51 protein-coding genes, 1 tRNA gene and 1 pseudogene (2 of these 53 only partly in view) are annotated in these 57,671 nt (G+C 39.9%); 36 read left to right on the forward strand and 17 right to left on the reverse strand.

The annotated features are described in order from the left end of the window. Together PSF11_RS08615 and PSF11_RS08620 are read left to right on the forward strand one after the other, a co-directional pair. Positions 1-949: the end of a fimbria/pilus outer membrane usher protein gene (locus tag PSF11_RS08615; RefSeq protein ID WP_014656528.1), read on the forward strand. It extends 1,652 nt beyond the left edge of the window; 949 of the gene's 2,601 nt are visible here — the last part of the coding sequence; its start codon lies beyond the left edge, outside the window; it ends in the stop codon at positions 947-949. A gap of 82 nt (positions 950-1,031) precedes the next feature. After that, entirely contained in the window at positions 1,032-2,117 is a 1,086-nt protein-coding gene (locus tag PSF11_RS08620) for a hypothetical protein (protein WP_230088449.1), read from the forward strand. 464 nt (positions 2,118-2,581) lie between these two features. Here PSF11_RS08620 and ybcJ read toward each other — a convergent pair whose 3' ends face one another. Both ybcJ and folD read right to left on the reverse strand, forming a co-directional pair. Next, complete coding sequence (gene ybcJ / locus PSF11_RS08625) at positions 2,582-2,794, reverse strand: ribosome-associated protein YbcJ (RefSeq protein WP_014656527.1); 213 nt, start codon at positions 2,792-2,794, stop codon at positions 2,582-2,584. Positions 2,795-2,811: 17 nt separating this feature from the next. Next, complete coding sequence (gene folD, locus PSF11_RS08630; protein ID WP_004922311.1) at positions 2,812-3,669, reverse strand: bifunctional methylenetetrahydrofolate dehydrogenase/methenyltetrahydrofolate cyclohydrolase FolD; 858 nt, start codon at positions 3,667-3,669, stop codon at positions 2,812-2,814. Positions 3,670-3,857: 188 nt separating this feature from the next. On the opposite strand from folD, the gene PSF11_RS08635 reads away from it, so the two are divergent. The 7 genes and pseudogenes from PSF11_RS08635 (at position 3,858) to arsC (ending at position 8,582) form a co-directional block, all read left to right on the forward strand. Further along, a tRNA-Arg gene (locus PSF11_RS08635) sits at positions 3,858-3,934 on the forward strand. Between the two features lie 60 nt (positions 3,935-3,994). Beyond that, positions 3,995-4,160, forward strand: a pseudogene (locus PSF11_RS08640) (integrase core domain-containing protein); the annotation flags it as partial. A gap of 127 nt (positions 4,161-4,287) precedes the next feature. Next, positions 4,288-4,623 (forward strand): metalloregulator ArsR/SmtB family transcription factor, encoded by a 336-nt coding sequence (locus PSF11_RS08645; protein ID WP_004922304.1) that lies wholly within the window; start codon positions 4,288-4,290, stop codon positions 4,621-4,623. Positions 4,624-4,670: 47 nt separating this feature from the next. After that, positions 4,671-5,036 carry an arsenite efflux transporter metallochaperone ArsD gene (gene arsD, locus PSF11_RS08650; RefSeq protein WP_004922301.1) on the forward strand — a complete coding sequence of 122 codons (366 nt, stop codon included), beginning with the start codon at positions 4,671-4,673 and terminating at the stop codon, positions 5,034-5,036. Positions 5,037-5,049: 13 nt separating this feature from the next. Then, entirely contained in the window at positions 5,050-6,801 is a 1,752-nt protein-coding gene (gene arsA / locus PSF11_RS08655; RefSeq protein WP_042116859.1) for an arsenical pump-driving ATPase, read from the forward strand. Positions 6,802-6,856: 55 nt separating this feature from the next. After that, positions 6,857-8,146 (forward strand): arsenic transporter, encoded by a 1,290-nt coding sequence (locus PSF11_RS08660; RefSeq protein WP_004922295.1) that lies wholly within the window; start codon positions 6,857-6,859, stop codon positions 8,144-8,146. Positions 8,147-8,156: 10 nt separating this feature from the next. Then, entirely contained in the window at positions 8,157-8,582 is a 426-nt protein-coding gene (gene arsC, locus PSF11_RS08665) for a glutaredoxin-dependent arsenate reductase (protein WP_014656469.1), read from the forward strand. A gap of 27 nt (positions 8,583-8,609) precedes the next feature. Here the strand turns inward: arsC and PSF11_RS21300 are convergent, their stop codons facing one another. Further along, complete coding sequence (locus PSF11_RS21300; protein WP_115113469.1) at positions 8,610-8,726, reverse strand: putative zinc ribbon protein; 117 nt, start codon at positions 8,724-8,726, stop codon at positions 8,610-8,612. A gap of 742 nt (positions 8,727-9,468) precedes the next feature. Between PSF11_RS21300 and PSF11_RS08670 the strand changes: the two genes are divergently transcribed. The 3 genes from PSF11_RS08670 (at position 9,469) to lpxL (ending at position 11,338) form a co-directional block, all read left to right on the forward strand. Next, the gene (locus PSF11_RS08670) at positions 9,469-9,816 is read left to right on the forward strand and encodes a hypothetical protein (RefSeq protein ID WP_004922288.1); all 348 of its coding nucleotides are present in this window, start codon (positions 9,469-9,471) and stop codon (positions 9,814-9,816) included. Then, positions 9,817-10,137 carry a hypothetical protein gene (locus PSF11_RS08675; RefSeq protein ID WP_004922284.1) on the forward strand — a complete coding sequence of 107 codons (321 nt, stop codon included), beginning with the start codon at positions 9,817-9,819 and terminating at the stop codon, positions 10,135-10,137. A gap of 277 nt (positions 10,138-10,414) precedes the next feature. After that, on the forward strand, positions 10,415-11,338 hold the full coding sequence (gene lpxL / locus PSF11_RS08680) for an LpxL/LpxP family Kdo(2)-lipid IV(A) lauroyl/palmitoleoyl acyltransferase (protein ID WP_004922282.1): 924 nt from the start codon (positions 10,415-10,417) through the stop codon (positions 11,336-11,338). Positions 11,339-11,506: 168 nt separating this feature from the next. Here lpxL and PSF11_RS08685 read toward each other — a convergent pair whose 3' ends face one another. Next, positions 11,507-11,839, reverse strand: coding sequence for a hypothetical protein (locus tag PSF11_RS08685; RefSeq protein ID WP_004922279.1), 333 nt, complete (start codon positions 11,837-11,839; stop codon positions 11,507-11,509). Between the two features lie 1,017 nt (positions 11,840-12,856). On the opposite strand from PSF11_RS08685, the gene PSF11_RS08690 reads away from it, so the two are divergent. The 3 genes from PSF11_RS08690 to ascB all read left to right on the forward strand — a co-directional run bounded on the left by PSF11_RS08690 (position 12,857) and on the right by ascB (position 19,660). Beyond that, positions 12,857-13,429 (forward strand): hypothetical protein, encoded by a 573-nt coding sequence (locus PSF11_RS08690; protein ID WP_004922271.1) that lies wholly within the window; start codon positions 12,857-12,859, stop codon positions 13,427-13,429. Positions 13,430-14,486: 1,057 nt separating this feature from the next. Further along, on the forward strand, positions 14,487-15,902 hold the full coding sequence (locus PSF11_RS08695; protein ID WP_004922269.1) for an NAD(P)/FAD-dependent oxidoreductase: 1,416 nt from the start codon (positions 14,487-14,489) through the stop codon (positions 15,900-15,902). A 2,327-nt stretch (positions 15,903-18,229) separates the two neighbouring features. Further along, positions 18,230-19,660, forward strand: a complete 1,431-nt coding sequence (gene ascB, locus PSF11_RS08700; protein WP_042116741.1) for a 6-phospho-beta-glucosidase — start codon at positions 18,230-18,232, stop codon at positions 19,658-19,660. A gap of 790 nt (positions 19,661-20,450) precedes the next feature. Here the strand turns inward: ascB and PSF11_RS08705 are convergent. The 7 genes from PSF11_RS08705 to nrfA form a co-directional block, all read right to left on the reverse strand. Beyond that, positions 20,451-20,867, reverse strand: a complete 417-nt coding sequence (locus PSF11_RS08705) for a hypothetical protein (RefSeq protein WP_004922246.1) — start codon at positions 20,865-20,867, stop codon at positions 20,451-20,453. A gap of 235 nt (positions 20,868-21,102) precedes the next feature. Next, positions 21,103-22,200, reverse strand: a complete 1,098-nt coding sequence (gene nrfF / locus PSF11_RS08710; protein WP_072502450.1) for a heme lyase NrfEFG subunit NrfF — start codon at positions 22,198-22,200, stop codon at positions 21,103-21,105. Beyond that, positions 22,193-24,073, reverse strand: coding sequence for a heme lyase CcmF/NrfE family subunit (locus PSF11_RS08715; protein WP_004922239.1), 1,881 nt, complete (start codon positions 24,071-24,073; stop codon positions 22,193-22,195). Before PSF11_RS08715 ends, nrfF begins: the two co-directional genes overlap by 8 nt. Before the next feature lie 21 nt (positions 24,074-24,094). Next, the gene (gene nrfD, locus PSF11_RS08720) at positions 24,095-25,051 is read right to left on the reverse strand and encodes a cytochrome c nitrite reductase subunit NrfD (RefSeq protein WP_004922237.1); all 957 of its coding nucleotides are present in this window, start codon (positions 25,049-25,051) and stop codon (positions 24,095-24,097) included. Beyond that, entirely contained in the window at positions 25,048-25,719 is a 672-nt protein-coding gene (gene nrfC, locus PSF11_RS08725; protein ID WP_004922233.1) for a cytochrome c nitrite reductase Fe-S protein, read from the reverse strand. The genes nrfD and nrfC overlap by 4 nt, the downstream gene beginning before the upstream one ends. Then, a complete protein-coding gene (gene nrfB, locus PSF11_RS08730) occupies positions 25,716-26,282 on the reverse strand; it encodes a cytochrome c nitrite reductase pentaheme subunit (RefSeq protein WP_004922230.1) in 567 nt (188 codons plus the stop codon). The genes nrfC and nrfB overlap by 4 nt, the downstream gene beginning before the upstream one ends. Before the next feature lie 45 nt (positions 26,283-26,327). Then, entirely contained in the window at positions 26,328-27,764 is a 1,437-nt protein-coding gene (gene nrfA / locus PSF11_RS08735; protein ID WP_004922226.1) for an ammonia-forming nitrite reductase cytochrome c552 subunit, read from the reverse strand. A 764-nt stretch (positions 27,765-28,528) separates the two neighbouring features. On the opposite strand from nrfA, the gene napF reads away from it, so the two are divergent. The 19 genes from napF to PSF11_RS08830 all read left to right on the forward strand — a co-directional run bounded on the left by napF (position 28,529) and on the right by PSF11_RS08830 (position 47,131). Continuing rightward, complete coding sequence (gene napF / locus PSF11_RS08740; RefSeq protein WP_004922221.1) at positions 28,529-29,020, forward strand: ferredoxin-type protein NapF; 492 nt, start codon at positions 28,529-28,531, stop codon at positions 29,018-29,020. Continuing rightward, positions 29,010-29,288, forward strand: coding sequence for a chaperone NapD (gene napD, locus PSF11_RS08745; RefSeq protein WP_014656456.1), 279 nt, complete (start codon positions 29,010-29,012; stop codon positions 29,286-29,288). The genes napF and napD overlap by 11 nt, the downstream gene beginning before the upstream one ends. Then, positions 29,269-31,755 carry a nitrate reductase catalytic subunit NapA gene (gene napA, locus PSF11_RS08750; protein ID WP_040132254.1) on the forward strand — a complete coding sequence of 829 codons (2,487 nt, stop codon included), beginning with the start codon at positions 29,269-29,271 and terminating at the stop codon, positions 31,753-31,755. The genes napD and napA overlap by 20 nt, the downstream gene beginning before the upstream one ends. Before the next feature lie 6 nt (positions 31,756-31,761). Further along, entirely contained in the window at positions 31,762-32,457 is a 696-nt protein-coding gene (gene napG, locus PSF11_RS08755) for a ferredoxin-type protein NapG (protein ID WP_004922210.1), read from the forward strand. Continuing rightward, on the forward strand, positions 32,444-33,307 hold the full coding sequence (napH, locus tag PSF11_RS08760; protein WP_004922205.1) for a quinol dehydrogenase ferredoxin subunit NapH: 864 nt from the start codon (positions 32,444-32,446) through the stop codon (positions 33,305-33,307). Before napG ends, napH begins: the two co-directional genes overlap by 14 nt. Continuing rightward, positions 33,304-33,753 carry a nitrate reductase cytochrome c-type subunit gene (napB, locus tag PSF11_RS08765; protein ID WP_272682755.1) on the forward strand — a complete coding sequence of 150 codons (450 nt, stop codon included), beginning with the start codon at positions 33,304-33,306 and terminating at the stop codon, positions 33,751-33,753. Before napH ends, napB begins: the two co-directional genes overlap by 4 nt. Before the next feature lie 9 nt (positions 33,754-33,762). Continuing rightward, positions 33,763-34,365 (forward strand): cytochrome c-type protein NapC, encoded by a 603-nt coding sequence (gene napC, locus PSF11_RS08770; RefSeq protein ID WP_004922200.1) that lies wholly within the window; start codon positions 33,763-33,765, stop codon positions 34,363-34,365. A 192-nt stretch (positions 34,366-34,557) separates the two neighbouring features. Continuing rightward, positions 34,558-35,295, forward strand: coding sequence for a heme ABC transporter permease (locus PSF11_RS08775; RefSeq protein WP_004922196.1), 738 nt, complete (start codon positions 34,558-34,560; stop codon positions 35,293-35,295). Then, positions 35,295-35,507, forward strand: a complete 213-nt coding sequence (gene ccmD, locus PSF11_RS08780; RefSeq protein WP_004922193.1) for a heme exporter protein CcmD — start codon at positions 35,295-35,297, stop codon at positions 35,505-35,507. The genes PSF11_RS08775 and ccmD overlap by 1 nt, the downstream gene beginning before the upstream one ends. After that, on the forward strand, positions 35,504-35,983 hold the full coding sequence (gene ccmE / locus PSF11_RS08785) for a cytochrome c maturation protein CcmE (RefSeq protein ID WP_014656454.1): 480 nt from the start codon (positions 35,504-35,506) through the stop codon (positions 35,981-35,983). Before ccmD ends, ccmE begins: the two co-directional genes overlap by 4 nt. Next, positions 35,980-37,911: a heme lyase CcmF/NrfE family subunit gene (locus PSF11_RS08790; RefSeq protein ID WP_004922185.1), complete on the forward strand. Its 1,932-nt coding sequence runs from the start codon at positions 35,980-35,982 to the stop codon at positions 37,909-37,911. Before ccmE ends, PSF11_RS08790 begins: the two co-directional genes overlap by 4 nt. Further along, positions 37,908-38,465: a thiol:disulfide interchange protein DsbE gene (gene dsbE, locus PSF11_RS08795; RefSeq protein WP_004922181.1), complete on the forward strand. Its 558-nt coding sequence runs from the start codon at positions 37,908-37,910 to the stop codon at positions 38,463-38,465. The genes PSF11_RS08790 and dsbE overlap by 4 nt, the downstream gene beginning before the upstream one ends. Continuing rightward, complete coding sequence (locus tag PSF11_RS08800; protein ID WP_004922178.1) at positions 38,462-39,529, forward strand: cytochrome c biogenesis protein CcmH; 1,068 nt, start codon at positions 38,462-38,464, stop codon at positions 39,527-39,529. The genes dsbE and PSF11_RS08800 overlap by 4 nt, the downstream gene beginning before the upstream one ends. 519 nt (positions 39,530-40,048) lie before the next feature. Next, positions 40,049-41,269, forward strand: a complete 1,221-nt coding sequence (locus PSF11_RS08805; RefSeq protein WP_004922173.1) for a PfkB family carbohydrate kinase — start codon at positions 40,049-40,051, stop codon at positions 41,267-41,269. Beyond that, positions 41,262-42,032 (forward strand): glutamine amidotransferase, encoded by a 771-nt coding sequence (locus PSF11_RS08810; protein ID WP_376738360.1) that lies wholly within the window; start codon positions 41,262-41,264, stop codon positions 42,030-42,032. The genes PSF11_RS08805 and PSF11_RS08810 overlap by 8 nt, the downstream gene beginning before the upstream one ends. A gap of 124 nt (positions 42,033-42,156) precedes the next feature. Continuing rightward, a complete protein-coding gene (locus PSF11_RS08815) occupies positions 42,157-43,122 on the forward strand; it encodes a DMT family transporter (protein WP_036941236.1) in 966 nt (321 codons plus the stop codon). Position 43,123: 1 nt separating this feature from the next. After that, positions 43,124-44,155: a phosphotriesterase family protein gene (locus tag PSF11_RS08820; protein ID WP_004922160.1), complete on the forward strand. Its 1,032-nt coding sequence runs from the start codon at positions 43,124-43,126 to the stop codon at positions 44,153-44,155. 362 nt (positions 44,156-44,517) lie between these two features. Beyond that, the gene (locus PSF11_RS08825; protein WP_004922152.1) at positions 44,518-44,952 is read left to right on the forward strand and encodes a DUF2946 family protein; all 435 of its coding nucleotides are present in this window, start codon (positions 44,518-44,520) and stop codon (positions 44,950-44,952) included. A gap of 136 nt (positions 44,953-45,088) precedes the next feature. After that, the gene (locus PSF11_RS08830; RefSeq protein ID WP_072502449.1) at positions 45,089-47,131 is read left to right on the forward strand and encodes a TonB-dependent copper receptor; all 2,043 of its coding nucleotides are present in this window, start codon (positions 45,089-45,091) and stop codon (positions 47,129-47,131) included. Between the two features lie 78 nt (positions 47,132-47,209). On the opposite strand, the gene PSF11_RS08835 is transcribed toward PSF11_RS08830, so the two are convergent. From PSF11_RS08835 to glgC, 4 genes are all read right to left on the reverse strand, one after another. Further along, positions 47,210-48,589: a sugar porter family MFS transporter gene (locus PSF11_RS08835; protein ID WP_004922142.1), complete on the reverse strand. Its 1,380-nt coding sequence runs from the start codon at positions 48,587-48,589 to the stop codon at positions 47,210-47,212. Positions 48,590-48,904: 315 nt separating this feature from the next. Further along, complete coding sequence (locus PSF11_RS08840; protein ID WP_004922140.1) at positions 48,905-49,792, reverse strand: helix-turn-helix domain-containing protein; 888 nt, start codon at positions 49,790-49,792, stop codon at positions 48,905-48,907. Positions 49,793-49,993: 201 nt separating this feature from the next. Beyond that, entirely contained in the window at positions 49,994-52,447 is a 2,454-nt protein-coding gene (gene glgP, locus PSF11_RS08845; protein ID WP_036941233.1) for a glycogen/starch/alpha-glucan family phosphorylase, read from the reverse strand. Positions 52,448-52,451: 4 nt separating this feature from the next. Beyond that, a complete protein-coding gene (glgC, locus tag PSF11_RS08850; RefSeq protein ID WP_004922133.1) occupies positions 52,452-53,744 on the reverse strand; it encodes a glucose-1-phosphate adenylyltransferase in 1,293 nt (430 codons plus the stop codon). A gap of 754 nt (positions 53,745-54,498) precedes the next feature. On the opposite strand from glgC, the gene PSF11_RS08855 reads away from it, so the two are divergent. Continuing rightward, positions 54,499-54,753, forward strand: coding sequence for a helix-turn-helix domain-containing protein (locus PSF11_RS08855; RefSeq protein WP_004922128.1), 255 nt, complete (start codon positions 54,499-54,501; stop codon positions 54,751-54,753). 269 nt (positions 54,754-55,022) lie between these two features. On the opposite strand, the gene PSF11_RS08860 is transcribed toward PSF11_RS08855, so the two are convergent. Together PSF11_RS08860 and PSF11_RS08865 are read right to left on the reverse strand one after the other, a co-directional pair. Continuing rightward, on the reverse strand, positions 55,023-56,015 hold the full coding sequence (locus PSF11_RS08860; RefSeq protein WP_036941230.1) for a hypothetical protein: 993 nt from the start codon (positions 56,013-56,015) through the stop codon (positions 55,023-55,025). A gap of 318 nt (positions 56,016-56,333) precedes the next feature. Further along, entirely contained in the window at positions 56,334-57,170 is an 837-nt protein-coding gene (locus tag PSF11_RS08865) for a MurR/RpiR family transcriptional regulator (RefSeq protein WP_072502448.1), read from the reverse strand. A gap of 286 nt (positions 57,171-57,456) precedes the next feature. Between PSF11_RS08865 and PSF11_RS08870 the strand changes: the two genes are divergently transcribed. Beyond that, positions 57,457-57,671, forward strand: the beginning of a protein-coding gene (locus PSF11_RS08870) for a CoA-acylating methylmalonate-semialdehyde dehydrogenase (RefSeq protein ID WP_004922117.1). 1,297 nt of this gene lie beyond the right edge of the window; only the first 215 of its 1,512 coding nucleotides appear in the window; it begins with the start codon at positions 57,457-57,459; its stop codon lies off the right edge, out of view.

Here is a 57,671-nt window from a genome sequence, read left to right on the forward strand (position 1 = left end):
CAGTAATAGCTATAAAGGGATAACTTATGGCAGTAACTTTACTATTGATAGGGTTAAAGATGATAACGGAAATTGGCCTGAGAATAGACAAATTTCCTTTAACATAAGTATTCCATTTAGTGTATTTGGTTATTCAGATTCCTTACAGTCTATTTATTCTACTAGCTACTATACACGCGATAACAATGGTAAATCGCAAATTCAAACTGGGATAAATGGTAGTTTGATGGATGGTGATTTTACCTATAGCGCTTCTCAAAGTTGGGAAAATAAAGATGGCGCTAATAGCAGTAATATTAATGCTGGTTATCAAGGAAGTAAGGGAAGTATTACCGCGGGGTATAGTTATAGTAGCCAGATGAAGACATTTAATATGAACGCAAATGGCGGCATGCTGCTCCATTCCGGCGGACTTACACTGACAAAAAATATGGGGGAATCAGTCGCATTAGTTTATTTACCGGATGCACCGAATGTCAGTATTAATAATGGTTCCTCTTACTCTGATTGGCGAGGTTATGGTATAGCTCCTTATCTTTCTGACTATAAGAGAAATAGTATCAGTATCGACCCAACAACATTACCTGATGATGTCGATGTTGCTCAAACAAATATCAATATTTATCCGAGTAAGGGCGCAGTTGTTCCGGTTAAATTTGCGACAAAACGAGGGTATCAAGTGTTAATGACGTTGATTAAGAATAATGTCAATGTGCCGTTTGGTGCGATAGCTAGCTTACAAAATACGTCAGATAGTTATAGCAGCATCGTTGGTGATTCAGGGCTGGTTTATTTAACAGGATTACCTGAAAAAGGAAAATTATTGGTTAAATGGGGGGAGTCTACAGAAAAACAATGTGAAGTTCGCTTCGATTTAGCCAATATCGAGTTAGAGGCAGACCAACCAATACGCCAAGTAACTTATACATGTACCCCTGTGAAATTATAAAATAGATTAAGGTATTTGCCTGACCATGAAATATTATTATTTTAAATATAAAACCATGATGAGTTCAGTGTTTAATAAATATATGACTAGCACAGTCATTGCCTTTGGTTTTATCCATCCAGTCGCGTTGGCTGCAAATTTTAATGCGATGCCTGGCCAAGAGATTATTTCACTTGGTAATGTGAACGCCGAAATAACCCTAACAAAAATTAGTGCCGTAAATTCATCTAGCGCGATTAGGGCCGATGGTTTTGGTATTAATACATCTTCTTCTAAGGTTGATTGCTTACCAAGCTCGTATGAAATGACGGTGGGTAAAATGAAAGGTTATAGGGTAGATCAGGACATAATTATTGGTTTTCGTAGTACAAATGCAACAGGGGTTGCGTCGGTTGGAGCAGGTGCGAGCACATCAGGACCTTTTCATGATGTTACTGTAAAAGGGGCGTGGGATAACTACGGTAATTATACACCGTCACCAGTACAAAATGCGTCGACCATGTGGTGTGGCTCTGCTTGGCCTGAAGCAACTCAGCATCAATGGAATACGAATAGGAAAAATAATAAGGCATCAATACGAGGGGAGTTATTTTTATATGTTGGTAATAATGCAAAGCCTGGCTCTTATACGTTACCGAGTCTTTATCTTATAAAATCAGCTTCATCGGGTGATTTGGTCTCCCATCTAATTTTTCCGAGCGGAACAGTGACGGTCAGTTATCCACCTTGTTCCATTTCAACGCCGACAGAAGTCTCATTTGATACGAGAAAAGGGCTTCCCGTTATCAATCCAACATCTTCAATTAGTGTGAATTGTGGTGCTAATGATGGGCGAGCTTTCCAAATTGCTATTTCAGGGCAGCCTGTTGCCCCATCAACTGCCGTCGGAAATCATGCAATTAGCTTACACTATAGTGATGGCACAATCGGGGGATTAGTGCGCGGCTATATTGGCAGTAATGCGGCAGCAGATGCAGTAGGCTGCGTGGATAGGACTTCAAGTATCCCTTTTTCCGTCAATAACCAAGGGTTAAATTTCATGCAAATAGGCGCACAAACCGCAAGCTCTTCACAATCTCAGCCGCTGGTGTGGTCGCTATGTCCTAATAAGACGGAAAAACCAGGGAAAGCAACCGGCGCAGCGCAGCTTGATATAATTTTCAAATAAAAATAAGTAAGATAAAAAAGTCCCCCATTGAAGGGGGAAAACAGAAGTATATTAATTGTTATCATAATCAAGTAGGAGTTGCTATTAGGTGTGGTTGTTGCACCTCTTACAAACTTGCTTTTCGATAATGGCACACAGTGCAGCAGAAAGGCAATATAGGTATAGGCGGTTATTATCACATTTCGAGACTAAATAATTCTTGGGCTATTAATTTCTTAAATTAATCATCTAGTTTAGGAAGAATAGTTTATTGGAATAGAGTGCAAATATTTCTCCTAATTCGGATGTCGGTCACAGATAAGTTATTCAGTTATAGCTCGTTGGTGGGGTATAGCTTACTCGCCTTCATTTTAAGATGAGATTGAGATGAGCCGACTCGGTGGTAAGTGAGAGAGAAAAGTATGTTAATAGAGAAAATGGCGGTAAAAGTAAGCTGATCTGCACATCAGCTTACTTGTTGGTATTTAGTCTTGAACTTTGATTTTTTGGTCGCCCATAGAAACTACTTTTCCTGCCGCGATTTTGCAACGCTTGCGAGTTTCTATTACGCCATCAACTTGCACTAAGCCTTCAGCGATCATGGCCTTAGCCATTGCCCCGCTTTCTGCCCATCCTTCTATTTTGAGCAAATCACACAGTTCTATGTGTGGGTGGCCTTCAAGCCTGAAAATATCCATGACAGCTCCTGATTTCATTAAATATCGTGATACTCTTCGCACGCTTGCAATGTATTTTGGATCAGTGTGGCTACCGTCATCGGGCCAACACCACCTGGTACAGGGGTGATCCAAGAGGCATATTTGGAGGCCTCATCAAAGTCTACATCACCGGTGACTTTACCATTTTCAAGGCGGTTGATGCCAACATCAATCACGATAGCACCCGGTTTAACCCATTCACCCGGAATAAAATTCGGTTTTCCTACTGCAACAACTAAAAGATCGGCATTGCGAACGTGTTGCTCAAGATCTTTTGTAAAACGGTGAGTCACGGTGGTTGTACAGCCAGCAAGTAGCAGCTCCAAGCTCATAGGGCGACCAACAATATTAGATGCACCAATGATAACGGCATTTAGCCCATAGGTGTTAATACCGTAGCGGTCGAGCAGGGTAACAATCCCTCTTGGTGTGCATGGGCGTAGACGTGGTGCGCGTTGGCATAAACGGCCGACATTATAAGGGTGAAACCCATCAACGTCTTTATCTGGGTGAATGCGCTCAATAACTTTAACGTTATCGATGCCCGCCGGCAGAGGTAACTGAACTAAGATGCCATCGATTTCAGTATCTTGGTTTAAATCATCGATCAGTTTTAGAAGCTCTGCTTCAGTTGTTGTATCAGGCAAATCATAAGAGCGAGATAGGAAACCCACTTCTTCACATGCACGGCGTTTGCTGCCGACATAAATTTGTGAAGCCGGGTTTGCACCGACTAAGATAACAGCAAGGCCTGGTGCGCGTTTGCCCTGTTCTATACGTTGTTGGACTTTTTGGGCAACTTCCTGCCGAATTGTCTGCGCAATCGTTTTCCCATCAATAATTTTTGCTAACATCTGTGACTTAATCCATATATGAGACTTGGGGATGTGCCTATTTTGTCAGAAGTTAGCGCCAATGTCAGTTCAATCTGTAACATAAAATGAGCAGATAGTTATTTTAGTAGAGAAAAGCCATTGACTCAGCGCGTAGCAACCGTATAATTCAACGCCATCAACCGTATAGGTTGCCGCATTTCTCTTATGCGCCCTTAGCTCAGCTGGATAGAGCAACGGCCTTCTAAGCCGTAGGTCACAGGTTCGAACCCTGTAGGGCGTACCATTTCGAAGTCAATGGACATCAACTGATGTCTTTTTTTATGCCTAAAATTCAGTGAATTAATTGAATTACTGTGAAAATAATCAGATAGCGTTATGCCATATTCAACCCGATAAGCTACAGCAAAATGGCTTTATCGAGCGTTTTAATGGTTCGTTTTGTCGTAATTTTTTGATTTGTTTATTTATTTGAATCGTTGAGCCAAGCTAGAGAGTTAGCGTGGTATTATCATCATTGATTCTTACCTTTTCTATCAACTAGTACAAAAAGGAACAAATGGTTTATAAATAAAACATATTCGATTTGACGTATGTGTTTTTTAGGTATAATTTAAAGAAAAGGCTAAAGAGGTACATATGGAACCATTACAACTGTTTAAAATTTTAGGCGACCAAACAAGGCTCGATATCGTGCTGCTTTTGAAAGCATCCGGTGAGCTATGTGTCTGTGATATCTATACGGCCTTAAATTTATCGCAACCGAAGACCTCTCGACATCTAGCAATGCTTAGAGAGGCGGGTCTTCTACTCGATTCAAAACATGGGAAATGGGTTCATTATCGGCTATCTCCGGCATTACTACCGTGGGTAAAAAGTATCATTGATGTCACCTATGCCACAGAGAAAAATAGAGTCGCAGATTTACTCAAAAGCTTAGAGAAAAAAGAGTCTGCTAATCGCTGTTCTATATAAAATTTTTTAAATTAACATATTCGAAAAATCATATATGAGGTTGAGACATGAAAAAACTCGAAGTATTTGATCCCGCGTTATGCTGTAGCACTGGCGTTTGTGGAACAGAAGTTGATCAAGCATTAGTGGACTTTGCAACAGATGCAGATTGGTTAAAAAAACAAGGAGCGAATGTAAAGCGTTTTAATTTAGCGCAAGAGCCTATGGCATTTGTTAACAACATAAAAGTAAAAACATTTCTGGAAACCGCTGGCGCCGAATCACTCCCACTCTTTATTCTTGATGGTGAGATTGTGCTGACAGGTCGATACCCTAAACGTCATGAGCTAGCAAGATGGTTTGGTATTCGCCTGAATATTGAGAAGGTGGAGACAGTTAAGTCGTGTTGCGGTAATGACAAAACATGTTGTTAACAGGGGCGATAAAATGAATTTTTTAGACAGCACACCTAATTATTTATTTTTCACTGGAAAAGGGGGGGTGGGTAAAACTTCTATTTCCTGTGCGACAGCAATCAAGTTGGCAGAGGAAGGGAAAAAAGTCTTACTGGTGAGTACGGATCCGGCTTCTAATGTTGGGCAGGTATTTTCTCAATCGATTGGCAACAATATTCAGCCAATAACATTGGTTCCAAACCTATTTGCCATTGAAATAGACCCTCAAGCTGCTGCCGAAGAATATCGAAATAAAATTATTAATCCAATCAAAGAAAGTTTACCTGAAGCGGTAATTCAAAGCATTACGGAGCAGCTATCAGGCGCCTGTACCACAGAGATTGCGGCTTTCGATGAATTTACTGGATTGTTAACCAATACCGAAATTACCCGTCAATTTGACCATATCATTTTTGATACCGCACCTACGGGGCATACCATCCGTTTATTACAACTCCCGAGCGCGTGGAGTGATTTTATTAGTGACAATCCTGACGGTGCGACATGTTTAGGCCCAATGTCTGGCCTTGAAAAACAACGTGAGCAGTACAGCATGGCAGTACAAGCGTTGAGTGATAACTCACTAACAAGGTTAGTATTGGTTGCACGTCCTCAGTCAGCCGCTTTGAGGGAGGTTGCGAGAACCTATAGTGAATTGTCTTCTCTGGGTATCAAAAATCAACAATTGATTATAAATGGTGTTTTCCCGGAAACGGCGATGACTGAAAATGATAAGTTATCCCATGCACTCTACTCTCGAGAGCAAGCCGCATTAAAGTCTCTGCCTGAGGCATTGCGTTCGTTACCCATTGATATTCTTTATTTACAAAATATCAATATGGTTGGTGTCGATGCATTGAAGCAGTTGTTATCGAATGACATGCCACAATTTTCAACCATTACTCCGACAAAACAACCTATTTCTTTACCCTCCTTGTCAGAACTGGTTGGGGAAATATCTCAGCAACAACATGGGCTGATTATGTTAATGGGCAAAGGCGGTGTTGGGAAAACAACGATTGCAGCATCAATAGCGGTTAAATTGGCAGAAAAAGGGCTTGATGTGCATCTGACTACATCAGATCCTGCTGCTCATGTTGAATCAACACTTGATGGTGTTTTACCCAATCTTCAAGTTAGCCGAATTGATCCCATCGCCGAAACTGAACGCTATCGTAATTATGTCTTAGAAACAAAAGGGAAAGATTTAGATGCAGAGGGGCGTGCATTACTTGAGGAAGATTTGCGCTCTCCATGTACTGAAGAAATTGCTGTGTTTCAGGCCTTTTCTCGCATCATTAGAGACGCAGGGAAACGTTTTGTCGTCATGGATACTGCACCGACTGGACATACATTATTACTTCTTGATGCAACAGGGGCATATCATAAAGAAATTGCTAAGAAAATGGGCAAAAAAGGCCACTTTTTGACCCCTATGATGCAATTACAAGATCCTGAACGCACCAAAGTCATTATTACGACACTCGCTGAAACAACGCCTGTGCTTGAGGCGGAAAACTTACAGAATGACTTAATACGGGCAGATATACATCCGTGGGCGTGGGTAATTAATAATAGCCTATCTATCACGGAAACTACCTCACCATTGTTACTTTCAAGGGCAGAGCAGGAAGTCGTTCAGATTGAAAAGGTGGCATCAACGTTAGCAAAACGTGTTGCTATCGTTCCTTTACTTGAGACTGAGCCTGTGGGGATATCCGCATTAAGTCAGCTCGCAGAATAAGTTTTATTTTTAGAAAATAAAAGGTGCACGAAAGCACCTTTTAAACGAGGTTGTTATGTTTATTGCCGCATTAATTTTTGTTCTAACGATTACGTTTGTTATATGGCAGCCCAAAGGATTGGGTATTGGCTGGAGTGCTACAGTAGGGGCTGTATTAGCACTGATCTTTGGTGTGATCAGTTTTCAAGACATTCCGATTGTTTGGAACATTGTTTGGAATGCCACCGCGACATTTGTTGCAGTGATTATTATTAGCCTACTTTTAGATGAAAGTGGTTTCTTTGAATGGGCGGCATTACATGTTGCCAAGTGGGGCGGTGGTAAAGGAAGGCTGTTATTCAGTTATATCGTATTGCTTGGTGCAACTGTTGCAGCCTTATTTGCCAATGATGGTGCGGCATTGATATTAACGCCCATTGTGATTGCGATGTTACTTGCACTTGGTTTCAACAAAGGCACGACGTTAGCGTTTGTCATGGCGGCGGGTTTTATTGCAGATACAGCGAGCTTACCGCTTATCGTTTCAAACCTCGTGAATATTGTTTCTGCGGACTTCTTTAATATTGGATTTACTGAATATGCCTCAATTATGGTGCCAGTGGATATCGCGGCGATTATTGCAACGTTAGTGATGCTGCATTGGTTTTTCCGTAAAGATATTCCTAAGCAATATGATATGACTAAATTGAGTGAGCCTGCTTTAGCCATTAAGGACATGACAACGTTTAAAGCAGGTTGGCTTGTATTGGTGCTGTTGCTCATCGGTTTCTTTGTCTTAGAACCATTAGGTATTCCTGTTAGCGCTATTGCTGCAATTGGCGCCTTAATTCTTTGGGTGATTGCAGCCAGAGGCCATACGATTAATACCAAAAAAGTCTTACGTGGTGCACCGTGGCAAATCGTCATTTTCTCTTTAGGTATGTACTTGGTGGTTTATGGCTTAAGAAATGCAGGGTTAACCGATTATCTTTCTGAAACGCTCAATTACCTTGCCGATAAAGGGTTATGGGTAGCAACTCTGGGAACTGGATTTATTACCGCATTTTTATCATCCATAATGAATAACATGCCAACGGTATTAATTGGTGCTCTATCCATTGAAGGGAGTGAAGCGTCAGGGGTAATTCAGCAAGCAATGGTTTATGCCAATGTAATTGGCGCAGATTTAGGTCCAAAAATTACACCAATTGGTAGCTTAGCAACATTGTTGTGGTTACATGTGTTATCACAAAAGAACATGACCATTACATGGGGATATTATTTTAAAACAGGGATTATCATGACGATCCCTGTGCTCATTGTCACACTCGTTGCTTTAGTGCTTCGACTTTCATTGTTAAATTAAGGATAACCCAATGAATGAGATCACCATCTACCACAACCCAAATTGTGGCACTTCACGCAATACTCTTGCAATGATCCGCAATAGTGGTATTGAGCCGGCGATTATTCATTATCTAGAAACACCACCCTCTAGAGATGTGTTAGTAAAACTTATTGCCGATATGAAAATCACGGTAAGGGCGTTATTACGAAAAAATGTCGAACCCTATGAACAATTAAATTTAGAACAAGATAGCTATACAGATGACCAACTCATTGATTTTATGTTGCAGTACCCGATACTGATTAATAGGCCGATTGTCGTCACTCCGCTAGGCGTAAAGTTGTGTCGGCCTTCTGAAGTCGTGTTAGATATATTACCTAATCAGCAACAAAATGAATTTATCAAAGAAGATGGTGAAGTTGTCGTTGATAAACAAGGGTGCAGAATAAAGTAAATGATGCTTTGAAATCATTGTTGTAGGTTAATGTTTATCAGCGACATTCTTTGTTGGAATAGACCAAATGCCCTTATGGCAAGTAAGGCAGTATTTTTGATTATTTGTAAAGTCGTCATGGCACGGTACACAAAACCAATCCATAACCTTTAAAATCGGTAAAACGGAATGAAATTACTGATTAAGTTTATACGTTGAATGAGTTAACAATAAGGGCCATTTTAATAGATACATTAAAATGGCCCTTATTGTAATAAGTTGATTAATCAAGCGAAGGTTAAAATGTCACTATTACTTTTGAAGAGATTGTTTTATCCGCAGCTTCTAATAAGGCTCTTTCTATCTCTTTTGATGTAAGAAGGGGGGGGAAGATGCGTGATAGTTATCTTATTTTACCTTCTATTTTTATTGAAATTTTATTCTGTTTAAAAACAAAGTGTTATGATACCCTCTAAAAAATAAGGTATTTTGCACAAATTAGCCATAATTTATTGTTGCACGAAGGTTTTTTCCTGATAGTTTATAGTGTACTGCCGTATAGGCAGCTTAGAAAAGAATTAAAAGACACCACTGGTAAATCACTGTGTGTACTGCCGTATAGGCAGCTTAGAAACTAGTAAATCCCGACTGGTGCATGAGTAGCGCGTGTACTGCCGTATAGGCAGCTTAGAAATACAGGAACAGTAACTAAACTTAGGATATAACGTGTACTGCCGTATAGGTAGCCTAAAAATGATAAATGATTATCCTGTGTGCTTTCCAATAAGCTGCACAGGCTTCTTTTTTCGCTATTTTAAGATTAATAATTAGATTATATTTATTGAGATTTCTAGTTTATTAAAACAGTGCAATTCCTTTAAATAATAAAATTAATCGGTGAGGCAGGATGAAGCTGCTAAATAAAACAATCTATACGCTTATTGTGGCATTTATATCAACAGCGGCAATGGCAGAGGAGTGTATAGGTGATAGTACCTATCAAGCATGTACAAGATCGAGTACTAATGCACAAGGCGATAATATTATTGAATCGTATGATACTGAAGGTAACTCATATTCAATAACATCTGGCTCAAGAGACTATGCGGATGGTTCATCTGAAGTCTTTTCAGTTGATAGTGAAGGCAATGAATACTCGATAAAAAGTTGGTGTGACAGCTCTGGATGCCATACATCTGATAGCGAAGGGAATACGTGCACAATAACAAATACTGGCGAGATGATAGGCTGTTAAATGATAAAGAAAATACTAATAATATTTATTGTTTTAATCAGTGCAATATCTGTATTTGCATATAATAAGCTGACAATTTTTACTGTTCAGCCAATAGGCGCAATACCGGATGGTGTCACTGTTGTTATGTGGAAGAAAGGTGATATGCGTTTTTTTGAAAGTCCTGACGGATTATGTATGCAGAGAGTCGGCAAGGTTAATTTACTCTGTAGAATGACAATGTTAGGAAGCGCTATTGATAAAGATAATATTATTATCAGACTTCCCTATAGTGAATATGCCTATTTAAAATCAACAAATGGCAGAAAATTTGATAGATGATAAGACTCATAGCTATTATTAGGGGTATGATGAGTTAGTGTTTTTAACTATTTTTGATATGTCTTCGCTAAATGGTGATTTAAACTTTTATACACATTAGGTGCGTGATATATAAAATCAATCATTACAAAGTGATTGATATCTTTTCTCTATCATTTATCTTATTGAAAACAAAGGGTAAATAGACGATGGCGGATTGATGAAATTTTTGAATTAAAAATAAGAATAACTGTCTAACTTACATTGCATATCGCAAAGACGAAGTGTTGAGATACATATGTACGCTAAAAACCTGTTTTCCCTAAAGTTACTCCATCCCAAATACGCTACAACATGGTTAGGAATTGTTATTTTATTTTTATTGGTTCAACTCCCTTATAAATGGCTTGTTCGGCTTGGTGCATTTTTGGGGGTTAATTCGAAGTATTTTATTAAAAGACGAGTTTCCATTATAAAAAGAAACTTAGAATTGTGTTTTCCAAATAAAAACCGCAAAGAAATAGACGATTTAGTTATCGAAAACTTGAGATCGCTAGGTATTGCGTTATTTGAAACCGGAATAGCGTGGTTCTGGAGTGATAAAAGAATTAAAAAGCTCTTTCAAGTCAAAGGAATATCTAATTATCAAGAAGCTATTGCCAAAAATAAAGGGGTAATTATCGTTGGGGTTCATTTTATGTCGCTGGAGTTAGGTGGCAGAATTATGGGGCTATGCTTTCCTGTAAATGCGATGTATCGACCACATAACAACAAAGCAATGGAATATATTCAAACAAAGGGTCGATGTCGTTCTGGCAAAGGAATGATTGATCGTAAAAATTTAAGATTTATGGTTCAAGAATTAAAAAGTGGCAAGGCCATTTGGTTCGCACCTGACCAAGATTTTGGTCGAAAGGGAACTGTATTTGCTCCGTTTTTTTCAGTCAAAAATACTTCAACGTCAAAAGGTACATCAATGCTTGCTCAATTATCTCACTCACCAACATTAACTGTCACACTGCTACGTAACCGTAATGGTATTAGTTATGACTTGGTGCTAGGGAAAGAAATAGTCAATTACCCAACTAGCGATACGCTACATGATGCCGCGACAATTAACTCTGTACTAGAGAAAGAAATAATGAAAGCACCAGAGCAGTACTTGTGGGCGCATAGAAGGTTTAAAACTCGTCCTGATGGGGAGCCTTCTCTCTATATTTAGAAAATGGTGACGCAAGATAAGGGGGATTCCCCCTATAATATAAGACCCGCATTGGTTGGGTCTTTTTAATTATTTGGTACTTCAAACATAAAGGGTATTTATTGGTAAGAGAGGGAATAGGAATAATTAATTATAGCAAATAATCCTATTTCTAGATTACCCGTAATATTACATTTCCCAATGATCATCAACCCATGTAGCTTCTGAGTCTTCGATGCTAACACTCCATTGTGCTGTCGAAAACGCTAGAGTTAATTGCGAAAGACAATCTAACCAATAATCGATAGACTCGAGCAAAATGGACTCATCATCAAGTGGTAATTTTGTTGAACCTTGTAGTAAGAATTGATCTGATGGCTCTTCATAAAAATAGAGAGTCTCCGCATCTTCTTTGTATGGAAAGGCTTGATTCAACTGATTTACCATGGTTTCAAACGTATTTTTTTCTTCAAAATTGAAAGGAGTCTTTTTTGTTGCGGAATAATAAATAGAAACGCCCATATTCGTACCTTGCTTGTAAGAATCCAATGTAAGAGATAAGTCAGATAATAAAAAAGAGGGGTAATATTTTAAATAAGAGTTAACTGAGATTGGCATGCTCAAGCAGAGCCTTTGCTTAAAATGTGACGTTAATTGATCGCTGTGACTGTGGTAGCTGGCTAACCTCTGGGCTAAGGCGAAACTAAATGCTGTTATTGAACTTATCGCTTAATCATTGGCTAGTCTGAATACCTCGATACTGAAAAATGACTTAAGAAGGTGAAAAGGCAAAGAATATTAAAAAACGTGTATCGCACAAAGAAGGAGACTATAAAAATAGCGAATTTTATTTTGCTAATTACCTTAATTTAAAAAAATATTGCCATACAGACGATAACATAAAAAATTATTGTAAGGCTGCTTAAGAAGGTCAGTAAGTTATTTTTATCTTCATTTATTATGACATAGACAAGCGGTGCGATAAAAAAGAGGATAGAAAAAATATAAAAATATAATGCGTAGCCGCGTAGAGAAAACATGAATGTCCAGCCTTTAATTTTACTGACCATCGTATGCTGCATACGAACAATAAAAATCAAAGTATAGTATTTAATTCTCTTGGTGAGTAGGATATTTCTTATTTTTAATGAAGTGAGAATTAAGATATATCTGACAAATTTAGTTATTAATACTTAATAATGATGTGTGTTTTTATTTTAAATTTCATTTTGTCGTGATGAACAAATGGAGAGTAGGAAAGAGACAGATCACAACCTCCGTCGACTTTTTATATAAACTCAGTGCCCATCATTAGGGCTATTGATAGAAATTTTATTTTTAAATATCGGATTAAATTGATGTGATAGTTTGTTTATTACCTTGTAGTTTCTATGCTTAATTTATCTGATAAATTTAATGGTAATTGATATTAAGGCACCTATTTGCAGATTATTTATTTCCTAGATACAATGAAAATACTTTAAAAATCATTGGTTACAAATCTATCGCGTACCATTAATCTTAACTTTTAGGGTAAAAATGAAAAAACATATTTTCTCAATTACAGTACTTAGCGCCGCCACATTGTTGGTTACAGGCTGTAGCTCAAATAATGATATGTGGGGTGAATTCGCGAATATTCTGAGCGACGCCAACCCAGTTGTTCAAGAGTCAGAGGAATGGGAAGCATATAGTATTAAAACAACACAGCAGGGTGTGACTTACGCTTCTGCTAGCTCTGCTGATCAACAGTTTGTCAGCAAAAAAATGGATGCTGAATATGCTGATGCTCTATATCGCGTATCAAGCCCTTTTGCGAGAAGCGATAAAACGAAAGAACAGTTAGCTAAAGACAACCAAGGTTATCGTTTTAAATATAATGAAATCATGGTGGTAAAAGATAAAAAAACGGCTAACACAATTGGGTATTGTGTGAATTATGACTCTGACCAAATAGAAAATGGTCAAGTAAAACCAGTGAAAGAAAAAGATAAGATTAGAAACCACTTTATCTATGTCGATAAAGTTAAGCCTTTATCTGTAATGACCGTTGGCAGCGACTTTACTAAAGTGATGTGCGGTGAAGAATTTTATAATAAATATAAAAAATAAGTTTCATCACAATCACTTCTTATAGGCAAAAAGAATTATTGTTGTGCCATCATTTAATATCCAATGAGTTAGGAGGAAGCTCCTAACTCGGACTGGGGGATTTTTATATCAGACTAAATTGAATATAGCACAGTTAGTTGATATCAGATCAGCACCTCTCTAGACCACCTTATTTTTAAGCATGATTTTTTTGATCAGCCTTGAAAGGGAAATACCGACAAAGCTAGGCCTAGCAATGAAAATGAATGAGTGAGAAAAGGTTGACAAAGGGCGCCTATTATTTGTTCTAGCTCCCAGTTTTATATCAATATAATTTATTCTTTGATTCGAAGAAAGTCGGGGTTTAGGTACTGATAATACAATACGTAACCACTGTAGGTTAAATTGTGGTGAGATATGAGATAACCATTAAATAGCTTTAACTAACATGAATAGTCTCGTCATAACAGCTCAAAGAATAAGGTTAATTTTAGTGTGAAATTTAATCTTAAAATAATAGAGATTAAAGTGCGATGGCATAAAAAGACCTTAATTAATAAGTGGTCAATAATATCCGTAAGAGTGATTCAAGAGTCCCCCTTTTTTTAATGGTTATTGATATATTAAGCTAAAAATGAATTGATAAAATACTTAAGTAAAATAACGTATCCTGTTAGCTTTAATATTGCCCAAATCGTAGGTCTACGATAGGTTAATTTTCCTACAGATGTTACAAATTCTCCCTAGCGACCAAGTGTTTTTCTTTTAAATAATGAAAATAACTATTCATTTATAGTGACTTGTCATTTTTCTGTTAGCGCTAAATATATTATATCTTGCAGAAGTTCCGATATTGATAGAATAGGGTTTTGCATTGCTATTTGTCTAAAAAGTATTCAGTTTTATTTAGTTAATATTCTATTTTTATTTTATGAATAAACATTCATTAAAAATAATTTTTAACAAATAAATTTAATTTTAATCTAAATTAGAATACAATTACGTTACAAATAAAAATTAAATGATGATCTTATTATTTAGATACTGACGTTCATTTGATAAAAGGAAATGTTTTAAAATGGCAATAACTAGAAGAAAGTTTCTTATCGGCGGGGCTGTTGTAGCCGTGGCTGGTGGGGCGGGAATTTTAACCCCGATGTTAACTCGAGAAGGTAGATTTGTTCCTGGCACACCAAGACATGGGTTTGTTGAAGGAACCGCAGGTCCTCTACCTAAGCAAGCTGACGTTGTTGTGATTGGTGCTGGTATTTTAGGTATTATGACCGCTATCAATCTTGTTGAACGCGGCTTGTCTGTTGTAATCGTTGAGAAGGGGAATATTGCTGGCGAACAATCTTCTAGATTCTATGGCCAAGTCATTACTTACAAAATGCCTGATGAGACATTCCTGCTTCATCATATTGGTAAACAGCGTTGGAGAGAAATGAATGCGAAAGTGGGTGTCGATACTAGCTATCGTACTCAAGGGCGCGTAGAAGTTCCTCTTGATGAAGAAGATTTAGATCACGTCAGAAAATGGATTGATACAAGAAGTAAGAATGTCGGTTCAGATATTCCATTCAAAACTAGAATTATTGAAGGTGATGAATTAAATCAGCGCCTTCGTGGAGCTACATCAAATTGGACAATCGCCGGTTTTGAAGAAGACTCAGGTAGCCTAGATGCTGAGATTGCAACCTTTGTTATGGCGGAATACGCTAAAAAAATTGGGGTTAAGATCTACACAAACTGTGCTGCAAGAGGCTTAGAAACTCAAGCGGGTGCAATTTCTGATGTTGTGACAGAAAAAGGTGCGATTAAAACTTCTAGAGTGGTTGTTGCTGGCGGTGTATGGTCTAGACTGTTCATGCAAAATCTGAATGTTGACGTACCAACATTACCGGCTTACCAATCTCAGCAATTGATCAGTGGTTCACCTACTGCACCGGGTGGTAACGTCGCTTTACCAGGTAACATTTTCTTCCGTGAGCAAGCTGATGGCACCTATGCGACTTCGCCTCGTGTGATCGTTGCTCCAGTCGTAAAAGAATCATTTATCTATGGTTATAAATATCTGCCATTGCTATCAATGCCAGATTTCCCAGTACACATTTCATTAAATGAACAGTTAATTAATTCATTTACACAACCGACACACTGGGAGCTAGACGAAGTTTCTCCGTTTGAGAAAAATAGGAATATGACCGCACTGCCAGATATTCCTGAGCTAAATTCTTCATTAGAGAAATTGAAAGCAGAGTTCCCTGCATTTAAAGACTCTAAACTTATCGACCAGTGGAGTGGTGCGATGGCGATAGCACCAGATGAGAATCCTATCATTTCTCAAGTTAATGAATACCCAGGTCTGGTGATTAACACCGCGACAGGTTGGGGTATGACAGAAAGCCCTGTTTCTTCTGAAATCACGGCAGATCTACTGTTAGGTAAAGAACCTTCATTGGATGTGAAACCATTTAGCCTTTACAGATTTTAGATTAAATCGATTTTAAGTTATCCGACCCATATTTGATAACAGCCCTCCTTGTGAGGGCATTTTTTGCTTTCTGCAATCTATTCCCTCATGCTAATGCTAAATAAGGCCGCTATTAGCGCATTCGAGAATCCATGCAGGAGGGGAGTCATCTCATTCGTGTAAAGGAAAATACAAAATATGTTAATCCTTTAATGGGGCCATTTAATTTCTTATCTCTTTCTATGGAGAAAGGAATGATTGTATTTACGCTAACGGATACAGCTACTTTTGACGCAGTAGTAATATGGTGATGTACCATGATGGTAGAAATTTATATCGGTTGATTGGTTGTCGTAAGATATAGAAAGTGAGGTGACAAAGCAGCCATGGTTAATAGGTATTTAAAGGAAGAAACAGCGATTGAGCATCATTACAAATGAAGCTAACTGTATTTAAGGCGGGTCGTAGGTATTTACTCTGACTTTAAGGATAACAATACGCAGGCTTTTATCTTTGCTGATGTGCTTAGTGACTATTGATAGTTATTTTTACTGATTACGTATTGCTCTTTTGATTTATGGTAAAAAGTGAATTAGGTGCTAATACGTAATTTTTAATCAACTAACGGCAAAAACAGGTGCATGTGTGTTGTTAAAAAGACAAAGTTAAATGTTATAGCTCAATGTATTCAACGTTACTTAGTTTACCCTGTTCATTATAAATTTATATATTTCAGGTAGATATAGTGAAAAACTAATAAATATAAATGCGGCTATAAAATAGATGTTGATAGACTCCATGGTTACTGTTGTTGAAATCGTTGCGACAGCTAAGATTGTCACAATGATACGTCGGCTATTTGCAGTCATTATATTGGACAGCTCATTAAAAAATGTTTCAAAAAATCTAAACATAACAATTCCTTTTTATCGTTTCATGCTGAGTGTATATGATTTAAATAAATTATTGAAGTTTTTATTAGCTATTTGTGCTATTTAATATTACACCAAATTATCAAACTGGCTGATTTTTATCTTTTTTTAATGCAGGGCCGTAAAAAGTAATTTATAAAATTTATTATTACGATGAAATATTTAAATTAAAATAATAAAGAGATATAAAAGGCAATGGATATTGTTTTCATCTGATTGATTTGAATGGGTTATTTTTTATTCTTATCCTTTCTAATAAGAATATTTCATGCTGGAATTATTATTAAAACATCAATGATTAAGTTGGTGTGGAAATAAGGTTAAGTGTTAATACTTAACTTTTTTATAGTGGTTTTCACATTGATCGACTTCACAATTTTATTCTTTTAATAAAATATCTCGCGTATTCTAAATAAGCCTTCTATTAACCACTATATAGGTAATTTAATTATATTGTGATGCTATTATAATTAAAACGTCAGGAAATAATCACGATTTGATATCGATAAATTTAAGATAAGTTAGGGTTATTGGGCGATTTAGCATGTTTTCATTTAAAGGCAGTGAAAACATTTTTTAGCTTATCGATTGTATTTTAGTCATGACATAATATTGACAAAAGGGATAAATAGGTGGTGTATTTAATAGATGAGTTTTAACACGATTCTGATTGATAGTTTTAATTGGATTATTTATCCTGCTGAGAGCCATCAAAATGAGGAATGAGTATGCCAACAGTTGATATAACTGACCTACTAGGTTATTCCATTATCAATACCATAAATATGATTTTTAACCCATTGGAGTATTTCTGCCAGGAAAACATGATTGAGAGTATGGGCACCTTGTTGCTATCTTTTATGATTTAATCACCTTACTGCTTGAAACCACTATTTTAATGATCAAAAAACGATAGTGGTATTTAATAAAGCAAGTAAAAAATGATTGTTAACTAATTGATAGTATTGGGTTTTTGTGATTATGACGCTTTTTTTAATTTATCCTATCAATAAAAACATTATTCTCTAACAAAACTCCCCCCTTATAGATAAATATTGTAAATAAAATAATCAATCAAATGATTATTATTTTATCGATATGAATGATGTGGCATAGCGCTTTATTACGTGTGTGGTTTTTTATTGTGTGTGGTGCATCACAAAAAATAATTACTATTCAAAATGGCATTGTTTTTATCTTTAATCGACGGATAGTTGTGGCTGTTACCGCAATGGTTTCTACTGATTTTGTGATTAATAAAGATGATTAATAGGGAGTTAATAGATATTACCGTCATTAATTATCAATAAATAATTAATAGGTAAGATTAAACAAAAACAGTATCGCCAAAGAAATATAAAAAATTTTTGTTAACCAGAAAGTAAATAATTTTTTCACTATTGAATGAGGGTAATTATGCCAGGATCTCTATTTCCTCAAGATTTTCTGTGGGGTGGTGCAATAGCGGCAAATCAAGCGGAGGGGGCTTGTTTTGAAGGGGGAAAAGGACTCAGTATTGCAGATGTTATTCCTTATGGAGCTAACAGGCATCCGGTAAAAATGGGGATCGAAAAACGTTTTAAATTACGAGATGATGAATATTACCCAAGCCATTTGGCAATTGATTTTTATCATCAATACAAGCGTGATATTGCGCTAATGGCAGAAATGGGATTTTCGGTGTTTCGCACATCGATTGCATGGAGCCGTTTATTTCCGCGTGGGGATGAAGTCACTCCAAACCCAGAAGGTATCGCCTATTATCTCGACTTATTTAATGAATGCAAAAAATATCATATTGAACCGCTAGTAACCTTGTGCCATTTTGATGTTCCGATGCATTTGGTCACTGAGTATGGCTCATGGCGTGACCGGAAGATGATTGATTTTTTTGTGACCTATGCCAAAGCCTGCTTTGAAGCATTTGATGGGATAGTGAAATATTGGCTGACATTTAATGAAATTAATTTGCTATTGCATACGCCGTTTTCATCATCAGGGTTAGTCTTTGAAGAAGGGGAAAATAGCGAACAAGTTAAATATCAAGCCGCTCATCATCAATTAGTTGCTAGCGCATTAGCGACAAAAATAGCCCACGAAGTCAATGCTCAAAACCAAGTCGGCTGTATGCTTGCAGGTGGTGGATATTACCCTTGGTCGCCTAAACCAGAAGATATATGGGCGGCAATGGAAAAAGATCGTGAAAACTTGTTTTTTATTGATGTACAGGTGCGTGGGTATTATCCCGCCTATGCGCAACGTGTTTTTCGTGAAAACAAGGTGACACTTCTGGTCACGGAAGAGGACGAGCAAATCCTTAAAAATACCGTCGATTTTGTTTCGTTTAGTTATTATGCCTCTCGTTGTGCCTCAGCGGATATGGGGGATGGTACAAACCCGTCGATTAATGCTGCACAATCTTTAAGCTCTCCGTATATAAAACAGAGTGAGTGGGGGTGGGGAATTGACCCTCTCGGTTTAAGATTAACCGCAAACATGCTCTATGATCGCTATCAAAAACCATTATTTCTAGTAGAAAATGGTTTGGGGGCGCATGATAAGTTAAATGAGGATGGTGAAATTATTGATGATTATCGAATCGATTACCATCGTTCACACATTCAAGCTTTAGGTGATGCTATCGCTGATGGTATCCCCATTATGGGATATATTTCATGGGGATGTATTGATTTAGTCTCTGCTTCAACAGGCGAAATGAGTAAACGATATGGTTTTGTGTATGTTGATAAGGATGATCAGGGAGCTGGCTCACTAACAAGGATACGTAAAAAATCTTTTTGGTGGTATAAAAAAGTGATAGCAAGCCATGGTAATGATTTGTATTAATTGCTTTTTTCCATATTAAAACATAAAAAAAAAAGAGTCCCTTTAGGGACTCTAACTGAATGAAATCACTACTACATGATTTGTTCTTTACAGCGATATTATAATTATGCAATCGGTACTATAGCATATCTACGTACATGATGAAGACGTTAGTTTTTAATAAATATCTTAGCTTTTCGTTGATACATAGCTTAAATATATAATGTTTATATGATAATAACTTAAGTATTCAACTTAGCATGTTATTTTATATTACAAGCGTAATATTTTGTTACGCGCTATATCAGATAGGAAATGATATAACACTGGTACTAATAAATTCCCTGGTATTAGAATTCAGTATTCAACTGGTTAAATATTATACTTTTATTTTTGCGAATATTATTATTTACTATTTTATGGTGTAACGACATTGATACTGGTTAATGTGATTAAAGAACATCAACATTAATTTTTATTCCTCAATGATGAGATATCTCTCCCTTCGTTTGACTTGACACTAATGTACCGTATAAATCCGATGATAAAAATGTGAACTGTGTATCAAAACACACGTCAAGTGTTAATATTTTTAAAGATATTAATATTGCTTATGTAAAATTTTCTTGTGTATTCAATAGATTGGCTTTTTGGCTTATGTAATAAATAGACATGAATTGAAGGAGATTAACAATATTCATCAATGGGTTGAAGAAAAGAGGGCGTGCTGGTTTATTAAGAGTGATTTATTACTAAGCCAAAAAGGTGAGCTGATAAAGGTTAAGTTGCATACTACAGGCGTCAAAAGAGATTATTCTTTCTTATCAGATTGTTCACGGCAAAATTGATCCCAGATGATGTTGAAGTTGTCGTTAGGAAAAATATTTCCAGAACGTTCAATTAAAGGGATAGAAACGACATTTCTTCCATCTTGGTGCATATATGTTTTGACGAGGAATCGTTTATAACCAAAGGAATTTTCGCTTTTAAAAACGAGTACCTCACCACATACATAACCAAGTATTCCGTGATCGAGTGTTTGCCGAATTTCATAGTAATGAACATTTTTATATTCGGCGGTTTCGGGAAATGTAAGGAAATCCTCCACTGCTTTTTGTGATTTTTTAACGATATCCAGATCAGGGGTATAATTTGCCATCATGCCAGCAACAAATGAGCCGCCTGCGATAAGAGCAATAATTAAATATGAAAATATATTCTTTTTCATGAAGTTACTCTTTTGATATTTGAATAATAGTAGTGATTTTAGAATTAGGCGATATTAAGGTAGCATAAGCATAGGCGTGTTTATATGGGGATGAAATAACAATAGTCAATTAAAGACAAAGGGTTACAATTAATAATAAATTGTTATGTTAAGTTTATTTGAATAGTTATTGTTATTTTAAGTTTTTTATTGATGACGTGTATGTACTTTAAATGAAAAATAATCAAAAAATGATTTAATGATTATTTTTCATTATTGTGGCCATATTTATCGCTTCTATTAATTGTGAACGATTAATTCTAGGGCTATTACTATCGAGTAGTTGTTGCCATAGGCTAATGGCTTTTTCATAGTTGGCGTGCATAAAGGCGTCTGAGGCTAATAGCATTAAAGCGGTCACTTCATGTTTATCAATGGATAATGCATACTCTATTACTTGCATTGTATCTTCAGTCATCTGTTGCCCCGCTTGATAATAGAGCACAGTCGCGATAGCTGAATAAAGTTGCGCGTTTTCTCCTGTATATTTAAGTGCTTGGTTATAGGCAATCAAGGCATTGTCATAGCTATTTTGATATAAATAATATTCACCGAGGATTGCCCAAAGGTCACCATTTTGGGGGGATTGTCGAATATTATTTTGTAAGCGTATCAGATCACTTTGTTGTTGCTGTAGTGGGGTCAATATATGTAATGGGTCTGAGATGCGCTGGTATTCATGATAAGTGGCGCTAAAGCGCGGTAGAAAAAAATACCCTGCTATTGTAAGGAGCAGTAATAGAGCTACGCATAAATGGATAGCATAATAAGAAAGGGTATCGTTGCGCTTCACTTCGGCGTGCTGTGATGGAATTTCATGAGTTAATTGTATGGACAGCTTAGACGTCGGAGTAATGATAGCTTCCGTTGAATTATGTTGATTTGTTCGCGGTACTGAGGCTCTTTTTTTTATTAAATAATAGAGCAGGGCGATGACAAAGATGAATCCGATAAAAGGCTGGCTCCAGAGTACAATGGTTCCCATGTGTAATGGCGGATTGTAGAGTACAAAATCACCGTATCGCTCGGTCATATAAGAGCGTATTTCAGCTTCAGTTTTCCCTTCCGCTACCATTTTATACACTTGATGGCGCATACTGACAGCGGTAGGGGCATTGGATTCGAGCAGGTTTTGATTTTGGCACTGAGGGCAGCGTAATTGAGCCGCAATTTGTAATGAAGTTGTTTGCTGTTCTGCGGTAGCAAATTGCCAAGTATCCACAATGTCGGCTTTGGCTATATTCGTCGCCATAAGTAATAACGTTAGAACAACATAATGCAAGAGTTTATTCATGCTGACTTCGCCCTTTAAACCACCCAATAAAGAGACCGATGCACATGATAAAAGCCCCTCCCCAGATCCACTGGATACCATCTTGCACATAGAATCGTAGCGCATAGCGGTTATTTCCCGTCTTTTCACCTAATACGGCGTACCAATTTCGCATCCATCCCCAGTGCATACCAGGTTCAATCATTATCTGTTGGCGAGCGGTATAAAATCGACGTTCAGTCTCAAGGTGTGTAATAAATGTATCTTTTTGATAAACGGCAATGAGCGCTTTTTCAGTGGTGTAATTGGATTGAGTATCCAACTGTAATTGCTTGAAATTAAATTGATAACCGGCGAGTGAAACGGTGTGATTAACCGTCATATTGGCACTGATTTCTTGTTTGCTTACAGTAGAAAAAGCAATACCAGTGGCAAAAATAATCACGCCAGTGTGTGCAAGTAATGAGGCTAGTCGCTTCTGTATTTCATTGAGAGGGCGTAGCCATAATAGCAACAGTAAGCCAACCATTATAGCCGTTGCGCTCGCGATAAATTTAGCATCACTCCATCGCAAAAGTAGGGCGATTACAGCGGCAATGATGCTAACAGACAAACGCCAACGGAAAAAAGAGCGGGTAGATGATTTGAGGCTCCCCACGGCCCAAGCGCCGATAACCATCAGCATAATTAAGCCAAAAGGTAGTAATGTTTGGTTAAAATAAGGCGCTCCGACTGATATCTTTCCCCACCCAAGTAGGCTGTAGAGCATGGGATATAGCGTGCCGACTAACACAATAAACAGGACAACCACAAATAAAATCAATGTCATCTGTAAATAGATTTCGCGTAGGGTTAATGCCCGTTTAGAGGCTGATGCTGCGGGTTTCGCCTTACAACCATAAATAAGTAAGGCGACGATGCTCATGCTAATAAATAATAAAAATAATGGTATTGCACGAACATTATTTAGGGCAAATGCATGGACTGACACGAGTATGCCCGAACGAACAATAAGCGTGCCAAGTAATGATAAAATAAATGTGACTATGGCTAAGATCATCGACCAATGGCGGTAACTTCCCTGTTTTCGCGAAGCCGCTAAACTGTGTAGTAGGGCGGTTGCCGCTAGCCAAGGCAACAGTGAGGCATTCTCGACAGGATCCCAAAACCACCAACCGCCCCATCCTAATTCGCTATAGGCCCACCATGAGCCTAGCGTGATCCCCATGGTAAGTATGCACCAACTTGGTACGGCCCAACGCCAACAAACCCATGCAATAGTTTGGCTGAAATTTCCAGCAATCAGCGAAGCCAAAACGCATGATGTGACGACCATCAAGCCGCTATAACCCAAGTAAAGTAGCGGAGGATGTAAAATAAGCCCCCAATGTTGCAACATTGGGTTGAGGTCGCGACCTTCAATCGCGGGCGGAAAGATCCGCATAAAAGGGTCTGAATAGAGCACGATAAACCAAAGTAGCGCTGCGCTCATTGCGGCAAGAATAGCTAAGGTTAAAGCAAAAAAGGGGTGATCTTGTTTGCGATAGCGCCAAGCGAATAACAGATGCCAAGTCGACAGTAAAAGCACCCAAAGAAGGAGTGAACCTTCATGCCCACCCCAAACCGCCGCTATTTTTATTAATAAAGGGGATAAACGGTGGCTATGTTGAGCAACATACACCACCGAAAAGTCACTTTGAATAAAGGAAATAGTTAGGCAAAGAAACGCAATAACGAGAAATATAAATTGCAGAGTAGACCAATAAACCCCAAGTAAGCGTGATTTTTGGGTGTGTTTGTAGGTACTAACCAACCCAAACAAGGCATGAAAATTGGTTATGCAGAGTGTTAACAGCAAGCTAATAAACCCGATTTCAGGGAGTATAAGTTCCAATGAGCACCTTGTTTGTGTTAATTAAGCGACCGTTAATTGCCCTGCATAAAGGACAAAGAAACGTAATAAAAAGACCCCAACCAAACTCGCACTACTGACAAAAACCACTCGGGCGGCACTTTGGCTATTATTGACCCATTTTTTCAAGGCCAGTGGGATCATAAAACCAATGCCAACCACACCAATCCAAAACCACCAAGTCCAAAAGCCTCCACCAAGTGCTGCGATAAGCGCGCGCATTTTGCCATCATCCCCTAATGCTAAACCGACAAAGAAAGCCGCTAATAAGAAAATTTCCAGCCAAACGACAAAGCCTTCAACGCGATGTAGAAAATGCGCTTCTGGGTTATGGACATTTTGGCGATAGCGCAATGCTAAAGCAATGAGCGCGACGGCAAGCCCCGATGAGATCCCTGAAAAGAGAAAGAGAGCAGGTAAGATAGGGTTATTTAAGAATGGATAGGATTTTAACGCGGAAAGTAAAAAACCGGTATAAGCCCCTAATAATACCGCCAGTACGAGCATGGTGATTTCAATGGCACGTATAGCAGGTGTGAATAAATTTAATAATGAGCGAATAAAGCCAAAACGCGGTAGCCATTTTTGCTGTATTGCGACCAGTTCAGTTTCGAAAACTTTAGCTAACCAGACAACGAGTACCACCATGTAGACTTGGAAGAGCATAACCCCCATCGACATGACGGAGGTCGGACTGTAGTGGAACATCAATTTCCAAAAGGTCCATGGGCGTGTTAAATGGAAAATTAAAATGAGTAATCCCAAAATAACGGTCGTCGGTGCCAGAAATAGAGTGGCTCTCATTAGTGTGCTCTTACTGGTTGCTTCAGACGGATAATATTGACGCAATAGCACGGCAAGCACCACTAACCCTGCTGAAATACCAATTAGAAAGAGGTAAACGGCAATGGGCCAATCCCAAACTAAAGATTCAAAATGGAAAGCAGAAGCAGTTGTCATTGGCTAACCTCCCCATATTTGAACGGAACTCGGTACATTTTGGGGCGAGTACCGAGGGCTATTTTATAGCGATACGTGGTTTTTTGACGCAACATAAGAGAAATATCACTGTTAGGATCATCCAGATTGCCAAAGACCAATGCCTTGGTTGGACAGGCTTCGACACAAGCCGGTTGTTTACCTTTTTTCAAGTTTGTTTTTCGGCAAAAATCGCATTTGTCGGCAGTTTTATTGACTGGGTGAATGAATCTTACTCTGTAAGGGCAAGCCGCAATACAATATTGGCAACCAACACATAGGTCTGGGTTAACATCGACAATCCCTGTCGTTTTATCAATAAATGATGCGCCCGTTGGGCAAACATCGACACAAGGTGCATGCTCACAGTGCTGACATGAATGCCGGAAAAAGCGATATTTGATATCTGGGAAGTGACCAATTGGCTCGCTGCGAATAATGGTTAGCCGAGAAACCCCTTCCGGGACTTGGTTGACTTCTCGACAGGCATCCATACAAGCAGTACAACCTATGCATAAGGTTTCATCGTGGATCATGCCGTAACGTACGCCATCCACTTTCATCGTATTTGCGAGGCTATGGAGTGTCGCACCTCCTGACGCCGCCAAGGCTCCTGCATAAATAATAAACTGACGACGCGAACAACTCATGGCTGCTCCTTAAGCAATTTTACCGCCGCTGGATTGAAGTCAGGGTTATTACGTTGGTCTGAGTGACAATCAACACAAATTTTTACGCGACCTTTGTCATTAAGTGTTTTCATCGTATCTTGTTTTGGATGCAGATCATGGCAACTGGCACAGGCAACTTTAGTCACATGAACATCGTGTGGCCAAAACGCTTTTTGTAGCTGTTCGGGTAAGTGACATGACATACAGACACTATTTTGTTGCTCCACGCTATACATAGGGTGGTTAAACCGCATCACATCTTTAGCCCCCTCACGGTGATGAGGGCCTGGGTTACCATGGCAGTTGGTACAGGTAACGGGAAGGTTATTATTAGGGTTAATGACCGATGCGTGAGTGCCATGCATACCTTCTTTGTCGGGTTTATGACAATCCAAACAGGCTGCATCTGGGTTACGTTGCTGAGTAACAACCCAACGTTCACCCGTCTCTGTCGCGGGAGGTGTCGCAGTAGAGGCTGCAATGCTCCATAACAAGCCTAATGCCAGCCCCCCAGCAGTGAATAACGAACGTAGTACGCTCATATTAACTCCATTGGTTATACCGCCTCTGTATGAGGCGGATCACGGTTATTGGCTTAACAGGTTGTTTTTACGAGCTTGCGCATCCCATTCGGGCACGACAGTTTTCAAAAACTCTTGTTTTTCAGCGTTGATTTTTTGCATATCCAGACCAATTGCTTGTTGCGCTTTTTCTTTGGTTGAAATGTCTGGAATAGCAATTTCATGTGTAATGCCTTTAGCACCTAATAGACGAACGAGTTTGGTGCGAGCATCAGCAGCTTTGTTCATTGCGCCACCGAGCATGCGCAAGCCTTCCTCTGGTGCGTGCATATGAATACCATGAGATGCAATAGCTAAATCCCAGCGCCATTGTGCATGGCGAATATCAGCTAAAATGGGCGCCATCTCTTTTTCGGTTGCCCCTGCATCCCAAGCTGCTTTAGCTTCAAAATGGGCATGAACAAGTTGATCTTCCACTTTGATTTTCATCTCTTGGATAGCTTGTTTGCGCTCGGCAACGACAGCTTGTAGCTCTTGCTTGCTTTGGGTATGGCAGTTACGACAGGTTTGTTCGAAATTATCGAATGGATTACCTATCTTATGGCTGGTGTAGAGCTCGCCTTTTTCATTTTGTAATTTAGGCATGTGGCAGTCGATACAGGTCACGTTGTTTTTACCGTGGATCCCCGCACTCCATGTTTCATACTCTGGGTGCTGTGCTTTTAACATAGGGGCTTTCGACAGTGAGTTTGTCCAGTCAGAGAAGGCGATATTGTCATAATAGACTTCTATATCCTCCACTTTCGTACCGTTATCCCAAGGGAATTTGACGGATTTATTTTCCCCTGCAAAGTAGTACTCAACGTGGCATTGCCCACACACCATAGATTGCTGATCAAAACGACTGGCTTTATCGAAGGGTTTACCAATCGCTTCCATGGCTCGAGCGGCATAAGGACGGGTGAGTGTTAAAGCGGGCTGGCCTTGCGCGAATTCTGGAGAGTCGGTTTTGTGGCAGTCAGCACACCCTAGTACGTTAACAATTTCAGGCCCACCTTTAGCCCATTTACCGTGGAAATATTCATCTTCCCCTTGCTCTTGGATAAGTCTGGCGACATCTGGGCTTTTACAGCTCCAACAAGCCATAGGGAGAGGGCCATCTTGTGCATCTTTCGGTGCACCAGTACGTAGTGTTTCTCGTACGTCAATTAAAGCATAAGCATGGCCTCGAGGCTTGTTGTAATCACGTGAAAAAGGGTAGCCAGCCCAGAGGATCACCAACCGGGGGTCTTCTGCCAGCGCATCTTCACGTTGTGATTGTTCGGATGTTGCACGCCACGAGTGATATTGATCAGGGTGAGCCTGAGCAAAGGATTCATTTTTAGTATTTATTGTTGATGATGCTTCCTTTGATGCAGTTTGTGCATGAACAGCAGGGGTTAACAACCATATCCCAGCCACCAAACTGAGTAAGTACAAAGTCCTGTTGATTATCTTTGCCATAAGGGCCTCGAGTGATATAAGCCAGCCATCCCATTGGCTGTGATATTATTATTTATAGGTGATGGCATAGGTTTTGATGCCATCATGACATGCTCAAGGAATAGCTCTAACAAATAACCACACTTAAAATATTGTTTTTGATCAAAGCTAAATTTACTAAAAGAAATGTCATTAAAATAATGTGATTAATATCGAATCGTGAATGTAAATTAGGAAAGAAAACATTGAGTCAGTTAAAATAAATGAGAGCAAAGCATTTAAGCGTCACTTTCATGTGAGTGAGGGTTTTTATTTATTGAATTCATATTGAAAGGCTTTATTATCAGTAGGATATGACTAAGTAATCTGCTTATCTATTATTTAACTAATAACCAAAGTGTGCAGCACCTCTAATATTTTCAATGTGGATATTCATCGTTGATGACTATAACTACTACTTTAGTGGTAGTTTATAATGTTATATATATGAGGGTTTCATGAAACATTAGGATTAATTTGGTTTCTCATATTTAAAAAATGTTAATATTTTTTGTTTGAAGATAATTTATTTAAGTTCTAGTCAATAAGTTACATCGTTATTTCAAATAATACTTTCTGTATAAATTATTTCATTCTAAATAGCACATGCATTAATGTTACCTATTAGGTGGTATGTATTTTTTTACTCTCTATCGATAAGATTCTGCGTGAATACACATATAATAATTGCGGTTAATTTTTACTTTTTGCATTAATTTTGTTTGGGCAATGTTAAGGAAATCAACATGGCTGATATCACCCGTCGGGGAGTGTTGACTGGTGCATGGCGTCGCGCCGCACCCGTTATTCGACCGCCATGGAGTCGTAGTGAAGATCATTTCATTGAAAGTTGTACTCGTTGCAACCATTGCCTGACGCATTGTGAAACCTCAATTTTAATATCTGGCCCCGGTGGCTATCCCGTTGTTGATTTTTTGCAAGGGGAGTGCACGTTTTGTTATGCCTGTGCTGCCGCTTGCCCTGAGCCAATATTTCTTCCACAACTCTCCCAACCTTGGGATATTTCCATTTCAATTGCTCAAACCTGTCTGGCATATCGCTCTATTGAATGTCGGCGATGCGAAGACAATTGTGAGCCACAAGTGATCGCGTTTCGCCCATCACTGAGTGGAATTTATCAGCCCAATATTGATAAGCAAGGTTGTACAGGTTGTGGTGCCTGTGTTGCCGGTTGCCCCGTATCAGCCATTACTTTGGAGCATGAAAATGCGCAATAGCTGGCAAGTATGTAGTTTGATTGTACAAGTAAAAAGTGAACAGGCTTGCGCTGTGACGGCAGCTTTAAATCAATTACCCGGTTGTGAGGTGGCTATCAGTTCACCGGAAACAGGCAAATTGATTGTTGTTGTCGAGTCAGAACACAGTCGCACCCTGATTGAGACTATTGATTCAGTACGCAATGTTAATGGTGTGCTGGCTGTTTCGCTGGTTTACCACCAGCAGGATGAGCAATGTGAGGAAAATGATGAAACTCAGTCGTCGTAGCTTCATGAAAGCCAATGCTGTTGCGGCCGCTGCTGCGGCGGCAGGTATTGGCGTTCCGAGTATCGCTAAAGCGGTCGTCGGGCAACAAGAGGCCATCAAATGGGATAAAGCACCTTGCCGCTTCTGTGGTACAGGTTGTGGTGTACTTGTGGGAACGCAAAATGGTCGCATTGTGGCGAGCCAAGGTGACCCAGAAGCGCCAGTTAACCGTGGCTTAAACTGTATTAAAGGCTATTTTTTACCGAAAATCATGTACGGTAAAGATCGCTTGACTCAGCCATTGCTGCGAATGAAAGACGGTGAATATGACAAAAATGGTGAATTTACCCCGGTGACTTGGGAAAAAGCCTTTGATGTCATGGAAGAAAAAGTAAAAACCACATTAAAAGAGCGCGGCCCTGAAGGGATTGGCATGTTCGGTTCAGGCCAATGGACTGTGTGGGAAGGGTATGCTGCATCAAAATTGTTTAAAGGTGGCTTCCGCTCTAACAACTTAGACCCTAACGCACGCCATTGTATGGCCTCAGCGGTTGTTGGTTTCATGCGTACTTTTGGTATGGATGAACCTATGGGCTGTTATGATGACATCGAGCAAGCCGATGCATTTGTGCTTTGGGGTTCGAACATGGCAGAAATGCATCCTATCCTATGGTCACGTATTACCAACCGGCGTTTATCTGACCCTAATGTGCGTGTTGCTGTACTCTCCACATTTAAGCATCGTAGCTTTGAGTTAGCTGATAACGGTATTGTCTTTACCCCACAGTCTGACTTAGTGATCCTCAATTATATTGCTAACTATATTATTCAAAATGATGCGGTGAATCAGGAATTCTTCGATAAACACGTTAACTTACGTCGAGGAACAACGGACATCGGTTATGGATTGCGTCCTACTCATCCATTAGAACAAAGTGCTAAAAACCCGGGTTCAGATGCCTCTGTGCCGATGACTTGGGAAGAATATAAGGCCTTTGTGGCTGAATACACATTAGATAAAACCGCTGAAATGACAGGGGTGCCGAAAGATCAGCTAGAAGAACTAGCAAAATTGTATGCAGATCCAAACACAAAAGTCGTCTCTTATTGGACAATGGGCTTCAATCAGCATACTCGTGGTGTTTGGGCGAATAACCTCTGTTATAACTTGCACTTACTGACAGGTAAAATTTCTCAGCCGGGTTGTGGTCCGTTCTCATTGACGGGGCAGCCGTCTGCGTGTGGTACTGCTCGTGAAGTCGGTACGTTTGCCCATCGCTTACCCGCCGATATGGTGGTAACGAATGAAAAACACCGCGAAAAAGTGGAGCAAGTTTGGCAACTCCCCGCCGGCACGATCCCAGAAAAAATTGGCTTACATGCCGTGGCGCAAGACCGTGCATTAAAAGACGGCACGCTTAACTTTTATTGGGTCATGTGTAACAACAACATGCAGGCAGGCCCCAATATTAATCAAGAGCGGATGCCGGGCTGGCGTGACCCACGCAATTTTATTGTTGTTTCTGATCCTTATCCAACCGTGAGTGCTATCGCCGCAGATTTGATTTTGCCAACCGCCATGTGGGTAGAAAAAGAGGGGGCTTACGGGAATGCGGAGCGCCGGACACAATTTTGGCGTCAGCAAGTAAAAGCGCCGGGAGAAGCGAAATCTGACTTATGGCAAATGGTGCAATTTGCCCGTCGCTTTAAAACGGAAGAGGTTTGGCCTGAAGAGTTACTGGCTCAAAAACCGGAGTATCGCGGTAAAACCCTGTATGACGTGCTGTTTGCTAACCAAGCGGTTACCAAGTTCCCGATCACTGAGTTAGCTGAAGATCAGCTCAATGATGAGTCACGCGAATTGGGCTTCTATCTACAAAAAGGGTTATTTGAAGAGTACGCCAGTTTTGGTCGCGGTCATGGTCATGACCTTGCGCCTTTCGATGATTATCACAAAGCACGCGGTATCCGTTGGCCTGTGGTCGATGGCAAAGAGACGCAATGGCGTTACAGCGAAGGCCATGACCCCTATGTCAAAGCCGGTGCGGGTTATCAATTCTACGGTAAGCCAGATGGTAAAGCAGTCATTTTTGCATTGCCGTTCGAACCCGCGGCGGAAGTACCTGATAAAGAATATGACTTATGGCTATCAACGGGGCGTGTGTTGGAGCATTGGCATACCGGCAGTATGACTCGTCGTGTACCAGAACTGCACCGAGCTTTTCCTGAATCACAGGTCTTTATCCATCCTCTAGATGCGAAAGAGAGAGGGTTACGTCGTGGTGATAAGGTAAAAGTGATTTCACGCCGTGGTGAAGTGACCACTATTGTGGAAACACGAGGGCGTAACCGACCACCAAAAGGATTGGTGTATATGGCTTTCTTTGACGCATCTCAGTTAGTTAATAACTTAACGCTGGATGCAACAGACCCACTCTCTAAAGAGACGGATTACAAAAAATGTGCCGTTAAATTGGAAAAGGTGTAATTGCATATGTCCCAGAAACCTAAACCTCAAAATAGTCGTCGCCGTTTCTTACGCGATGCCGTTCGTGCGGCAGGCGGATTGGCGGCGGTTGGTGTGGTACTGGGCTTACAGCAACAAACTTCCCGCGCGAGTGGAATTCGTCTCCGCCCGCCGGGAGCCATTAATGAAAATGCATTTGCGAGTGCGTGTGTTCGTTGTGGGCAGTGCGTACAAGCTTGCCCTTATGACATGTTGAAATTAGCAACATTAGCATCAGGACTGGCAGCGGGAACGCCTTATTTTATTGCGCGAGAAAACCCTTGTGAAATGTGTGAAGAGATCCCATGCGCCAAAGTGTGCCCGAGTGGTGCACTGGATAAAGAGATTGAGTCTATCAATGACGCACGAATGGGGTTGGCAGTGTTACTTGATCAGGAAAACTGTCTCAATTTTCAAGGGTTGCGCTGTGATGTGTGTTATCGCGTTTGTCCGCTAATTGATGAGGCTATCACGCTGGAGCTTGAGCAAAACCACCGTACGGGTAAGCATGCACGTTTTTTACCAACAGTGCATAGTCAAGCTTGTACGGGATGTGGTAAGTGCGAGCAGGCTTGTGTCCTCGAAGAAGCGGCCATTAAAGTCCTGCCGTTAACGCTTGCGAAAGGTGAATTAGGGCATCACTACCGTTTTGGTTGGCTGGAGGGAAATAATGGCAAATCGTAAACGTGATGCCGGACGCGAAGCTCTGGCGAAAAAGGGCTGGTGGCAGAGCCATAAATGGTTATGGATGCGTCGTATCAGTCAACTATTGGTAATCGCGATGTTTTTGAGTGGACCTTGGTTTGGGGTCTGGATCTTACATGGTAATTACAGTAGCAGTTTATTGTTAGATTCAATCCCGCTCACTGACCCTTTGATCACGTTAGAAAGTCTTGCTAGTGGCTATTTACCTGCTATTTCGACATTAATTGGTGCAGCAATAGTATTGCTAGTTTATGCATTACTTGGAAAACGTATTTTTTGCAGTTGGGTTTGCCCTGTAAACCCTGTTACGGATGCGGCAGCATGGTTACGCCGTAAGCTCGATTTTAATCAATCCGCAACGATCCCTCGTTATATCCGTTATGTGTTGCTTGTGGTGATTTTAATCGGCTCTGCGGTAACAGGGACTTTATTGTGGGAATGGATCAACCCCGTTTCATTAATGGGCCGAAGCCTCATCTTCGGTTTTGGTAGCGGTGCTTTATTGCTGCTCGCCTTATTTTTATTCGATTTACTCGTTGTGGAGCATGGCTGGTGTGGTCACCTTTGTCCTCTCGGTGCCTTATATGGGATCGCCGGTTGTAAAGGGGCACTGATGGTCACAGCGATAAACAAGCAAAATTGTACTCGCTGTATGGATTGCTTTCACATTTGTCCGGAGCCGCAAGTTTTGCGTACCCCGGTTTTAGATAAACAGGCCCCAGCATTCATTTCGGATAAGGACTGCATAACATGCGGTCGTTGTATCGATGTGTGTTCTGAGGATGTTTTTAAAATAACACTACGATGGAGTTCGGGAGCGAAATCATGAAAACCCATGCCCTGATTAAGACAATGAGCCGTTGGATGGCGGTAATAGGACTCGTTGCCTCGAGCCTTGCTTGGGCGACAAATGGCGTTGATCTGTCTAAGTCACCAGAAGTTTCTGGTACTCAAGAAGGTGGCATTCATATTCCTAAAGAGCAGGAAAGAATGGCTTTAAACTATGTGAATCAACCTCCAATGATCCCACATAGCGTTGATGGTTATCAAATTACCACCAATACAAATCGCTGCTTACAATGCCATGGTGTTGAAAGTTATCGAACAACAGAGGCGCCTCGCGTTAGCCCGACACACTTCGTGGATGCTACGGGGAAAGTATTAGGTGGCGTAGCACCAAACCGCTACTTCTGCCTACAGTGCCATGTGCCGCAGTCCGATACTTCACCGATTGTGGAGAACACATTTACCCCATCCAAAGGTTTTGGGAAATAAGAGGCCGACATGGGAAACAATAACGCTAAGCCTGGTGTGATCCGTAGAGTATGGCAATGGTGGCGACGCCCGAGCCGTTTGGCTTTGGGAACCTTACTATTGATTGGTTTTGTTAGTGGCGTCATTTTTTGGGGCGGCTTTAATACGGGAATGGAAATGGCTAATACTGAAGAATTTTGTATTAGCTGCCATGAGATGCGTGAAAACGTGTATGAAGAGTATATGGAAACGATCCACTACACCAACCGTAGTGGTGTTCGAGCAACCTGTCCTGATTGCCATGTACCTCATGAGTTCGGACCTAAAATGGTCAGAAAGATTAAAGCCAGCAAAGAGCTTTATGGCAAAGTATTCGGCATCATTGATACACCACAAAAATTTGAAGAGCACCGTTTAGCCATGGCGCAAAATGAGTGGCGACGGATGAAAGATAATAACTCTCAGGAGTGCCGTAATTGCCACAATTTTGAATACATGGATTTTACGGCACAAAAAAGCGTGGCAGCCAAAATGCATGATCAGGCCATTGTTGATGGAAAAACCTGTATTGATTGCCATAAAGGGATAGCTCATAAGCTACCTGATATGCGCGAAGTTGAGCCGGGTTTTTAAATGGAAAAGCGTCACTCAGGAAGGTTGATTAAATGGGATCACGCCTGAGAAGCATAGAGGCTAGTCAACAGTTAATGGTTTGACTAGCCTCAGTTTATATTTGTGCTATATCAATAAACCCATTGTTATTACGTGTATTGTATATTGCAGCAGCGCAAAGTTTGCCTGAGATATGATCTGGAGCCTTTAAATATGTGGAAAAAGCTTCACCAACTTGCTATTCCTGCCAATCTCTACCAACTATGTGGGCGGTTGACCCCTTGGTTTATTACCCTGAGCGTGATTTTTTTAGCACTAGGTTGGGGATGGGGATTCGGATTTGCGCCCGCCGATTATCAGCAAAGTGATAGCTATCGCATTATGTACCTCCATGTTCCAGCAGCAATGTGGTCAATGGGGATCTATGCCATTATGGCGTTCGTCGCTTTTGTTGGTCTTGTTTGGCAAATGAAAGTGGCTGAATTAACGATTGCCGCTATGGCACCTATTGGTGCGGTATTTACCTTTATTGCCTTAGTCACGGGGGCAACGTGGGGCAAACCCATGTGGGGCGCATGGTGGGTATGGGATGCACGTTTAACCTCAGAACTTATTCTCTTTTTTCTGTATGTTGGCATTATCGCGCTTTGGCATGCATTTGATGACCGCCGGACAGCAGGAAAAGCTGCGGCGATCTTAGTCTTAATTGGTGTGATTAATTTACCTATCATCCATTATTCCGTTGAATGGTGGAACACATTACATCAGCCTTCAACGCGAATGCAGCAAAGTATTAACCCTGCAATGCGCACACCTTTGCGTTTGGCTATCTTAGGCTATCTATTTTTATTTATTTCTCTGACGCTGGTGCGTTTGCGTAACCAATTATTACTACTGGAGCGTAACCGCCCATGGGTTATGGATATCGTGAATAAGAAGGGGCGTAAATAATGAGTCGTGCATTTGCATCTTGGGCGGATTTTTTTGCAATGGGCGGTTATGCCTTTTATGTCTGGCTGGCAGTTCTATTGACGGTAACACCGCTATTGCTGTTGTGTATTCACACCGTTTTACAACGCAAAATGATTATAAATTCCATCACTGCACAGCAAGCAAGAGAAGCAAGACAGAAAGCAGCACGAGCGCGTCGGGAGGCTGAGTGAATATTCGTCGTAAAAATAGATTATGGCTAGTTTGTTCCATTCTAATTGGTGTGGGGTTAATGGTCGCGCTGCTTTTATATGCACTTCGCTCCAGTATCGACCTATTTTATACCCCCGGTGAGATCATTTATGGGAAGCGAGAAACCCAGCAGATACCTGAAGTTGGCCAACGCTTACGTGTCGGGGGAATGGTGATGCCAGGTACTGTTCAGCGTGATCCGGACTCCCTGAAAGTTACTTTTACGGTGTATGACGCGGAAGCGGAAGTTGATGTGAGCTATGAGGGGATTTTGCCTGATCTGTTTCGAGAAGGGCAAGGGGTAGTTGTCCAAGGGGAGCTGGCTGAAAACCATCATATCATTGCCAAAGAAGTGCTCGCTAAACACGATGAAAATTATACGCCACCCGAAGTTGAGCAAGCGATGCAGGAAAATCACCGTCGACCTGCCGCGGCTTATAAGGATAACGCACTATGATCCCTGAGGTTGGCAATATACTGCTATGCCTAGCGTTAGGTATTGCAGTATTACTCTCTATCTATCCATTATGGGGCGTATCTCGTCACGATGAGCGCTTAATGCGGGCTTCAAGGCCTCTTGCTTGGCTACTGTTTTTGTGTGTGGCTGGCGCATTTTTAGTGCTAGTCAACGCCTTTGTCATAAATGATTTTTCAATTACTTATGTTGCAAATAACTCCAACACGCAATTACCTGTTTGGTATCGGGTTGCGGCAACATGGGGTGCGCATGAAGGTTCACTGCTGTTGTGGGTGCTATTGATGAGCGGCTGGACGTTTGCGGTTGCATTATGTAGCTACCGCATGCCGCTGGATATTGTTGCTCGTGTTTTAGCAGTAATGGGGATGGTGAGCGTCGGGTTTCTGTTGTTCATCATTTTCACCTCAAACCCCTTTTCGCGCACCTTGCCCTCCTTCCCAATTGAAGGACGTGACTTAAATCCGCTCTTGCAAGATCCCGGCCTGATTTTCCATCCACCATTGCTGTATATGGGGTATGTTGGCTTTTCAGTCGCCTTCGCATTTGCTATCGCGGCGTTGCTTAGTGGTCGGCTGGATAGTTCATTTACCCGTTTCGCTCGCCCTTGGACGATGGCTGCGTGGTTTTTTTTAACGCTCGGCATCATGTTAGGTTCGGCTTGGGCCTATTATGAGCTAGGCTGGGGCGGCTGGTGGTTCTGGGATCCCGTTGAAAATGCGTCGTTTATGCCTTGGTTAGTAGGAACCGCGTTAATTCACTCGCTGGCGGTGACAGAGCAGCGAGCGACATTTAAGGCATGGTCTTTATTGCTATCGATATTTGCGTTTTCACTTTGTTTACTCGGTACTTTCCTCGTACGTTCAGGGGTGCTGGTTTCTGTGCATGCCTTTGCATCTGACCCTTCGAGAGGACTCTTCATTCTCGCCTTTATGGTCTTAGTTATCGGTGGCTCATTGCTGCTGTTTGCCATAAGAGGTCATAAGGTTCGTTCTCGTGTTAATAATGCGCTTTGGTCTCGGGAATCAATGCTACTGGCGAATAACGTCATCCTAACCGCTGCAATGCTGGTCGTGTTATTAGGCACCTTACTGCCTTTAGTTCACAAACAAATTGGTTTAGGCAGTATTTCGATTGGTGAGCCCTTCTTTAATACCATGTTTATCGCGCTAATGGTGCCATTCGCACTCTTACTGGGGATTGGGCCTCTAGTGCGTTGGGGGAGAGATCGCCCCGCAGCGATTAGAAAATTACTCTTAATGGCCTTGCTCGTGACCTTGATATTGTCATGCCTACTGCCATGGCTAATGCAAGATAGATTAGAAGCGTTGACCGTGCTTGGTTTAATGATGGCTTGCTGGATAGCATTACTGGCGTTCGCCGAAATGCGTGTACGTATTAGTAAAAAAATCAAGCTCACACCAAGTTATTGGGGAATGGTACTTGCACATTTAGGTTTAGCAGTAACCATTGTGGGGATTGCCTTTAGTCAAAATTACAGCATTGAACGTGATGCCAAAATGAAGCCCGGTGAAAGTGTGGTTATTCGTGATTATACCTTTGTCTTTAATGGGGTACATGAAGCGAATGGCCCGAATTATCAAGGTGTGATAGGGAATATTGACGTTAAGAAAAATGGTGAATTACTCACTAAATTACAGCCTGAAAAACGTTTTTATAGCACCAGCCGTGCCGTGATGACCGAAGCGGCTATCGATGGGGGAATAACCCGAGATTTGTATGCTGCATTAGGAGAAGAGGTCGGCAAAGAGGTATGGACTATGCGCCTTTACTACAAACCTTTTGTGCGCTGGATTTGGTCGGGAGGCATTTTAATGGCTGCTGGAGCGCTATGCTGCCTATTTGATCCGCGCTATCGTCGCCGTAAACCCGTGCAGGAGGCTGCATGAAACGCAAAGTTTTCTTGATCCCTTTTATTATTTTCGCTGCTATTGCCGCCGTTTTGTTATGGCAATTGATGCGTAATGCCGAAGGGGATGACCCTCGTTTACTTGAATCTGCATTAGTGGGTAAACCGGTGCCTGTGTTCCGTTTAGAGTCACTTGAAAACCCCGGTCAACATTATGAGTCAAATGTGTTGATTCAAGGGAAACCTATCCTCTTAAATGTTTGGGCGACATGGTGCCCTACTTGTCGCGCTGAACATAAATACCTCAATCAGCTTGCTGCCGAAGGTGTACGCGTGGTGGGGTTAAACTATAAGGATGATCGCAATAAGGCGATTGTTTGGTTGCGCGAACTTGGTAACCCTTATGCTTTAAGTCTTTTTGATGGTGAGGGCATGTTAGGCCTTGATCTGGGCGTTTATGGGGCTCCTGAAACCTTCTTAATCGATGGCAATGGGATTATTCGTTATCGCCATGCAGGCGCAATGGATGAGCATGTCTGGAATAAGGAAGTGAAACCATTATGGGAACGCTATAGCAAGGAGGCCAGCCAATGAAATATGTTATTGGTTTGCTGATGCTAGCGGTTAGTGCAAGTAGTGCTTTTGCGGCGACTGAAGTTTTTACCTTTGATAATGAGCAGCAAGAGCAGCAATTTCGTAAGTTAACAGAAGAGTTACGTTGCCCGAAGTGCCAAAACAATAGCATTGCAGATTCAAACTCAATGATTGCTTTAGATTTACGGCAAAAAGTGTATGAGTTGATGAAAGAAGGCAAGAGCCGCGATGAAATCGTTGACTATATGGTGGCACGTTACGGCTATTTTGTGACGTACAATCCTCCATTGACGCCATTAACGGCCATCTTATGGGGATTACCTTTTGCAGCCATGATTGTCGGTGGGTGGATCATTTACGCACGTACTAAAAAACGTGTTCGCATAAAACAAGATGTTCCAAATGATCAGCAACATACCGCTTCAATAAAGACAACGCGCTCAACTGGGTGGGTGTATGTCCCGGGGGTGATCATGGCTTTCGGAATTGGGGCCGCGGCTTATTATCAGGTAGGCAGTTATGGCAAAGTTGCAGATTGGCATTTAGCTTACCAACAGGCGCCAGCATTGCTTGACAGAGCGTTAGATCCCTCAGAGCCACCACTTAATCTTGAAGAAATGGAGCGCCTTGCGTTAGGTTTACGTACTCGTTTGCAGGATGAGCCTCAAAATGCCGATGCATGGGTGATGCTAGGTCGGATTGGCATGGTATTAAATAATGCCACGATGGCGACAGATGCTTATGAGCGGGCTTATCGACTCAAGCCGAATGATGATAACGTGGCGCTAGGGTATGCCGAAGTGTTAACGCGTTCGTCTGATCCAGAAGATAATCGCATTGGTGGTGAGTTATTGCGTAAGCTGATTGCTGAAAATAGGACCAATGTTAAGGCATTAAGCATGTTTGCTTTTAATGCATTTGAGCAGGCTCGTTATGCAGAAGCCATCTCAGCTTGGCAGATGATGCTGCAATTATTACCTGAAAATGATCAGCGACGAACAGTCATTGAGCGCAGTATTGAACAAGCATTGATGATGGTGCATGAGAAAAAAACAGTTCAATAGTGGGTTGTTAACTGATTCAAAGCACTAAAACGGGAGCAATCGCTCCCGTTTTTATATTCTGCGTACCATTTTTTGATTTTATTTTTCTCGATACGTTTTATTTAAATGGTGGTCATTTTTAGTTTGAATCGATTCAATATTGAAATTAGGCGATTAAAATTGAAAAATAAGTAATTTATTTATTTGAAATCCTTTATAGTTAATTATTAATGATAAATTAACTTGGTTCCTTGTAAGCTATTGAAGTTAATATTTAATTTTATTTAATCTTATGATTGTTTTATAAGTAATATAATTATTATTTTATGATTAAATTAAATGATGATTAGATTACTTAATGCTTTCCTATTTTGTTTTGCATTAAAAACTAAATTTACCTTAACGTAATATGCTTTTGCTTTTTTTTGTTTTAGCTTTTGTGTTTTTTGCTTTTTTTTGCTTTGCATTGGGAACATATGATTATTATCACATTAAAATAACATTATCTAATTTAGAGTAAATGCCATGAGGTAAAATGGCATGAAAGCAGAACGACATAAAAAAATAATTAATTTTTTAAAAAACGCAGGCTCAGCAAAAGTTTCTGTTTTATCGAAAGAACTGAATGTCACAAAAGAAACCATTAGAGCAGATTTAAATTCTTTGGCAAAAAAAGGAATTATTAACCGTTGCCATGGTGGCGCATTCATTGAATTTGAATCCCTAGATAAGGTTGCTAAAAAAGAAATTATACAGTTTCTGGAATGTAACGATAGCCTTAATGAAATAACCAATAAGGATGATTCAGTGAACGGCAAAGTTTGTGTATTAGGTTCATTTAATGTTGATATGATTAGTTATTTGCCTCGATTACCAGAGGCAGGTGAATCATTATTATCAAACAAATTTATTTTTTCACCAGGTGGCAAAGGTTGCAATCAGGCTTTAGCTGCAAGTTATTCAGACTCGCAAGTCCATTTTATTACTAAAATTGGCACTGACCAATTTAGTGATTATGCGGTGAATTTTATTTCATCATCAAAAATTAAGACATCAACAATTTACCAAACTGAAAAGTTCCAAACGGGCACAGCATCAATTTTCGTGTCAGAAAATAGTGGCGAAAACATTATCTCCATATATCCTGGCTCAAATATGGATATCAGTGCTGATGAGGTAAAAATTCAAAAAGATAAAATTATTAATTCGAATATTATCTTGCTACAACTTGAGACAAATATTGAAGCCTTAAGGGAAATTATATCGATAGGTAATGAGTATAATATACCGATTATTTTAAACCCTGCACCTTATAGTGATATTGCTATCGAACTACTTGAAAAAGTCGATATTTTAACGCCGAATGAAACGGAAGCCAGTTTGCTATCCGGAGTGAATGTTGTGGATATGGAGTCGGCTAAAAAAGCAGCCGACGTCATCTATCATAAAGGTGTTAAAAAGGTTGTGATCACATTAGGAAGTAAAGGCTCTATTGCTTACGATGGCAATAAATTTATTTACTCACCGGCCTACACAGCGGTGGTCAAAAATACGGCTGGCGCTGGGGATGCTTTCAATGGCGCATTGGCGGCCTCATTAGCAAAAGGTAAGCAATTTTCGTATGCGTTGCGTTATGCTTCGGCATTTTCATCGCTTGCGGTAGAAACGAGCAAAGCTTCAGAAATGCCTGAAGATATTAACGTGATATATCGTATTAACCAAACAACCTACTCTCAGGTTGTCACTCAATCCCCTGAATAATTCATATTCTGAAAGAGGAATAAAAATGAAAATTTTATTTATTGGTGAGTCATGGCACATTCATATGATTCATACTAAAGGCTACGACAGTTTTACTTCGAGTAAATATGAAGAGGGTGCAACATTTTTATTAGATTGCTTAAGAAATAAAAATGTTGAAATTGATTATATGCCTGCTCATACCGTTCAAATGGCATTTCCTAAAACGGTAGAAGAGTTAGAGAAATATGACGTCGTTGTCATTAGCGATATTGGTGCAAATACTTTCTTACTGCAAAACGATACTTTTTATAATATGAAAGTATTACCAAATGCACTGCAATTAATTAAGCAGTATGTCATTAATGGCGGTGGATTATTAATGATTGGTGGCTATCTATCCTTTATGGGAATTGAGGCTAAAGCGAATTATAAAAATACATTATTAGCAGATGTATTACCGGTAGAAATGCTTGATGGTGATGATCGTGTTGAAACACCTGAAGGTATTTTTGCAGTACCAGTCAATGCAGAACATGAATCCGTTAAAGGATTTGGACAATGGCCAATGTTTTTAGGCTATAACAAAGTTAAAGCTAAAGAAAATACAGAAACCGTTTTAAATATTGGCGAAGATCCTTTATTAGTCTTTGGTCAATATGAAAAGGGTAAAACAGCCTGCTTTATGAGTGATTGCTCGCCACACTGGGGAAGTAAAGAATTTATGGCTTGGGAACATTACTCTGACATGTGGGTAAATATCCTAAAACAGATCGCTCGTTAATTCAGTTATTGTCAAAAGTAAAATATCAAAAATAAGAAATTAAGTGTGGGGAATTTCCCCCGCACTTTGTACTCCGATTACAAAAATAATGACTCATAGTCAAAAAATCCAAAAGGAATATTTTATGAGTGCAAAAAGTTATTCTACACCATTACTGATGATAGCGACGGTTTTAGCCGGGATGTTATCGCCAATGCAATCTGCCGTTAATGGGCAGCTCGGGGATGTATTAAAAGATGGCAACGCAAGTGCGGTAATTTCGTTTGCTAGCGGTCTTGTCGTCATGTTTTTTATTATCATAGCGAAAAAACAGACTCGTCAGCAATTTGCCTCTATTCCAAGTTTAATTAAACAACGTAAAATTCCATTGTGGAACTGGTTTGCAGGCCTTTGTGGCGCAATGGTGGTTTTCTCTGAAGGGGCTTCTGCCAGTGCACTAGGGATTGCCACTTTCCAAACCGCATTGATATCGGCGCTATTATTATCAGGCCTATTGTGTGACCGTTTCGGTATTGGTATCGATGAGAAAAAACCGTTCACCCTTTTTCGCGTATTAGGCGCTGTTTTTGCCGTGGTAGCCACCTTATTTGTGGTGTCTCCACAATGGCACTCTACCTCTGCTATCTATTTAGCCATTCTTCCTTTCTTAGCGGGTCTATTAGCGGGTTGGCAACCAGCGGGTAACTCTAAAGTGGCAGAAGCGACAGGTTCAATGATGGTATCTATCACATGGAACTTTATTGTCGGCTTCACGGTTTTGACTGTCGCTTTGGTGATCCGTATGGCTCTTGGTCACATTACTCTTGAATTACCGGGGGTGTGGTGGATGTATCTCGGTGGTCCATTAGGGCTAATGTCTATTGCGTTAATGGCAATCTTAGTTCGTGGATTAGGGCTGTTAATGCTCGGAGTTGCATCAACAGCAGGGCAATTACTGGGTTCAGTTCTGATTGATTTACTCTTGCCATCATTGGGTAACACTGTCTATCTGGTCACGATTATTGGCACACTGTTTGCGCTGGTTGGTGCAATTATCACAACAATTCCTGAGTTTAGAGAAGCAAAAGCTGTGAAAACGGCGGGAGTGTAAAATGAAAGGTTATATTCAGACTGTCACTGGGCCAGTTAAAAAAGAAGATATGGGTTTAACCCTACCACATGAGCATTTGTTTAACGATCTCTCTACCGTTGTCGATGAACCTTTTTACGATTTCTCGCATGTGTTGGTCGATAAAAAAGTCAGTGCAGATATTCAATGGGGGCTAAAACACGATCCTTATTGCTGCTGTGACAATATGGATAAAAAACCTATCGACGATGTGATTTATGAAGTGAATAACTTTAAGGAGCTTGGCGGTAAAACGCTTGTTGATGCGACAGGCTCCGAAGCAATTGGTCGAGATGTTCGTCAATTGCGAGAAGTGTCCATTAAAACAGGTATTAATGTCGTTGCCTCATCAGGCTTATATATCGAAAAATTTGAAGGCGAGCGCCTAGTAAAAAGTATCGATGAAATGGCGAAAATGATTGATGACGAATTGAATATTGGTATTGATGGCACTGATATTCGAGCGGGGATGATTGGCGAAATTGGGGTTTCTCCATTTTTTACGGAAGGGGAAAAAAATAGCCTTAGAGCCGCATCCGTCGCTCAGCTTGCCAATGATCATGTCTCAATGAATATCCATATGCCAGGTTGGCAACGTCGTGGTGATGAAGTATTGGATATTTTAATCAAAGAGATGGGCGTTAATCCCGCTAAGATCTCATTAGCGCACTCAGACCCATCAGGAAAGGATATCGATTATCAGCGTCGTATGTTAGACAGAGGCGTATGGCTTGAGTTCGATATGATAGGGCTTGATATTTCATTCCCTAAAGAAGGGGTCGCACCAACTGTTACAGAAACTGTTGATGCGGTTTATAAGTTGATAGAGCTGGGATATAGCAATCAGATCGTTTTGAGTCACGATGTGTTCTTAAAACAGATGTGGGCAAAAAATGGCGGAAATGGATGGGGCTTTGTACCGAATGTTTTTCTATCGCTTCTGGCGAAGAAAGGCGTCGATCAAGCTACCCTTGACCGCTTATGTATCGATAACCCAGCTAACTTATTAGCTTAATAAATAATCTCCCCTTGTTTTTTTCTGTTCGATTTTGCGGTGATAGCTAAGCTATTGCCGCTTTTTGTTTTTTTATGGGGCGTGAAAGCAAAAGGGCTTTTTGTCGATAATTCCCGTTTTACTATTTTTTATTATTGAGAATGCTATTGGTGGATATGACTTATAAAAATAATATTTCGAATGGTTTTTATTTCAGGTGAATGTAATGGAAATTACGCCAATATAATGGTGCCAAATTGTTCTATTTGAATATAGAGGGAATGTAGGCCAAGTAACATTATTGACAAAAAACGATAACAACGATGATGTAAATGAGATACACTTTCGCGCATTAAAATAACAATAGATATTACGGAAAAACGTTGCACCTGCATGATAGATTAAGACAATTTGCAGCCTATCTTGCGCTACTTGCAGTAGCAATGCTGTTTATTGCACCATTGGTCTCAAAGTCAATGATGCAAATGGCTGATTGTTCTTCAATGGAAAATATGGCACCACACGTGATGCACCATTCGCATCAAGGTGCTCTATTGCCTGAAGAATGCCATTCTAACGGCATGATGAATCATCTGTTAATGTCGGGAGTCGGACTATCGCCGATGGAAGACATTGCCTGTGGCTATTGCCAGTTGTTGATCCATTTTCCATTTATCATTCTATTTATTGCCATTGCAATTCGCCAATTGGCAACGCTGACGACGCGGATCTCCCTTGAGCCTTGCATTCATCCATATTTGTTTCGGCCTTGGTCTCTGCGTTTTGCGCGCGCTCCTCCGTCTCTCTTTTCTTATTAATTATTGATCATTTTAAATTCACAATGTTGCATTTGCCGTATTGAGTGCAAAGGGCTTCGCCTGCTCTCTATCTTGAATTTGATTATCGAATTCAGGCGGCATGGCTACGTCATAAAGAAAAGAATTAGGCAAAATAATGAACAAAGAAAAATGTGTAATCGCACCACTGACACTTTTAGTAACGACCGCGCTGTTGTCGAATAGCGCAGTCGCTGAGGCAGAGAATCAAAGTCAATTTTCAGAACACTCAGTGATGATAGTCACTGCCCCCGTTGATTCACCATTAACTATCAGCACCTCACCAAAAACACCTAGACAGCCAGTGCCGGCGAGTGATGGTTCTGATTATTTGAAAACGATCCCCGGCTTCTCGCAAATTCGTAATGGCGGCACGAACGGTGACCCCGTTTTTCGTGGCATGTTTGGCTCTCGCTTACGGATTTTAACTAATGATAGTGAGATGTTAGGCGCTTGCCCATCTCGCATGGATGCCCCAACCTCTTATATTTCGCCAGAAAACTTCGACCTATTAACGATGATCAAAGGGCCTCAGTCAGTTCTTTGGGGACCAGGTAACTCGGCAGGTACAATCCGTTTTGAGCGTGAAAAACCCATTTTTGATAAAGCGGGTGTTCAGGGGAATGCAAGTGCGTTAACGGCCTCTAATCAGCGTTGGGATGCGAATGCAGATGTCAGTATGGGGAATGAAAAAGGTTATTTACGCTTAATAGGTAATAAATCTCGCTCTAATGATTATAAAGATGGAGATGGTAAGAAAGTGCCATCAAAGTGGGATAAATGGAATGCGGATGTTGCTGTAGGCTGGACGCCAGATGAATACACGTTACTTGAGCTTACCGCGGGGAAAGGGGATGGTGAAGCTCGCTATGCAGGTCGTGGAATGGATGGCTCGCAATTCAAACGTGAAAGTCTAGGTGTGCGTTTTGAAAAGACAAATATTGGCACAGTGCTTGATAAGCTAGAAGCGAATATGTACTACAACTATGCCGACCATATTATGGATAACTATTCATTACGTGACACAAGTGGCTCAATGGGGGGCGGCTCTGGTCATATGGGGCATATGATGGGCGGTGGTCATGGCATGATGAATATGCCAATGAAAATGCGTGTTGATCGTAAAACGGTGGGTGGCCGAGTTATGGGAATTTGGTTATGGAACGATTACGAATTACGTGCAGGGGCCGATATGCAAACTAATACTCACCGTAAGGAGAGCAATAACCACTGGAATAAGGATGCAACATTCCAAGATTATGGGCTGTTTGGTGAGTTAACGTGGAATGCAAATGCGCATGGGAAAGTCGTTACAGGTGCGCGTGCCGATAGGGTATTAGTGGATAATGAGACCGCGGTAGGGTCATCGGGGCGCAATACTGTGATGCCAGCAGGGTTTGTGCGTTATGAGCATTCGCTTTCTGATATGCCTGTCATGCTGTATGCCGGTGTCGGTTACACTGAGCGTTTTCCTGATTATTGGGAGTTATTTTCACCAACCTACGGCCCTGATGGAACAAGCAATGTGTTCGATCATTTAAAAACGGAAAAAACGACCCAGTTAGATATCGGTGCAAAATATAGCAATGATAAAACTAACGCATGGGTTTCCGCTTATATTGGGCGAGTCGATGATTTTATCCTATTCCGTTATAACCCACATAATTCGCGACAAAGTCAAGTTGAAAACGTGAATGCGATGATCATGGGGGGAGAAATGGGCGTCGCCTATAAGCTCAGTGATGCGTGGAAAGCGGATGCAAGTCTCGCTTATTCTTGGGGGGAAAACCGCAGTGATAGGCAACCATTACCGCAGATGCCGCCATTAGAAACCCGTTTTGGTTTATCTTGGGAAAAGAATGATTGGACGGCAACAGGGCTAATGCGTATTGTCAGTAGCCAACATCGTGTGGCGATTAATGATGGTAACGTAGTCGGGAAAGACTTCGGTAGCAGTGCTGGTTTCACGATTTTCTCCGTTAATACCGCTTATCGGGTGAATGATCATGTTAAGTTAAGTGCTGGTGTTGATAACCTATTTGATAGAAATTATAGCGAACACCTAAACTTAGCGGGTAATAGTGGGTTTGGTTATTCCTCTAATCAACCCGTGAATGAGCCGGGCAGAACGTTTTGGGCGAAATTGAACTTAACTTTCTAACGAGAAGCGGTTTTATCAAAACAGAACACCCGAGGTAATATCGGGTGTTCTACAAAAATAAGGTTTAATTGTGGATGCTTATCGACCAATATTGCGTAGCGCATTGCCTTTCATTAGATTCTCTTCTATCTGCTCTAATGAAACATTTTTTGTTTCTGGGACAAAATAGAGCGTGATAATAATAAATACAGCATTTAACCCAGCATAAACCCAGAAAGTATTCGTATCCCCTAAAGTCGATAGCAGTGTTAAGAACGTAGCGCTAACGATCATATTTGCTACCCAATTTGAGGTAGTTGAACAGGTGATACCGAAATCACGACCTCTCAGTGGTTGTATCTCAGAACATAAGACCCACATAATCGGTCCCGCACTCACGGCAAATCCAATAATAAAGATAAGTAAAAAGGCAATACTACTATATTGGATTAGAACGGTATGCGTATCAAAAGAGAGCAAGTAGGCGAGTAAGCCGATACTGATTGCCATGACACTAAAGCCAAAGATCAATAATTTTTTACGGCCAAAACGGTCAACGATTGAGATGGCAAAAATGGTTGTGATGACGTTGACTAAGCCAATAAGAACTGTGCCATACATTTGTTGGGTGGTACTTTCAAACCCCGCTAATGAAAATATTTTAGGGGCATAGTACATAATGACATTGATACCTGTCAGTTGCTGCATAAATTGCAGAGCAATACCCAAAAATACAGTACGTCGGAAATTACTGTTATTTTTAAATAAACCGAATCCCGATTGCTTGATCTTTAGGCTATTAAAAATATCATCCAGCTCTTGGATCGCTTCATTTTCTGATTTTCTTAATTTTAATAATATAGTTTTAGCATCATTCGATCTATTTTTACTGGCAAGCCAACGGGGGCTTTCGGGTAAAAAAGTGACGCCAATAAAAAGCAAAACAGCAGGGATAGCTGTGATCCCTAACATCCAACGCCAAGCATGATCATAACTAAAAGCGGTATCAGAAATAAATGCAAGTAAGATACCTATTGTAATCATTAATTGATACATAGATATCATTCCACCACGGATCTTTTTCGGTGCGATTTCTGATAAATAAGCTGGAGTTGTGAATGAAGAAATACCAATTGCGAGTCCTAATATGACTCGAGAAATAATAAGTATATTGGCATTAGGGGAAAAGGCGGAGCCTAATGCACCAATAATAAATAATATTGAACTGATCAGTAAACTCTTTTTTCTACCACTTAAAGATGATAACCACCCGCTAATAATAGCGCCGGCTGCGGCACCAAACATCATTGAGCTGACAACCAGTTCTTGCTGGGTTGATGAGATATCAAACTGTTGACTAATAAAGGGAAGTGCACCAGAGATAACCCCCGTATCCAAACCAAAGAAGAGGCCTGCGAGTGCTGCCAGTAAACCGACAAAGATAACCATAAGACTTGTTGAGGTATTATTCTTAACCATTATTATTAGTCCTTTATTGCAAAGTTGGATTATTAACTCAGTTATCTGTCCTTTAAAAAGATGAAACTAAAATTTATGCTAACGTGATATTTGTTTATTTTCAACACTCGATATATTTAATATGAACTTTAATGAAGTAATATTCAAATAATTATTAACATCATAGAATTGATTATCTATATTTGATGGACTTTTAATGATGATTGTTTTTATGAAAATGAAATGAAAGTTAATTATCTGTTAGATAAGTTATTAAGATTAAATATAAGAAATAAAGAAAACTAACTCAGTGTAAGTTAGTTTTCTTTAATTTAATCAAATAATGACAGGGATATAATAATTTAATTCTTTAAGATAGAGGCGTGAGTTTTCAATAAACTCTTTATAATCGGGCGTAGACTTTAAAACATAGTTTTCAATGTCACAGCCTTCACCTCGAGCAATATCCATACTCGCAAGTACTTTTCCATATACGGTATAGATAATGTCGTTGTAATCAATACCGTGGAGTTCATCACACGTAAACTTAATTTGTAGATAATCGCCAGCAGGGAGAGTTATGCTTTTAAGATTAGGGGTAGGGGAGTCAACACCACTTTCTTCAAAGGTTGTGGTATAGCAGAATTGCCCCTCTTGATCATTGATAGAATCAACACCGTGGATAGCATACATATTGGTTGTGACACACTGAGCTTCATTGATAAAGTCTCTCCAATAGTAGCGTCTCAGCTCTTGGGTTTTAAAATTCCATTCATTGATGCTTTTGGTATAGCGATGCTGTTTACCGATAACCTTAACGGGATCTAATTTGGTTAGGCTGACCTTAACGCTGAACTCTTTACTTTCTCTTAGTGGCAGGCAAAAACCTTCAATTTTCCATCCGGTACGTTTGCGGTATTCAGAAGGGGTGATATTGAATTGTTTTTTAAATGCACGACAAAATGTTTGCTGTGAATCGAAACGATAGCGTAAAGAGATATCCATGATGCTATCATTAGTTAGCCTCAATGCCACGGCTGAGCACGATAATCGTCTAGCACGAATGTAAGAACCGAGAGCAAGTCCTGTTTGGTTTTTAAATAGGCGCTGAAAATGCCACTTGGTGTATCCTGATTTTTCGGCAACAGTATCTAAAGACAGGCGTGACTCTAAGTTTTTTTCGATCCAGAGAATCATTTCTCTAATAACACTTTCCTGAAGCATGATGACCCTTTTAAATTAACTTTGCCCAAAGTATAAAATCATAACTGGCTAAAAATTGGACTTTTATACTAGACAGATACATCCCAGTCGGTATCAGGATAGCATGCCGACTGAGAATTTTTTTAAATAGTTGTGAAGTTAAGTAAGTTTCTCGTTAAATTGACCTTAACCAAAATGCCTAGATTAATCTAATTCATAGGGTCATAAATTGATAGATTCAATATTCCAAATTTGTGAGGCATAGTCTTGGATTGTTCTATCAGTAGAAAAAAAGCCCATATTACAGATGTTTTTTGCTACCTTAGACTGCCAAGATAATGGGTCTTGATATAAATTGTCGACTTGTTCCTGTGTATTGATGTAACTACGATAATCTGCAAACAATAAATATGGGTCACCGCCATCGAGCAAGCTGTAGGTTAAATCTTGATAAAAGTTAGGAACGTCAGGTTTAAAGTAACCCTGTGCTATCTGGTCTATCACTTGTTTCAGTTCAGCATCATTTTCATAATACCAACGTGGATAGTAGTAATTCTGTTTGATTTGTTTTACTTCATCGATGGTATGACCAAAGATAAAAATATTATCGTGGCCAACATGTTCGCGTATCTCAACATTTGCCCCATCGAGTGTACCGATGGTCAATGCACCATTTAGTGCGAATTTCATATTACCGGTTCCGGAGGCTTCTGTACCTGCAAGTGAAATCTGCTCAGAAAGGTCGGTAGCCGGAATTATTTTCTGAGCTAGGCTTACTCCATAATCAGGAATAAACACCACTTTCAAGCGCGAACCGATACGCGCATCATTGTTGATAACCGCAGCAACATCATTAATGAGGTGGATGATTTTTTTTGCCGCGCTATATGAGGAGGCGGCTTTACCTGCAAAGATCACCACGCGGGGCACCCAGTTGTGCTCTGGATCTGCTAATATTCGATTATAACGAGTGATGACATGCAGTAAATTTAAGAGCTGCCGCTTATATTCATGAATACGCTTGATCTGTACATCAAATAAGGCTTCAGGGCTAACCACAATTTGTTGTGTCTGGGCAATAAAACGCGCTAATTTAATTTTGTTACTGTGTTTAACTTGTTGCAACTTATCTAAAAATTGAGGGTAATCCATCCACTGCTTCAATTCAGTCAATTGAGGCAAATTAACTAACCATTGTTGGCCGATATAGCTTTCTATAACCGAAGTCAGCTCTGGGTTAGCAATAGCTAGCCAACGTCGCGGTGTCACGCCATTGGTGATGTTGCAGAATTTATTAGGGAAAATTCGGGCAAAGTCGGCAAACAGAGAGTCGGTCATAAGTTGACTATGTAACTCAGAGACGCCGTTGACTTTATGGCAGATAATAGCCGCCAGCCACGCCATTCGCACAAGCTGCCCATACTCTTCATTAATGATGGAGACACGACGCGGCAATTCGTAATCTTGCGGAAACTTTTGGCTCACATGTTGCAAAAATTCGTCATTAATTTGATAAATGATTTGTAGATGGCGCGGCAGAATTTTACGGATCATCTCGACAGGCCAAGTTTCTAAAGCTTCACTCATCAGCGTGTGGTTAGTATAAGAGAACACGTTTTGTGCTAATGCTAAAGCATCCTGCCAACTGACTTGGTGTTTGTCGACTAATAGACGAATTAACTCAGGAATGGCAAGAACAGGGTGGGTGTCATTTAAATGGATTGCCACTTTGTCAGCTAAGTTATCCCAACGTTGGTAAACCAACCAATGGCGGTGAAGTATGTCTTGCACAGATGCAGAAACTAAGAAGAACTCTTGTTTTAAACGCAGCTCTTTGCCTGAATAGGTTGAATCGTTTGGGTAGAGGACGCGAGAAACGTTTTCAGACTCATTTTTTTTCTTAACCGCGGCATAATATTCGCCATCATTGAAAATTTGCAGATCAAATTCATCGCTAGCTTTGGCACTCCATAAACGCAGGGTATTTGTTGCCTCAGTATTATAGCCAGGAATAATTTGGTCATAAGCGACAGCGATAATATCGTTCGTTTTTACCCACTGATAGCGGCCCTCTTCTTCGGTCACATGGCCTTCAAATTGGATTTGGTAGCGATTTTCTGTTCGAGGAAACTCCCAAGGGTTGCCATGAATCAGCCAATCATCAGGGGATTCGATTTGTTGTCCATTACGAATGGTTTGTTTAAACATGCCGTATTCATAACGAATACCATAACCACATGCGGGGAGATTCAGGGTTGCGAGAGAATCGAGAAAACATGCGGCAAGGCGGCCTAAGCCGCCATTACCGAGGCCGGGATCTGTCTCTTGCTCTAACAATTGCTCAAAATCAAAGCCAAGCTCAGCCACGACTTGGGTTAGATCCTCATACATATTCATTGAAATTAATGTATTAGATAATGATCGACCGAGTAAAAACTCCATCGATAGATAGTAAACCTGCTTAAGCTGCTGTGAATAGGTTGCACGGTTCGTCGCCATCCATCGGTCAACGATCCGATCGCGAGCCGCCAGTATGATGGCTTCTAACCATTCTCGTTGTGTCGCAATATAAGGTTCTTTGCCAATCACAAATTTTAATTTATAGATAATGGAGCTTTTTAGTGCTTCTTGTGTCACTAGTGGCGAATGACATTCGTAAACAAAATGAGTGCTCACAATCTTATTCCTTATTGTTATGTAAATTATCTAACATCTCTTTTGTGACGAGAACGATACCTTGTTCTGTGCGATAGAAGCGTTGGCTATCTTCTTCAGGGTTTTCGCCAATAACGGTATTTTCTGGAATGACGCAGCCTCTATCGATAATACAGCGGCGTAAACGTGATGAGCGCCCAATATTCACTCCGGGCAGTAAAATAGAAGATTCGATATTACAGAATGAATTGACTCTCACGCGAGGGAATAACACAGAGTGTATGACAATCGATCCTGAAATGATACAACCCCCCGCAACAAGTGAATTCATGGTCATGCCATGGCTTCCCGAGCGGTCTTGGACAAATTTTGCAGGTGGTAAAGGCTCCATATAAGTACGGATAGGCCAGTTGCGGTCATACATATCTAACTCAGGGGTTACCGAGGCAAGATCCAGTGTTGCTGACCAATAGGCTTCTAATGTTCCGACATCGCGCCAGTAAGGAGGAACATCGGCATTGCTGGTGACACATGAATATTCAAAGGGATGAGCGAGAGCTTCTCTTCTGGCCACTATTTTGGGAATAATATCTTTACCGAAATCATTACTGGAACTCGGGCAAAGGCTATCGTCTTCTAACATTTTGTAGAGATAATCACTGTTAAAAATATAGATCCCCATGCTCGCTAAACATGAATCAGGCGAATCTTTTAGTACCGGCGGGTCTTGTGGTTTTTCATGGAATTGGGTTATCCAACGATTCTCATCAATTTCCATTACACCAAATTGATGGGCTTCCTCTTTTTTCACTTTGATGCAGGCAACGGTAAATTTTGCATCATTGTTAACATGATCGAGCAACATGCGTGAATAATCCATTTTATAGATGTGGTCACCCGCAAGGATCACAATATATTCTGCACGATAATTACGGATAATATCCATATTTTGATAGACCGCATCGGCCGTGCCTTTATACCAATGGTCGGTAATTTCGCGTTGCTGTGCAGGTAGTAAATCGACAAACTCATTCATTTCTTCATTAAAAAACGACCATCCTCTTTGGATGTGTTGTACTAATGAATGAGATTGATATTGGGTAATAACACCAATTCGTCTAATACCCGAATTTAGGCTATTTGATAATGCAAAATCGATAATACGAAATTTACCACCAAAATGAACAGCAGGCTTGGCTCGTTTACTCGTTAATCCTTTAAGGCGAGTACCTTTACCTCCAGCAAGGATCAAAGCAACAGCCTTTTGAGGCAAATGACGAGCTAACATCATCATATTATTCATATCATTTTGAGACATACCTTAGAACTCTCCAAAATAAGCAAACTGTTATTTAAAGATTTCCCTATTGGTGTATACCTTTCATATTTCAAGTTTTTGTTCTTTTGAACTCAATGACTTAACTATTATTTTGTTCGCCATCTACTGTTATTCAAAATATTCAAGTATAGTAAAACTTAATATAATCGTTTATTGATTACTTTTAATCTAAAAAAGATGACTTTTTTTATTTTTTTATATTACTTACATTCAATAATATACTAGACTTTAGAAATTTAAATATGACTTTAAATGTTTTTCTTTTTTGGAATAAAATTAGTCCTAAATCAACTGACATAAAATGTCATAATTAGTAACAATAAAGTTATTTATCTTAATAATAATATGGCGATAATCTTATGAATGTTTTTAAAGAGTGATTATATAATTTAATAAATAAAAATAATAAAACACATAAAAACCACATAAAACTTACATGTATAAAATTCTTAAAAAGACGGTTTAATGCTGAATAATACGAAGTTAGGATACACATTTTTTGTGATTAATGTCACAATAAATATCTAGGGATAAAAAGATCTATTTTAAAAATGTTCTTATGATTCACTGGGTTATGTTTTATGGCTAAAATTAATCATTTAGTACTATTCATAATTCGATGAGTTTTTTGGCGTCATTTTTTAATTTAAATCAATTAATTTATGGAAGCAGAATGCTAATTTACGCATCGTCAAAACTAACTTTACTTAATTTATTTTTTTAGGGGGTTATTATGCAAAAAGATAATATTGCAAAACTACTTGGTATCAAAATTCGTAAACAAAGAGAAAGTCATAAAATGACGTTAAAACAAACGGCTAGACTAATTGGCGTTTCTGAAGATGAGATGACTCGCTTTGAAAGTGGTGAAAGCTGTATCGATGTCGATTCTTTATTCCAATTTGCCTGTTTATTTAACTTGGAGCCAACGACGTTTCTGTATGGTGTTGTTAACGTTAACCTAGGTACACGCTGTACCATTCATTAATAGGCGTATGATACACTCAGGGAAGGCTATAAAATATCTTGTAAACACCGTCAACAAAAGCACCAAATATCAACATAGAGAGATACTATGAGAAAGTTAATCGGACCGGAAGGAATGACAGAGTCATTATCTTTTTTGGCTCTATTTCTTCCGGCCTTGATTGTTAATTAAGTAATTATACTGAATAGTTTGATTTTTATTATCAAAAAATAATCAACAAGGTTATTATTGAATACATTATTGATTTGGGTAGATTATAAATTCACTTATCAAATAAACTGATTTAATTCCAATTGATTTAAAATCGATTCAGTTATTTTATTGATATCAATTAATTGTGAGTTTATGACGATTTTGTTTGTTTTATGTGGATTTAAGATGAAATGGTCAAGCTGTTTTATAATCAATGAATTTTCGTTAATTATTGAGAATTGGTTATTAGACATTAGAAAATTCTCAAATTGGAGATCATGATGGCATTGCTTAAGGGATAATTTATCAGAAACATTCCCTGTATTAAAAAACAGTTCTAGCGAGGCTAAAAAGCCATTGCTGTCTTTTAAATTAATCATAAGCACATCACCTTTTTCAATGTGTGAAAATGGACGAGAATATTGAATTGAGAGGGAATCAAATTTAAATTCAGGCAGTAAATTAAGGAGCAGCGATACTTTTTCTGCAATTAATGAACGTAATGTCTCTTTGGAAAGGCAATCCATTTTATCAATTTGACGGTGGGCGGATAAGCGCAATAAACCACTATCACGAGTACTCTTATTTGATAAGATTGATTTCATTTCATCATACTGGTGAGAAAAACGAAGCAGGCTATTTTGGCAGATATTAACATCGTTGTATTTAGCTAATTTGAGTAAATTAACTAACTCATTGGTTCCATAATTTGGAACATTATTGAGTAAAATATTTTTTCCTGAATTAATCGCAGATTGAATAATAAACTTTAATAGCTCTTCACCGCATAGGGATGTCACGATAATTGTATCAACCGCATCATTGTCGATGAGATGCTCGATTTTTCTTTTTTGGCAAATAAAGTATGCAGCTGAAGGTATCGGTGAATCTAACGAACAAACGGAGTTGAGTTGACAATGATGTTGGCTATGCAATATCGCTTCTGTGTACCATGTATTGTGCGTGGGGGAGCCTATGAGGCCAATACCTGTCTTATTTAACGAGACAAGCGCATGCTGCTCTTCAAGTAAGCGAAGGTGGCCAAACAAATAGAGAAAATGTGTATTCATTACCAAGCTCCTCACCGAAAGGTTAGTTTCAGGTGTTTACATAATCTCAACATAACAGTGTGAAATAATAATTTCATTATTATTTTTATTGAAATTCATGTTTTCTGATGAGTCTCACAATTTTTAAAGACACTGGTAATAGGCTTAGATTTCATCCATGAGTGGTGATTAATAGCATCAAGAAACGAGGTACAGGTTAGTGAGTTTGGAGATTGCCGAAATTGAGGAATATTGAAAGGGAAGGGGAATCGATACCGCTTTGTAATGTTCCGGGCTAAGTCACAACGGAGGTATTTGTGTCCAAAGCCCGTCTTAAGATTAAACTAGCTTACTGCCTTGGCGATAAGCCAGTGCAACAGTGAGTGATTGCGCAAGACACAAGGTTGCTGACTGGGAACGGAAGGCATCAACTTGGGCTTCTTTGATCACAAAACAGACATCACTAAAACTAGCGAGTGGGCTGATTTGGCTATCTGTGATAACAATCTGCTTTGCGCCAGTTTGGGCGGCTTTTTCGCTCACCATAATGGTTTCTTCTGCATAAGGTGTGAAACTAATAGAAACCACAACATCTTTTTCGTTAATTCGGTTGATTTGCTCTTTGAACATACCACCAAGGCCATCGAGCAATTGTGGACGGCACTCTAAGTGGCTAAGGGCATAGCTAAGATAGGTTGCAACGCTGAACGAACGACGTAACCCAATGATATAGACATTTTCTGCTTCGGCTAATAGGGTGACGGCTTTTTCAAGATCTTCAGCGGGGGTTCTCGCTGCCATTTGTTGTAGCGCTTGCGCATTTGAGTGAGCAAACTCTTTTAAAATCTGAGCAGGATCATCACTCAGTTCTTGGTCGCTATCCATTTCACGAAATAAACGGGCGCGATCGGTGTAACTTGCCGTTTCTTCCACTAAATTCATACGAAATAACTGTTTCATTTCGTTAAATCCGCTGAAATTAAAGGCATTAGCGAAACGGATTAAGGTAGATGGTGGAACATTGGCTTCCTTAGCGATGACAGCAACTGTATCAAAAGCCACACTATTTGTGTTATCTAAAACATATCGTGCTACTTGCTGTAGCCGTTTACTTAGTTCATCGTAACGGGAACGAACTTGCTCCTGAAACTCATTTAAATTCGATGCAGTTGACATAAAACCTCCGTGACTAGGCTATTGATTGTAGTTATTTTCAGCCGTTAGTCGAATTTTTTTGAAAAACTAATCCAACTAAATGGAATAATCAATTCATATTGCTTTTTATCTGAGGGCTGATTAAAACGATTTTTGAAACCAGTGTCTTTATCTTCAATCGACAATTTCATAAAAACTCAGTCTGGATCACATAAATTGAATGTTATTTCAGTTTTAGTTGAAAATGAAATGGATATTTCATATATCTTTAGCAACAAGGTAACTCTATCAGCTAAAGAGAGGCAACATGCAACAGATTCAGAATTTCATTGGCGGTGAACTTGTATCCAGCCAAAGTGGGCGTTTTGCACCCGTATATAACCCTGCAACCGGTGAACAAACAGCTCAAGTTGTGTTGAGCAGTGCTGCTGAAACTAAACAGGCAATAGAGGTTGCCCATAAAGCCTTCCCTAAGTGGTCAAAACTGTCTCCACTAAAACGTGCGCGTATCCTATTTAAATT

This window comes from Providencia sp. PROV119, from assembly GCF_028482435.1.
In the GTDB taxonomy this organism is placed as follows: domain Bacteria; phylum Pseudomonadota; class Gammaproteobacteria; order Enterobacterales; family Enterobacteriaceae; genus Providencia; species Providencia stuartii.

Coding starts and splice junctions, on each gene's coding strand:
- PSF11_RS08695 (WP_004922269.1), top strand. CDS start 14,487: ATGGCAATAACTAGAAGAAAGTTTCTTATCGGCGGGGCTGTTGTAGCC.
- glgC (WP_004922133.1), bottom strand. CDS start 53,744: ATGTCTCAAAATGATATGAATAATATGATGATGTTAGCTCGTCATTTG.
- nrfF (WP_072502450.1), bottom strand. CDS start 22,200: ATGAATAAACTCTTGCATTATGTTGTTCTAACGTTATTACTTATGGCG.
- napD (WP_014656456.1), top strand. CDS start 29,010: ATGCGCAATAGCTGGCAAGTATGTAGTTTGATTGTACAAGTAAAAAGT.
- PSF11_RS08830 (WP_072502449.1), top strand. CDS start 45,089: ATGAACAAAGAAAAATGTGTAATCGCACCACTGACACTTTTAGTAACG.
- PSF11_RS08670 (WP_004922288.1), top strand. CDS start 9,469: ATGAAGCTGCTAAATAAAACAATCTATACGCTTATTGTGGCATTTATA.
- nrfD (WP_004922237.1), bottom strand. CDS start 25,051: ATGACAACTGCTTCTGCTTTCCATTTTGAATCTTTAGTTTGGGATTGG.
- PSF11_RS08820 (WP_004922160.1), top strand. CDS start 43,124: ATGAAAGGTTATATTCAGACTGTCACTGGGCCAGTTAAAAAAGAAGAT.
- PSF11_RS08805 (WP_004922173.1), top strand. CDS start 40,049: ATGAAAGCAGAACGACATAAAAAAATAATTAATTTTTTAAAAAACGCA.
- nrfC (WP_004922233.1), bottom strand. CDS start 25,719: ATGAGTTGTTCGCGTCGTCAGTTTATTATTTATGCAGGAGCCTTGGCG.
- PSF11_RS21300 (WP_115113469.1), bottom strand. CDS start 8,726: ATGGATTGGTTTTGTGTACCGTGCCATGACGACTTTACAAATAATCAA.
- PSF11_RS08860 (WP_036941230.1), bottom strand. CDS start 56,015: ATGAATACACATTTTCTCTATTTGTTTGGCCACCTTCGCTTACTTGAA.
- PSF11_RS08815 (WP_036941236.1), top strand. CDS start 42,157: ATGAGTGCAAAAAGTTATTCTACACCATTACTGATGATAGCGACGGTT.
- arsA (WP_042116859.1), top strand. CDS start 5,050: ATGAATTTTTTAGACAGCACACCTAATTATTTATTTTTCACTGGAAAA.
- PSF11_RS08645 (WP_004922304.1), top strand. CDS start 4,288: ATGGAACCATTACAACTGTTTAAAATTTTAGGCGACCAAACAAGGCTC.
- PSF11_RS08705 (WP_004922246.1), bottom strand. CDS start 20,867: ATGAAAAAGAATATATTTTCATATTTAATTATTGCTCTTATCGCAGGC.
- napF (WP_004922221.1), top strand. CDS start 28,529: ATGGCTGATATCACCCGTCGGGGAGTGTTGACTGGTGCATGGCGTCGC.
- PSF11_RS08800 (WP_004922178.1), top strand. CDS start 38,462: ATGAAATATGTTATTGGTTTGCTGATGCTAGCGGTTAGTGCAAGTAGT.
- PSF11_RS08775 (WP_004922196.1), top strand. CDS start 34,558: ATGTGGAAAAAGCTTCACCAACTTGCTATTCCTGCCAATCTCTACCAA.
- PSF11_RS08865 (WP_072502448.1), bottom strand. CDS start 57,170: ATGTCAACTGCATCGAATTTAAATGAGTTTCAGGAGCAAGTTCGTTCC.
- PSF11_RS08790 (WP_004922185.1), top strand. CDS start 35,980: ATGATCCCTGAGGTTGGCAATATACTGCTATGCCTAGCGTTAGGTATT.
- nrfA (WP_004922226.1), bottom strand. CDS start 27,764: ATGGCAAAGATAATCAACAGGACTTTGTACTTACTCAGTTTGGTGGCT.
- PSF11_RS08620 (WP_230088449.1), top strand. CDS start 1,032: ATGACTAGCACAGTCATTGCCTTTGGTTTTATCCATCCAGTCGCGTTG.
- napB (WP_272682755.1), top strand. CDS start 33,304: ATGAAAACCCATGCCCTGATTAAGACAATGAGCCGTTGGATGGCGGTA.
- arsC (WP_014656469.1), top strand. CDS start 8,157: ATGAATGAGATCACCATCTACCACAACCCAAATTGTGGCACTTCACGC.
- PSF11_RS08660 (WP_004922295.1), top strand. CDS start 6,857: ATGTTTATTGCCGCATTAATTTTTGTTCTAACGATTACGTTTGTTATA.
- napC (WP_004922200.1), top strand. CDS start 33,763: ATGGGAAACAATAACGCTAAGCCTGGTGTGATCCGTAGAGTATGGCAA.
- napA (WP_040132254.1), top strand. CDS start 29,269: ATGAAACTCAGTCGTCGTAGCTTCATGAAAGCCAATGCTGTTGCGGCC.
- ccmD (WP_004922193.1), top strand. CDS start 35,295: ATGAGTCGTGCATTTGCATCTTGGGCGGATTTTTTTGCAATGGGCGGT.
- folD (WP_004922311.1), bottom strand. CDS start 3,669: ATGTTAGCAAAAATTATTGATGGGAAAACGATTGCGCAGACAATTCGG.
- PSF11_RS08675 (WP_004922284.1), top strand. CDS start 9,817: ATGATAAAGAAAATACTAATAATATTTATTGTTTTAATCAGTGCAATA.
- arsD (WP_004922301.1), top strand. CDS start 4,671: ATGAAAAAACTCGAAGTATTTGATCCCGCGTTATGCTGTAGCACTGGC.
- PSF11_RS08835 (WP_004922142.1), bottom strand. CDS start 48,589: ATGGTTAAGAATAATACCTCAACAAGTCTTATGGTTATCTTTGTCGGT.
- dsbE (WP_004922181.1), top strand. CDS start 37,908: ATGAAACGCAAAGTTTTCTTGATCCCTTTTATTATTTTCGCTGCTATT.
- ybcJ (WP_014656527.1), bottom strand. CDS start 2,794: ATGGATATTTTCAGGCTTGAAGGCCACCCACACATAGAACTGTGTGAT.
- PSF11_RS08840 (WP_004922140.1), bottom strand. CDS start 49,792: ATGCTTCAGGAAAGTGTTATTAGAGAAATGATTCTCTGGATCGAAAAA.
- PSF11_RS08690 (WP_004922271.1), top strand. CDS start 12,857: ATGAAAAAACATATTTTCTCAATTACAGTACTTAGCGCCGCCACATTG.
- napG (WP_004922210.1), top strand. CDS start 31,762: ATGTCCCAGAAACCTAAACCTCAAAATAGTCGTCGCCGTTTCTTACGC.
- nrfB (WP_004922230.1), bottom strand. CDS start 26,282: ATGAGCGTACTACGTTCGTTATTCACTGCTGGGGGGCTGGCATTAGGC.
- ascB (WP_042116741.1), top strand. CDS start 18,230: ATGCCAGGATCTCTATTTCCTCAAGATTTTCTGTGGGGTGGTGCAATA.
- napH (WP_004922205.1), top strand. CDS start 32,444: ATGGCAAATCGTAAACGTGATGCCGGACGCGAAGCTCTGGCGAAAAAG.
- PSF11_RS08685 (WP_004922279.1), bottom strand. CDS start 11,839: ATGGGCGTTTCTATTTATTATTCCGCAACAAAAAAGACTCCTTTCAAT.
- lpxL (WP_004922282.1), top strand. CDS start 10,415: ATGTACGCTAAAAACCTGTTTTCCCTAAAGTTACTCCATCCCAAATAC.
- PSF11_RS08855 (WP_004922128.1), top strand. CDS start 54,499: ATGCAAAAAGATAATATTGCAAAACTACTTGGTATCAAAATTCGTAAA.